We start from the raw sequence: 56,015 nt of genomic DNA, 5'->3' as shown, positions 1-56,015 counted from the left end.
GCGTCCGGTTCGCCGGTGACCGCGGCCTCCCGTACGCCCGGGTGCTCGATGAGCGCGTTCTCGATCTCGCCCGCCCCGATCTTATAACCGCCGCTCTTGATGAGGTCGGTGGCCTTGCGGCCGACGATGCGTACGCACCCGTCGGGGTCGCGCACCGCCATGTCGCCGGTGCGGAACCAGCCGTCCTCGGTGAAGGCCGCCGCCGTCGCGTCGGGCCGGTTCAGGTACTCGGTGAAGAGGTTCGGGCCCCTGACCTGGATCTCGCCCACGGTCTCCCCGTCGTACGCCTCCAGGGCCGTCGTGCCGTCCTCCTCCGTCAGCCGCAGTTCGACCCCCGGCAGCGGCACGCCGACCGTGCCCGCGCGGGGCCCGCCGTCCGCGCGGACGCCGGGCCGGGGGTCCGGGGGCGTCCACCGGGATGAGCACAGCATGAGGGTCTCGGTCATCCCGTACCGCTCGATGACCTGCCGGCCCGTCGCCCGCGCGATCCGCTCGTGGTCGTGCACCGGCAGGGCCGCCGAGCCGGACACGAGCAGCCGGGCCCGCGCCAGCGCCTTCGCGAGCGCCGGGTCGTCGGGCAGGGCCTCCGCGATCCGGTGGTACATCGTCGGCACCCCGAACAGCATCGTGGCGCCGGCGCTCAACTCGCGTGTCACGCCCGCCGTTTCGAAGCGGCCGAGGTGCCGTACGGATCCGCCGCGGCGCAGCGGGCCGAGGATGCCCAGGATCAGACCGTGCACATGGAAGAGCGGCAGGCCGTGCACAAGGACGTCGTCGCCCGTCCACCCCCAGGCGTCCGCGAGGGCGTCCAGGGTGGCGGCGATGGCCCGGCGGGGGATGACGGCACCCTTCGGGGGGCCGGTGGTGCCGGAGGTGTAGACGACGAGGGCGGGCAGCTCATCGGCGAGGTGACGCGCATCCGGGGCGGGGAGCGCGGTCGGCCCGGTGGCCCGTACGTCGATGTCGACGCGCGCCAAGGAGGCCAGCGCGTCGGGGAGTCGGTCGTCCGGGGCGGCGAGCACGAGTGCCGGCGCGCTGTCCGCCACGATGTGCCCCAGCTCGCTCCCGCCCGACTTCGGGTTGAGCGGCACGGCGGGGACGCCGGCCAGCAGCGCGGCGACCACGGCGACGGCCGTCTCCAGGGTGGGGGTGGCCCACACGGCGATCCGGCCCGCCTCCCCGACGCGGGCCGCCAGTGGGGCGGCGGTCGCCGCCAGCTCGCCGTAGGTCAGGGAACGGTCGCCGAAGCGCAGGGCCGACCGGTGCGCGGCGGTACCGTCCGGATCCGCCAGTGCCTCGGTCAGGGCCGGGAAGAGAGAGGACACGCGTGCGTACTCCTTGATCGTCGGGGGGCGGGGGTGTCGGGGGTGCCGGTGTCACCCCCAGTCGGGTACCACCAGCGCGAGCCACACCACGGCGGGGACCACGGCGACCACGATCCCTCCGTACATCATCAGCTGCCGGAAGAAACGCTCCCGGTCGACACCGGGTGCCGCGGCGAGGACCAGGGCGCCGTTCGTCGAGAACGGGCTCACGTCCACCACGGTCGCCGACACCGCGAGCGCCGCGACCATGCCGATGGCACCGATCTCGCCCTGCGCCAGGAACGGCACCGCCAGCGGAATCAGCGCCCCCATGATGCCGACCGAGGAGGCGAACGCGGAGACCAGCGCGCCGATGTAGCAGAGCAGTACGGCCGAGAGCAGCGGGACGCCGATGTCGCTGACGCCCTCGCCCGCCCAGTCGATCGTGCCCATCTCGTCGAGGACTCCGACGTACGTCAGCACACCGCAGATCAGCAAGACCGTCGGCCAGGCGATCTGGCTGACGGCCTTGCGGCTGTCCTCGGCCCAGACGGTGCTGAGCAGGACGGCGAGGGTGATGGAGGTGAGCCCGGCGTCCAGGTCGAAGACGAGCACGGCGACGACGAGGGCGACGAGAGCGGCGAGGGTGGCGATCCGGGCGGGGTTGAGACGGGAGGTGTCGTCGTCCGGGTCCGGCTTTTCCAGGTCCACGGTCGCCCCTGCGGTCGCCCCTGCGGTCGTCTCCGAGGCCGTCCCCGCAGTCGTCCGTGAGGTCTTCTGCCGGTCGAGGTCGGCCTCTTCGGCGCGGCTCAGTTTCAGGCCTCCGAACAGCACGAACACGATCGCGGCGATCACGAGGTTGACGATGAGGGAGGCGAGGAAGAGCGCGACCTCGTTGCCGGGGAGGCCCTCGCGCTCGACGATGCCGTTGACGATCGACCCGTAGATGCTGATGGGGGAGAAGCCGCCGCCCTGGGCGCCGTGCACGACCATCGCGCCCATCAGCAGCGGGCTGATGGAGTAGCGCGCGGCGAAACTCAGGGCGATCGGCGCCACGATGGCGACGGCCGCCGGACTGACCGCGCCGATCGCGGTGAGCGCGCCGGTCAGCACGAACATCACCCAGGGGATCAGTACGACCCGTCCGCGCACGAGCCGGATCGAGGCGTGCACCAGCCAGTCGGTCGTGCCGTTGGCACGGGCGATCGCGAACAGGTACGTCACGCCGACGAGCACCACGAAGAGGTCGCCGGGGAAACCGGCGAAGATCTTGTCGGTGTCGAGGTCGGCGACGAGTCCGCCCACTCCGAAGGCGGCGGCGAAGGCGAGGGCGCCCATGTTGATGGAGCGGGTGGTGGCGATCACGAACACCACGACGAGCACGAGGATCGATATCAGTTCGGCGGACATACGGGCTCCCGTCTTTGGGTCCCTTGTCGAGGGGGGCCGAGTGGGGGGTGGGGGAGATGGTGGGAGGCGGTGAGAGGTGGTCAACTGGCTGAGTGGCCAAGTGGCTGAACCACATTGGGCGGCCGTGGTGGAGAGCGTCAAGAGAGATGACGTAAATTGGCTCAGCCACTCATCCACCAGATCGAGAGGTAAGGGGGAAGACCGGACATGACCGACGCACTGCGGCCCATGGGGTCCAAGCCGCGCCTGTACGAGCAGGTCCTCGACCGGTTGCGCAGTTACGCCGCCGAGGGCGGCCTCGGCGCCGGTGACCGGCTGCCGCCCGAGCGCGACCTCGCGGCCAGACTCGGCGTCAGCCGCGCCTCCGTGAAGCAGGCCATAGTGGTTCTGGAGGTCCAGGGGCTGGTCGAGGTCCGCCACGGCGGCGGCACCTACCTCGTCCGTGACACCCTCGACGCCGAGCCGGTGGAACAACTCGTCGACAGGCGGCGCCGGTTGCCCGACGTGCTCGACGCCCGCGAGGCCCTGGAGACCAAGCTCGCCGAGCTGGCCGCCGAGCGGCGCACCGACGAGGACGTGGCCGCCATGGACTCCGCCCTCGCCCACATGCGGGCCGAGATCACGGCGGGCGGCCACGGGGTGGAGGGCGACCGGCTCTTCCACGCGGCGGTCACGGCCGCCGGGCACAGCACGATCCTCGCCGAGTTCATGCGCTCGATCGCCGACCAGATCACCGAGAGCCGCCACGAGTCGCTGCGCCAGCCGGGTCGGCCGACCCGTTCCCTGACCCAGCACCGGGCGATCTTCGACGCGATCGTGGCCCAGCAGCCGGGGCGGGCCGCCGCGGCGATGCGGCGGCACGTGCAGACGGTGGCGAGGGTGCGGCTGCTGGACTGGGATCCCGAGGAGAGCGAGCGGCAGGGGCCCTGACGGGGTGCGGTGAGCCGCAGTGGCGGCCCTTACAGGCGTGATTAGGATCGGTCGTCATGACCGCGTCCACAGCAGCACCCGCCGAGCCCGCCGCCTCCGCCGGCAGGCCGCCCACCATCCTCGCCACGTCCGGCGGCCACCGGGGCTGGGGTGCCCGGACCATGGTGGAGTTCGACGCGCTGGTGCATCACGCGGTCGACCTGTCGGGCGCGCACGGCCGCCGTCCCCGGGTGATGTACGTCGGTACGGCGATCGGTGACGCCGAACACTTCGCGGCGCGGATGGCCGAGGCCGCGCGGGTGGCGGGGTTCGACCTCGTTCCTCTCAACCTCTTCCCGAGGCCCAACTTCGACGATGTCGAGGGTGCCGTCCTGGAGCAGGACGTCATCTGGGTGATGGGCGGCTCGGTGGCCAACCTTCTCGCGGTCTGGCGGGTGCACGGCCTCGACGACATCCTGCGCAGGGCCTGGCGTTCAGGTGTCGTCCTGAGCGGGGTCAGCGCGGGGTCGATCTGCTGGTTCGAGGGCGGTACGACGGACTCGTTCGGGCCCGAACTCCGGCCTGTGACAGACGCGTTGGGCTTCCTGCCCTACGGCAACGGCGTCCACTACGACTCCGACCCGGGCCGCCGCCCCCTGATCCACGACCTCGTCGCGAACGGCGCGCTTCCCACCACCCACTGCACCGATGACGGGGTGGGGCTGGTGTACCGGGGGACGGAACTGGTGGAGGCGGTGGCCGAGGTGCCGGGGAAGGGGGCGTATGTGGTGACGCGGGAGGGGGATGGGGCGATCGAGGAACGTTTGGAGCCGCGCCGCCTGCCAGGGGTTGGGTAGGCCTACGGCGCCCACCGGGGAGGGGGTGCGGGGTGTTCGGCGGGTGCGGGCCGGCGGGGGCTTCCCGCGCCCCTGAAGGACGAAAGACTGCGCCGTTCCCCGCGCCTACCCGAGTTCGCCGAGACGGAGGGCGTCCCTCATCTCGTTGAGTTTCGCGGTTGTCGCCGGGGTCCGTTCCTTCGTCTGTTCGCTGAGACGGAGGGCGTCCTCGATCTCGCTGAGCTTCGCGGAGGACAGGACGCCCGCCCGCTCGATCAGGTCGTCCTGGGACACGGTGGTCAGCCACGTGCAGGGGGTGAAACCCGGGCACGGGAACGCGAACCGCAGCACGCCTTCCAAGGGCAGTCCTTCCCCGGCACCTACGTGCACTTCGACGCCCAGACCGCTGATGTCGACGCCCGCAGGAGCGACGACCTGCATCGCCCGGACCCTGGACGCGTCGTCTGCCGCCAGCAGTACGACCAGCCGCCGCTCGTCGAACTTGACCCACCACACTTCGCCACGTTGCACATGTCCTCCTGACTCAGGACGGCAGGCGGAACTGCGCGACCCTGACGCGTTGTGGAGACGGGTGCGGCCTCCGTTGATCATCGTGAGTTCTGTGGACTGACGAGGAGACGGTGGCCGGGGGTCACAGCACAGAACCCGCCCGACGGCGGGGCGCGTTCGCGGGCCTTATGGGGCTGAACTGGTCGGGCAAGGGCCTGGCTCTTGTGGCGCCGGTGGGGCATGACCAGGGCGGTTCCCGGTAGCCGCCGTCGGCGATCGTCGTCGTGTTGCCGACGGCCGTCTCGGCCTGGTGGCCTGGTGGCCTGGTGGCTTGGTGGCAACGGAGCCGTCCTGGGCAGACCCGTTCGCCGGGCTGAGATCCGCGCCGCGAGTGCCTTGGGTCTGCCAGAACGCATCCGGCTAGAAGGTCATTTACGCGACAAGCCCTGGCGGGGCGCGGTATCGACCACGTCCGCCACCACGCAGCTCACGTTGTCCGGGGCGCCGGCGGTGTTTGCCGTGGTGATCAGGGACTGGGTCGCCCCGGCCGGGGTGGCGGACGTCTTGAGGGTCTTCTTGATGGTGTCCTCCGGGACTGCCGTCGGCAGGCCGTCCGAGCACAGGAGGTAGCGGTCGCCGGGGCGGGCGTCGTGGAGGCGTAGGTCGGGGGGTGGCGAGCCGGCGCCCGTCAGTGCTTTCGCGAGCAGCGTGCGCTGCGGGTGGGCCGTGGCCTCCTCCGGCGTCAGGCGGCCCTCGTCGAGCATCGACTGGACCACCGTGTGGTCGTGGGTGATCCGGAACAGCTCGCCGTCGCGCAGGAGATAGGCGCGGGAGTCGCCGATGTGGACCAGGGCCAGTTGTGAGCCCGTCCACACCATCGCGGTCAGGGTCGTACCGGTCTCCGGGTCCGTCGGGCCCGCCACCTCCCGGACCGCCTCCGTGGCGCCCTGGACCGCGTCCTCCAGGAGGTTGAGGACGTTTCCGGCGGCGAGCGGCTCGGTGTCGAGGAACTTCAGGGCCTCCACGGCGGCGCCGCTCGCGGGCGCGCCCCCGGATCCGAAGCCGTCCGCGACCACCAGGACACGCGTGCCCGCGTACGCCGTGTCCTGGTTGGCGGGGCGGACACGGCCGGTGTCGGAGAGAGCGGCGTAGCGCAGTTCCAGTCCAGGGGGCGCAGGGGTGACAGGGGGCATGGTGGGCTCCTTGCTCGGGAGAGGGCCTGTGGGAAGGCCCGTGAGGTGGTTCACGAGGAAGGACGCCAGGTCGCGGCGCGTTGCCGTCTCCGCCTCGACCCGTGACCAGAACGCCCGGATCTCCCGCGCGGCGGCCACCGGTTCGAGGGCGCTGACCTTGCGGATCTCCGCCAGCGGCATGCCGAGCCGGCGCAGCCACGCCACCAGGCGGGCCTGCTCCAACTGCTCCGGCGCGTAGTAGCGGTAGCCCGTCTCCGGGTCCACCCGCGCCGGGCGCAGCAACTCCAGCTCGTCGTACAGCCGAAGTGCCTTCGGTGACAGCCGGCACGCCTTCGAGAAGGCCCCGATCGTGATCATGGCGCTACTCATGGCGTTACTGATGTTGTTGCTCAAGGCGTCGCTCATGTTGTCGCTCATGGCGTTCCTCCCTTCCGTCACCGATGGTGTGGTCTCACCGAAGGTGAAGGTCAAGTGCCCCAGTAATTCCCGGGCCGGTCCCTGGGGCGGTTGTTAACCTGCGACCGGTATTACCGGAGTGAGCCGATACACCGTCTGAGGAGCCCGCCGTGGCACGCACCATTCCCCGTATCGCCCTGGTCACCTGCCAGGAGGTGCTGGAGTCCGGGTACGACCGTGACCTGCCCGCCCTCGCGGACGCGGTGCGGCACGCGGGGGCAGGGGCGGGAGCGGGAGCGGGGTCGGGCGCCGAGGTCGCCGTCGTCCGCTGGGACGACCCCGATGTCGAGTGGGGCCGCTTCGACCTCGTTCTCATCCGCTCCACCTGGGACTACAGCTGGCGGGCCGCCGAGTTCCTGGCGTGGGCCGACCGGTGCGGGGCCGCGACGACCCTGGCCAACCCGCCGGAGGTCGTGCGGTGGAACGCCGACAAGCGGTACCTGGGCGACCTGGCCGCCGCCGGCGTGCCCGTCGTCGACACCCGCTACCTCGCCCCGGGCGACCCGGCCGACCTGCCCGACGACCGCGAGTACGTCGTCAAGCCGACCTCGGGGGCCGGAGCCCGGTACGCGGCCCGCTACACGCCCGGGGACCACGACACCGCCGTACGGCACCTGGAGCGGATGCACGCCGAAGGGCTCACCGCGATCGTGCAGCCGTACGTGCGGAGTATCGACACGGCCGGGGAAAGGGCCCTCCAGTTCTTCGGAGGGCGCTTCCTCCATGCCATCCGCAAGGGGGCCGTCCTCGAACCCGGCACCGCCTTCGACGACAAGAAGGTCCCGCACCCCGACTTGCGGGCCTGGGAGCCCAGCCCCGCCGAACTCGCCGTCGCGGAGAGGGCGTTGGCCGCCGTGCCCGGTGCGCCGGAGCTGCTCTACGCCCGTGTGGACCTGGTGGACGGCGACGACGGGGCACCCCGCGTCATGGAGCTGGAACTGGTCGAGCCCAATCTCTTCCTCTTCCTGCACGAGGACTCCGTGCCGGTCGTGGCCGAGGCCGTCGTCAAGGCTGCGGTGAAGGCCGCCGCCGGGGCCGCCGCGGGCTGACGAGACGGATCAGGGGCGCCGCTCGTCGACCGCCACGCGCTGGAGCAGGCCGTACGTGAACTCCGCGACGCAGTCCCGCCGGCCACCCTCCGAGCCGTCCTGCCCGCCCGAGCCGTCCTGCCCGCCCGTGCCGTCCGGTGCCGTGAAGGCGAGCCCCCACCTCGTGGGCGCCGACCCCTCCAGCGGCCGGACCGGCGCGAAGGCGCGGGCGGCCTCGTCGACCGTGCAGGACCAGGGCGTCAGGTCGGTCAGGGCACGCAGCTGCGGGGCGGGGGCGCCCGGGGCGCGGACCAGCCACTCGTTCCAGGCGACCCCGCCCGGGGCCACCAGCACCTCGAAGCGCAGATCCGGCCAGAGGGGGACCGGCCACAGGAACGCCTCGCAGGACAGGTCACCGATCCGCCGGGGCGTCACCGACTCCGGATCGCCCAGGATCGAGCGGTAACGGGCGACCGCGCCCCGGCTCCGCGGCGCGTGCCGCATCGCCTGCCAGCGCCGGTTGGCCTCACGCATCTCGGCGACCGAGGCGCCCAGCGTGTGGCGGGCGTCCTCCACGAGGTCCGCGTTGTGGTCGGCCATGCGGCGCAACAGGACGAGCTGGAAGTCGAGCGGGGTGAACGGTCCGGTGCTAACCGGCTTGGCGGGAGGCATGCCTCCCATCGTCCCGTACGGGCTCCGTACGGCGTACGTGCCCCGCGTGCCGCTCGCCCGGGCGGCGGCCGTCGGGGAGGAAGAGCACCGAGTTCACGTACCGGACGTACCCCGGGCCCCGGAAGGGCAGCACCCTGCGCAGCAGGCCCTGGGAGACCACGTGCGAGGCGCGCGCCTGATGGGCCTCCAGGTCGAAGGAGGACAGCGGCAGCCAGGTGTCGCCGGGCAGCACCCAGCCCTCGTAACCCCGCTTCGAGAGGTGGGAGACGACCGTGTCGATGGGCTGGATGCGGGCCTCCAGCTCGATGAAGAGGGCCGGGCGGTCACGGGTGAGGAGGGTGCCGGCCCCGCGCAGCACCGCGAGTTCGCTGCCGTCCACGTCGATCTTGATGAAGCCGACGTCGTGGAGGTTCAGGCTGTCCAGGGTGAGGCAGGGGACGTCCAGGGCGCGCGCGTGGATGTCCCGCCGGACCAGGGACGAGACGCCCCGGTCGCCCTGGTCGCCGGGTGGCAACCACAGGTGGGCCGTGCCGGTCCGGTCGCTCGCGGCGGCCCGGACGACCTGCACGTTCCCGGGGGTCGCGGCGGTGATCAGCCGGGCCAGGTGCGGGACCGGTTCGACCGTGACCACACGGCGGGCCCGGCCCGAGAGGCGGCGGGTCCAGGGGCCGTACCAGCCGCCCACGTCCACCGCCGTTCCACAGCCGGGCGGGCAGAGGTCGCCGAGCCGGGCCAGTTCGGGCTCGAAGCGCGGATAGACGAACCGGGCGGCCGAGGCGACCAGCCGCACGGGTACGAAGGGGGCCAGGCGGGCTGCCAGCGTCATGGCGTCACCGACCCCGGCTTCCGGGGTTCGCCGCGGGAGTCGCCGAGGTCGCCGCCCCCGGTGATCCGCAGCAGCAGATCCTCGTGCTCGTCGTCCGTCACCTGCTCGCCGGAGGACGGCAGGAGCTGCGGGATGCCGTCCACGATCGGATAGCGGCGCCGCAGCCGGGGGTTGTAGAGAGCGGCCTCCGCACCCGCGGCGGCCTCGGCGCCCTGCGTACTACCCCCCGTCTCCTTTCCGAGGAGATGCAGCGGCCCCTTGTCCAGCGGGCACGCCAGTATCTTCAGCAGCGGGTCGTCCGGGTTCATGGCTGGTCAACTCCCTTGTGGGGGATGAAGGTCGGGGTTCCGGCGGTGGGTCGTGCTTGGGCATCACGAGGAGTACGGAGACCGCCAGCGCCGTACCGCCGATCCGCAGCGCCAGCCGCAGCGGGTCCTCGGGCAGCGCCTCGCCGAACGCGACCGTGCCGAGGACCGCCGTGAAGAGACAGGTCACCGTCGTGCAGACCGGCACGATCAGCGAGGCCCGGCAGCGCTGCAGCGCCGCCTGCGACATGACGAGGCCGAACACCCCGGTGAAGAGCAGGAGATACGGGTACGGGGAGCGCAGCAGACCGAGCACCGCGCCGCCGAACCCGCTCCCGGTGAGGTGGCTGGACACGCCCTTGATGGCCAGCGAACTGACCCCGTACAGCAGGCCCACCGCCACGCCGTACTCGACGCCCGTCGTCGGCATGCGGTGCCGGTGGCGGGCGCGGCGCTCGGCGGACCCGTACAGCCAGACGCCCAGTGCGAGCGACGGGACGCAGACCAGCAGGATCAGCGGGGCCGGGGCGCTGCGGCTGACCGTGTCGGAGCCCTCCCTCAGGGACAGCACCACCATCAGGAGCGCGAGCAGGATCGCCCCGAGCGCGTACCGCTCGCGGCCCGAGGTCTCCTCGCCGAGCAGGACCGAGGAGAGCAGGACGAGGATGACGAGGCCGGAGACGAAGATGCCCTGCGCGGCGGCGATCGGCAGGGTGCGGTAGACGACGAGCTGCGCGCCGAAGCCCGACGCGAGGGCGAGGGACCCGCCGATCCACAGCCAGCTGCCGAGGACCAGCCGCAGCAGCCGGGCGGGCCGGCGGACGCTCACCTCGGGCAGTGCCGCGAGCGCCCGTTTCTCCAGGACGAATCCCGCGCTGTAGAGCAGGTTCGCCAGCAGGGCCGCGGCCACCCCCCACCACATGGTCTACGTCCTTCGCGCGTGCAGCAGAAGGATCGAGGCCATCGACGGGACACGGCACGCCAGCCGGTCCAGCGGGCGCAACGGCCGCGGTACGCCGTGGAAGGGCGCGCCCCGCAGCCGTACGACCTCGAAGCCCGACGCGGTCACGAACTCCCGCAGGGCGCGGGGCGTGCAGAGCCGCAGATGGCCCACCACCTCCTTGCCGGGGCGGCCGTGGATCGCGCGCAGGCTCACCTCGGAGAAGACGGGCTGGACGCCGGCGAGGAGCAGGGCCCGGTTGTACCAGGCGGCCAGGTTCGGTGTGGAGAGCATGAGATGGCCTCCGGGGCGCAGGATCCGGTGGATCTCGTCGAGCGCCGCATCCGGGTCGACGAGGTGTTCCACGACCTCGCTGAACAGGACGGCGTCGGCACAGGCGGACCTGAACGGCAGCCCGCCGTCGGTGAGTTCACCGCGCACCGCGTACGGGAGCCGGGCGTGGGCGCGTCTGAGGGCGTCCTGGGACCAGTCGACGCCGACGATGCGGTGACCGGCGAGGAGCGGTGCGGCGGTCGCGGCGGCGGTGCCGTCGCCGCAGCCGATGTCCAGGACCGTGCGCGGGCCGGAGGTGGCCGGGCCGAGTGCGGCGGCGAGCATCCGGGCCTGGCGCAGACTGCGGGGCGTGCCGGAGGCGACCGGGACGGCCGGGTCCTCGTAGAAGTCCCGCAGCCCGTGCGGCTCGTGCGGTCCGTGCGGCTGCCTGCGGGGCGGGGCCGTGGTCATGGAGTGCCCCCTGTGCGGTTTTCAGTGGCGGTCTCCGTGGCGTGCAGGTAGTGCTCGAAGAGGTCGCGGAGGTGGTGGCCGTCGCCGTGGCTCAGCAGGGCGCGGGACCAGCGGAGCGCCACGTGCAGACGGCCCGCCGTGGCGGCTGTCGTGACCGTCAGCCCGCGCGGCATCCGGGCCGGCGCCGAGAACCAGACGGCGTGCGCCCGCCCGGCCTCCTCCCCGAAGTCCAGGGCGTACGGAACGCGGCCGATGTTGCTCAGCAGCGTGGTCGACGTCCAGGGCCCGGCGGCCCTCCGCAGGCCCCTGGTGAACGCGGCCCGCCAGGCGACGGGCACCACCGGGGCCGTCAACAGGGAGGCACCGTGCCCCAGTTGGGGGCGAGGCTGGGCCTTGAGGGCGCGGGTGCGGTCCGCCGTGCGGCGCAGCAGCGCGGCCAGGTCGGAGGCGTCCAGTTCCTCGGGGGCGAAGGGGACCTCGACGAGCCGGGTGCCGTTGCCGATCGGCATGTCCGTACCGCGCGGGCGGTCGTCCACCGGCATCGTGATGCGCAGCGGACGCGGACGGGCCCCGTGCTCCCGGTTCCAGTGCGCGATCATCAGCGCGGTGGCGGCCATCAGCTGGTCGTTCACGGTGTACGGGGAGCCCTTGGGCCGGCGCGGGACGCCCAGCTCGGTGACGAGCATGCCGTTGCCGTGGTTCCGGGGAGGTTCCGGGGCACCGCGCGCCACCCGGGCGGGCGGTGCCCAGGTGGAGGGGGTGTCGGGGGCGCGGGGAACCTCGGTGGTCGTGCGGGTCGGGGGCGCCGCCGGGGAGTTGTCCCGGCCGCCGTACAGCTCCGCCGCGGTCGCCAGGACCCGCAGACAGGCCGGACCGTCGAGCGCGGTGTGGTTGATGGTGAGGAACAGGACCGTGCCGTCGGCCGCGGGATCCCGGACGACCTCCAGCCGGATCGGCGGCGCGGCGGAGAGCGGCGGGGCGTCGCGCAGCGCCCGGTCCCGGGCGTGCTTCAGCGCGTCCCGGTCAGGCGCCGGGAACAGGACGGCGTCCACCTCGGCCTCGGGGGTCAGCTCCCACTCGTACCGCCTCCCGTACCAGGGGCGGGCCGCCTCGCGCATCAGGATGCGGGGGTGGCGGCGCAGGGCCCCGGCGAACGCCCCGCGCAGGCGGTCCGGGTCGAGGCGGCCCGGCAGATGGACCTCGATGTGGACGGTCTCCGGCTCCTCCTCCTGGAGGCAGTGCCGGGCGACCTCGTCCACCACGGGGAACGGGATGCGGGCGGGCGGTCCCGCGGGGCCGCCCGTGCCGTCGCGGGCGGGATGGTCCACGGCGGTCATGTGCCCTCCCCCTCCCCGGAACGCCCGCGGTTCCCGGAACGCCCGCGGCCACCGGGCTCCGGGTCGCGGAACGGCTTGCGCACGGTGGGCCGGCCGGCCTCCGGTGTGCGTGGTGACCCCGGCCCACGGGCCGAGACCGTCGGACCGGAGGCGAGCCGCGGCGGCTCCGTCGACACGAAGGGCGGTGGCGGCGCACCGGGTGCGCCGGGTGCTCCCGGAGCACCGGGAACGCCGTGCTGCGCGGGCGTGCCGGGTGCGGGGTCCGCTCCGGGGCCCGCGTGCTCCCCTCGCGTCCGCTGCGGCAGACGCGCAGTCGGGGCCTCGGACGCCGGGAGCGGAGGCGGCAGCGCGCCTGTGCCCGGGTGGTCGGCGCCCCGGGCGCCGCCCGCGCCGCCCCGTGTGCCGTACGACGCCTCGCCGACCGTCACCAGACCCGCGAACAGGCCGATCAGCGCCAGCAGTTGGGCGGTGCGGCCGAACGCTCCGGCGCCCTCGGCGACCGGCTCCCCGGCCCCCGTCGCGGCGGCGATCCCGGCCCCCGCGAGCGCGAGGAACGCGAGGGGTACGAGCAGTGCGTGCCGCCGCCGGGCGAGCAGCGCCAGGACCGGCACCAGCAGTGCGAGGAACCCGGCGATCACGATCCCCACCAGGGTGAGCACGATCGTGCCCAGGATCAGGCCGGGCGGGGGCGGCACCGGGGAGGGCGCGTCCGGATCGGGCGAGCGCCGCCGGAACAGGACGAGCCCCGCCAGGACGAGGAGGGCGACGCCGCCGCCGATCAGCCCGGCCTCGTACACCGTGGACGGTGCGTAGGAGAGCTTCACCGTGCCGCCCTCGCCCGCCGGGATCCGCCAGCCCTGCTGCCAGCCGTCGAGGCGTACCGGGTCGAGTTCGCGGCCGTTCAGCGTGGCCTTCCAGCCGTCGTTGAAGTTCTCGTACGTCGTCAGGTAGGAGGCCGCGCCCGCGCCGACGGTGACCGAGCGGCGGTCGCCGAGCCAGTCCCGGATGCCCAGTTCACGGCTCTGTGCGGCGGGGGTGGTGGCCGTGCCGCGGGTCAGCGTGACATCGGTGACGGCCAGGGGGCCCGCGTCACCCGCCTCGACCCGGTGCGAGCCCGAGCCGAGCGACAAGTCGGCGTCGGCGCGCCCCTCCTGGCAGAGCGTCAGCTCGACCGGCCGCCGCGCCACGAGGTCGCCGACCGTTCCCTCGGCGCTCGTCTCGTACAGCTCGTCGTCCACGGCGAGCGTCGGGCCCTTGCCGCAGGGCAGGTCGAAGGCGCGGGAGGCGAGGGCCTTCGGGGTGCGGTAGCGGTCGTCCAGGGCGGGGACGTACGCCTCGGTCAGGCCGACCGGAAGCTGCATGTCCTCGTCGGCCAGGGGGTTGTGAACGGTCATCGGGGCCGTCTCGGTGATGGTGATGTCGAGCCGGTCCGTGGTGATCGGGTCGAAGCGGACGGCGCCGTTCTCGTCGACACCGGCGACGACCGCGCCGTCCGGGGAGCTGATGTTCACCTCGGTGGGCCGGGTGGACAGTCCGCCGGCCGGGGCGAGGACGACCTCGCCCACCGGCTGCTTGTCCGGCCAGCTCAGCCGGATGGTCGGGTCGTCCCCGGCGATCCAGGCGGTCGTCAGATCACCGTCGGTGAGGTTGCGCGGCGACAGGCCGGTGCCGAGCCGGGCCGTGGAGCCGGCTGTCGCGGTGATCCGGTCGTTCTGCTCGGGCGCCACGTCGTACAGCAGCGCGTCGAGCGCGTCACCGGGTACGGGGACCGCGCTCGCCCGCACCGCGTACGTACCGGCCGCGTCCGAGGTCCAGCGGCGGTGCAGCCCGGTCTCCGTGCCCGTCGGCGAGAAGCCGCCCGGGTCGGAGGCCCGGTGCAGGGAGACCGTCTCGGCGGTCGCGTCGGCGTCCTCCGCGTCCCTCGGGAGCCGCAGCATGCGGGTCACCTGGACGTCCGGAACGCTGATCTCGGAGAAGCCCGCGCCGGAGAGCCCGGAGTGCCGGGCGGTCGACTCGACGACGGTGACCTTCAGCCAACCGGTCGGCCCCTCGGGGGACTTGATGCGCTGACGTGAGCCGTCGGCCCGCAGCGTGCTCGTCTCCGAGCCCCGTTCCGTCTCCACCCGCACCCGGGTCGGCGCCGAACGCACACTCTCCTGCGGCAGCGGGGTGACCTGGATCGACGCCGGGACCTCCGTCTCGTCCGTGAAGCCGATCCGCAGCCACTGCCCGTCCGCCGAGCCCACGGAGCCCTCGGCCCACGCCGTGTCGGGGTTGCCGTCGAAGGCGTTCACTGGGTCGTACTGCGGCAGGTAGTACAGCCAGTTGCCGCTCGACGACGCGGTCACCGAGCGCGCCCCGCGCAGCTCCGCCACCGTCTGGTGCCGGATCCCGTCCGAGGGCAGGATCTGGTGCGGCTCCTCCCCCGCGTCCTGGTAGCTGCCGGAGTGATTGCGTTCGTCACGGGTGTACGTGTACGAGGTGTTGGCGCCGACCAGCCCGAACCGGGTGTCGGCGCGCCGCAGCCCGTCGCCCACCACCTGGAGGCCGGGGGAGCCGAGACCGGGGTGGTTGTCGCCGGTCAGCACGGTCGCCCGGTCCCGCATCGCCGGGTCCGCGGACAGCGGCAGCAGCGCCTCGGGCCCGCCGGACACGACGGCCGTGTCGGCGACGGCCTTCAGCCCGGCCTGCCCCGGCCGGGGCACGTCGGCGGCCGGCTCGTAGATCTCGACGGCCCGCTGCCGCGGATACAGCCCCTCGATCTGGATGGGCGTGTTCTCCGCGATGCGCCCGCCCGTCATCAGCGGACCGAAGCCGGTCAGGCGCCGGTAGCCGGACTCCTCCAGGGTCCGCTTCACGGTCGTGGTCGGTACGTAGCCGAGCTGGTCCGGGTCGAGATCGTTGCGTACGACGACGTAGTGGACGCCCGCTCGGCCCAAGTAGTCCGCCAGGCCCGGGACCTGGCCGCCGGTCTGCAGGGACTGCTCGACGGCGTCCATCGCGCGCCGGTTGCCCGCGGTGCCGAACGGCACGTAGTCCCGCTGGGCCCAGCGGGAGTCGGCGAGCACGTCGAGGGGCTGGTCGATGGTGGAGCCCCAGGTGAAGATGCCGTGCGCGGTGGCGGGCACGACGAGGGCGCGGGAGTCCGGCGAGTACTTCTCCAGCCAGGACGCCGTGGACTTCCAGTACTTGGGGAGCTCCTGGAACGAACCGGGCTGCAGGATCGACCCGTTGAGGTAGGGCCAGGCGAGACCGGGGAGGACGAGGGCCGCCGCGATCAGGGGCGCGTACCGGCGGCCCCGTACCGGACGGGCGCCCTGGGCCCGCGAGGCGACGCCGACCAGGTGGGCCAGCCCGAGGGTCAGTGCGAGAGCGAGCCCCGTCTGGAACTTGTAGATGTTGCGGAAGGGGGCGAGCCCGCCGTCCAGCCAGTCCTGGACCACGCCGTGGAAGGGCGCGCCGAACGCACCGCCGTAGCCGGCCAGGGTGATCAGCGCGGCCGTCAGCACGGTCAGCACCAGCCAGCGCCGCTCGGGTATGTCCCGCCGGGCCAGGCCGGCGAGGCCGAGTCCGGCCGCCAGCGCCGAGGAGACGACGGCGACCACCGAGGCCGCCACGGTCCAGCCCGCGGGCAGCCAGGCCTCACCGAAGTGCAGATAGGCGACCCAGTTGCCGGCCCCGCGCAGGGACTCCGTCGCCGCCATGGTGTCCGTCGTGGTCTGCGAACTCTCCACGTACGGAAGGAAGTTCTCGCCGTAGATGCCCAGTACCAGGAGTGGGACGACCCACCAGGCCGTGGCCAGGAGCACGCCCGGCACCCACCAGGCGATCAGCTTGCGCCGGCGTGGACCGCGCGGGCGGGACAGGAGGTACAGGCCGACGGGCAGCAGGGAGGCCAGGGTGGAGGCCGCGTTGACACCGCCCATGAAGGGGATGACCAGCGCCGAGCGCAGGGCGGCCACCCGGGCGCTGTGGCGGTCGTTCGTCAGCGGCAGCAGCACCCACGGCAGGAAGGCGCCGGGCAGGGCCGCGGCCGAGGTCGAGCCGATCACGACGGTGAACACCGGCCACAGCGCGTACACCACCGCGCCGAGGAGCCGGGAGGCGGAACCGCCGATGTCCAGGCGCTCCGCGAGCCGCAGCGCGCCCCAGAAGGCGACCGCCACGACGAGCGACATCCACAGCCGCTCGGCCAGCCACACCGGCATGCTGATCAGGTCGGTCAGCCAGTAGTACGGCAGCATCGGGAAGGCGTAGCCGACGTACTGGTCCGCGATGCCGCCGAAGCCGCCCCGGTCGTGCCACAACTGGCCGAGGTCCGCCAGGAACTGGCCGGGGTCGAGCGCGACACCGAGCTTGGTGTCGAAGGTCTGCCGGCCCGGGTCCACGGCCAGGAACAGCACGAGGACCACGGCCCAGAACCCCAGCAGCCAGCGCCGCGACCGGGGCCCCTGCCCGGGGCCGGGGTCCGGGGCGAGGGGACGGGTCGCCGCTGGGGGAGGGGCCTGGACCGTGCTGGTCATGGACACCGCCGGAGGATGAGGAGGAGGTTCCAGGTGGCGAACTCACGCAGTCCCGGCGCTCTGGCGACGGCCTGGGCGAGGAACGGCCAGTAGCGGGAGCGCGCCGAGACGACCGTGACGTCGTCCCGGGCGCGCACCTGCCGCAGGGTGGGTCCGATGTGCACGGCGAAGAGGTTCTCGCCGAGGGTGTGCTTGGCGGGCCCGCCCGTACGGCGCCGGTAGCGCGCGCGGGCCCGGTCGGCGCCCAGGTAGTGCCAGGGCGCCCACTCGTGACCGCCCCAGGGGGACAGCCAGTTGGTGAACGACACGTAGATCAGCCCGCCGGGCCGGGTGACACGGACCATCTCGCTGAGGAAGGTCTGCGGGTCGGCGACGTGCTCCAGGACGTTGGAGGAGAAGCAGACGTCGGCGACGCCGTCCGCCAGCGGCAGCAGATACCCGTCGGCGACGACCGATCCCCCGGGCGGCTTCGGACCGAGTTCGCGCATGTCCGGCTCGAAGAGGTAGCCGTGCGCGCCCCGCTTCTGGAACTCCTCGGTGAAATAGCCGCCACCGCCGCCCACGTCCACGACGGTCCGGCCCTTCACCGGACCGTCGTACGCCTCCACCTGGTCGGCGGCGTCCCGGGCGAGCAGCGAGTAGCAGCCCTCGGGATCGTCCTGCTCGTGGCGGAAGGCACGGAAGAGGGCGAGGGAGCGGCGCAGCGAGGGGTCCCGCAGGCCCGTGCCGGGCCCGGGGCCCGCGCTCCTGCGCCGAAGCCCTTTCAGCCGGGAGGCCTGCTGCCGAAGACCTTTCGGCCGAGGAGCCTGCTGCCGAAGAGCCTTCGGCCGAGGAGCCCTCAGCCGAGGAGCCTGCTGCCGGGAGTTCTGCCGCCAAGGGGTCATGGTGTCCAGTCCCTCACCGCCTCCGTCGCCACGGCTCTGAACTGGCGAACCGTGCGGTGCCAGCGGTACTGGGCGGCGCGGTCGCCGGCCGCCTTGCCCATGAGGGTGCGACGGTGGGTGGACAGGGCGAGGGTGCACCAGGCCGCGGCGAACGAGGACTCGCCGCGGGCCAGCAGGCCCGTCTCGCCGTCCACGATCGAGTCGCGCAGGCCGGGCACGTCGAAGGCGATCGCGGGTGTCTCGCGGGCCGCCGCCTCCGTGACCACCAGACCCCAGCCCTCCACCGCGGAGGGGTGCAGCAGCAGCCAGGCGGCACACAGCAGCCGGTGCTTCTCGGCCTCGGAGACATGGCCGGTGAACTCGACGCCGGGACCGGCCAGTTGCTGGAGCCGCTGCCGTTCGGGTCCGTCGCCGACGATCACCAGCCGGCCGCCGGTGACCGGGCGGACCCGTTCCCACAGGCGCAGCAGCAGATCGATCCGCTTGTACTCGACGAGCCGTCCCACGGCCAGGAACAGCGGTTCCGGTGAGCGTTCGGCCGGTGCGCCCGGCTCCTCCACACCGTTGTGGACGACCCGGATGCGTTCGCGCTCGACGCCGATCGCGCGCAGCGCGTGCGCCGTCGACGGGGAGACGGCGACCAGCAGGCCGCCGCGCTGCCCGCCCGCCAGTGCCCAGTGTTCGAGTCTTCGCCCGAGCCGGGCGGCGGGGGCCAGCGGTCCGCCGAACCGCATCCGCCACAGGTCGGTGTGCACGTGGTTGACCAGGCACAGGGTCGGTCCGCGGTGCCACAGCGGTGCCAGGTACGGCATGCCGTTGCAGACCTCGACGAGCAGATCGCAGTCGCCGACCTGGCGTTGGAACGCCGATCTGGCGCGCAGGTAGTGGCCGAGGTCGCCGCCCGCCGACACGACACGGTAGTCGCGGTACGCGGCGGGTCCGCCGCACAGCAGGGTGACCTGATGGCCGAGGTGGGTCAGCCCCTCGGCGAGTCTGTCGACGAGGAGTTCGGAACCGCCCGCCGCTTCGTTGCCGTAGTCACGGCGGGCGAGGAAAACGATGCGGCGCGGCTGTGGGGGGAGCGCCGGGTGTCGCTGCGCGGAGCGGGGAAAGGCGGCGCGCAACGACGAAGGCACGTGCTGGGGCATGGGTGCTCCAACTCGTCTCGGGGTGCGGAACCAGCGTGGGACGTGGGGGGTTGGTGCGTTCCGGTGAGGGTGAGGGTGAGGGCGAGGGTGCGTGTGACGGTGCGTTCGGTGCGGGAACCCTGAATGTCCCGCGGGGAGGATCCGTACGGAGGGGTGGAACCGATCGGTGAAACCGTTCTGCCGGTACTTCGGTGGGGTTTTCGTGGGGTTTCCGCGGGACTTCTGTGGGGTGTGTTCCGTGGGGGTGAACGGGGCCTGCTGTGACGGGTTGCGGAGGGACTGTGTTCGGGTGGGGTGGACAGTTTTCGCCCGCTGGTTCGCTGCGGCTACTCACCGAAGTGACAATTTCGGGGCTTTGTGGAGCTGACGTCTCATCACATCGTGAGCGGTTGCTGGGAGCTCTCGGGCGTATCGGCATGCGGACGTCGTCGTGCGACCAGAACGGCACCGACCGCCGTGAGGACGAGACCGGCGATCCCCGCTCCCAGGGGCAGCGTCCGCCCCACCATGCGCAGCAGACCGCTGTCCGTGTCGGCGAGATCCACCTGCTTCTTCTGGGTCTCGGGGGTGAACGCGATCCGCTTGCTGTCGAGCAGGACGACGGCGTCCTTCTTCGTCCCGGGCGCCCGGAGCGTCTTGCGGGGGCCGATCGCCGCGTAGATGATCCGCCCCGTGCGCTGGTCGGCGACCAGTTCCACGCCGTGGTTGGCGTACCACTCCTCGGCGAGTACCTGACCGGCGTCCTCCACGCCCACGAGCGTGCCCGGCACCAGTCGGGTGCCGGTCTTGGTGGCGGGCACCGTTCCGGTGAACCGCAGACCCGTGTACCCCTGGATCCGCTTCTTACCCCGGTACTTCAGCGTGACGGTCGAGCCGAGGGTGTTGTCCCACCAGATGTACGAGCGTTTCTGCACGTCGAAGGGGAACTTGAGGTAGGCCTCGCCCTCGAAGTACGGCTTCTCCTCGCAGCAGTGGACCGGCTTGTTCGTCCTGCGGTCGGTCACCCAGCGCTCCATGGTCCACTGGAGCGAGTCGTGCGGGTCGGCCGCGGGCAGCGACTTGTCGGTGTCGACGGACGTGGACACGTCCCAGACCGCCCGGCCGCTCTTCTCGCTGTCGGCGACGTCACCGCGGACCTGCCGGGTGATGGTGATCTTCTTGTCGCGGACGGTCTCGATCTCGTCGGTGTCGAAATAACTGCCCGTGCCGGTGAAGACGGTCGTCTGGTCGGTGTCGACGGGAGTGCGCTGGGCGCGTGGTTCGACGTACCAGGCGAGCAGGGGGGCCAGGACGAGCAGGAAGACGCCCAGACCCAGTACGACCAGGGAAAAGGGTGTGGCAGTACGGCGCATCCGGGCACTCCTAGGGCTCTTGGTGACGCGGCACGAACAGGTGCCGGCACGGTGGGGGAGGGTGCAGGTGCGGTATGGGCCGGGAACCGTAGGCGCACCCTTGACGAAGTGTCAATGTCGCGATGACACTGAGGACTTGCCGGCACCGGGGACTCGTCGGCCGGGGTGAGGTGGGCCCGGCGGCGAGGGAGATGTGCCGCGCCCCGCCAGGGGCGCGGGGAACTGCGCGGCCAGCCACGATCGGCCCGCGGATTCGGGATTTCGGACGGCGCTCCCAGCGGAGCGCCTCGGTGGGAGTGACCTTTCGACAGAGAGGCTGACCCGCGATGTCCAGACTGCCCGCCGTTCTGCTGACCGTGACGGTCGCCGCCGTGCTCGCCGTGGGCGCCGCCCTCGGTGTCGTCGCGCTGCTCGACGCGACCCCGGAGCAGCCGAACACGCCGCTCATCACCTATGAGACGGCCGGCCGGGAGCGCTGACCATGGCTCTCCGCCCGGCACCCGTCACCGTGCGCTCGGCCTGGCACGACGTACCGCGCCTCCAGGTGCGGCAGTTCGCCGCACTCGCGATGGCCGAGGCACCCGCGCTCGCCGAGGAGATCCTCCAGGAGATACAGCACGAGTACCCCCATCTGCCGGTCGTGCTCGACGACTCCGGCGAGCCCATGGCGCTGGTCGGGATCCGCCGGGCCATCGAGGTGTTCGTCCAGCATCTGGAGACCGCCGAGGGCCGGCCGCGCGTCCACCCCGAGGTGTTCCAGGAGTTCGGCCGCGGCGAGGGCATCAACGGCCGCAGCCTCGACTCGCTCCAGGCGATCTACCGGCTCGGCGTACGGCTCGCCTGGCGCCGGTTCGCCGAGATCGGGACGCGGGTGGAGATCCCGCCGCCCGCGATGTACGAGCTGGTCGACGCCGGATACGAGTACCTGGACGGGCTGGTCGACCAGTCCGTACGGGGTTACGCCGAGGCCGCCGCCCGGCAGGCCGGGGAACGTCTGAGGCTGCAACGCCGGCTGATGGAACTACTGCTCGCCGAGCACCACCGCGGTGATCCGGCCGAGGCGCTGACCGAACGGGCCGCGCGGATCGGCTGGCCGCTGCCCGGCAAGGTCGCGGTCGGCGTACTGCTGCGGCCCGCCCGGGAGGCCGTCGCCCCCGCCGTGGGCCAGGGCGTGCTGCTGGACATGGAGTACGAGCAGCCCCGCATGGTCGTGCCCGAGCCCGACGCCGCGGGGCGCCCCGAACTGCTGCACCGGGCGCTGACCGGCTGGGCCGGCGCGATCGGACCGCCCGTGCCGCTGCGCGACGCGGCGAAGTCGCTGCGCTGGGCGGAGGCGGCGGTACGGCTGATGGAGCGCGGGCTGCTGCCCGCGGGAGAGGTGCTGTACTGCACCGAGCACACCGAGGCGCTGGTGCTGCTGCAGCCCGAGGAGCTGATCGATGATCTGGCCCTGCGCTGTCTGGAGCCGCTCGCCCACTGCGGTCCCACGCACGGGCGGCGGCTCGCCGAGACGATGCTGGCCTGGCTGGAGACACGGGGCGGGGCTCCCGAGGTGGCCGCGCGCCTGGGGGTCCATCCGCAGACCGTACGGTATCGCCTTCGGCAGATCAGGGAGCTGTGGGGGGACGAGGTCGATGACCCCGACCGGCGCTTCGAGCTGGAGCTGGTGCTCCGGGCCCAGCGCCTCCGGGGTGAACTGGGCGACCCCCGCGCCCGCCGCTGAGACCGACCTTTCTTTCCCGCCCACCACCCGTTTCAAGCAGTCCACCGGTGGGCCAGCAGAGCAGGGGTTCGGGCAGCCCCACCCCCACCGCTCACGCGCGCCCATTGCCCCGCCCAACCCGTGTGAGTAGCCTGTGTTCGCTATGCCGATCGGCTGTTGAAATTTCGAACATAAGGGAGGGGGCCAGTTGTGGGACGCCTCGTACCTGCCGTAACCAGGGCTCTCGACATACTTGAGCTCTTCCTCGATGGGGACGGCACACTCTCCGCCCCCGACATCGTGCGCCGGCTGCAGTTGCCGCGCACCACCGTGCACGAACTGGTGACGACGCTCGCCGCCCGTTCGTACATCACGCCCGTACCGGGTCAGCCCGGACGCTACCGGCTCGGCGTGCGGCCGTACCAGCTCGGCAGCCGCTACTCCGAGCAGCTGGACCTGGCCGCCGAGGGGCAGCAGGTCGCCCGGTCCGTCGCGGAGACCTGCGACGAGACCGTGCACGTGGCGATCCTGGAGGGCACGGACGTCATCTACATCGCCAAGGTCGACTCCACGCACGCCGTGCGCATGGTGTCCGCCGCCGGGCGCCGCCTCCCCGCGCACTGCACCTCCGTGGGCAAGATGCTGCTCGCCTCGCTGTCCGAGCCGGAGCTGACCTCGCGGATCCCCGACGACGCCGACCTGATCCGGATGACGCCGAACAGCATCACCGAGCCGGCCGCCCTGCGCGAGGCCCTCGTCGAGATCCGCGCCCGCGGCGTCGCGGTGGAGAGCCGGGAGTCGAATCCTGACGTCAGCTGCGTCGCCGCGCCGGTGCGCGACCGCACGGGCCAGGTCGTGGCGGCCCTGTCCATCTCCGTGCCGATGATCCGGTGGAGCGAGGACCGCAAGGCCGAGCTGGAAGGGCTCGCCGCCAAGGGCGCGGCCGAGCTGTCGGAGCGACTCGGACACCGGAGCGTGGGATGACACGGACGCACGCGTACGAGGTGGCGGTCCGGGCGGAGGCGGCCCTGGGGGAAGGCCCCACCTGGGACGCCGACGCCCAGCGGCTGATCTGGATCGACATCCTCGGGTCCCGGGTGTTCACGTACGACCCGGTCTCCGGCCGTCGCACGGTACTGGCCACCGAGCAGCACGTGGGCGCCGCCAAGCCGCGGGTGGGCGGCGGCCTGGTCGTCAACCTCCGTGACGGGATCGGCCTGTACGGCCCGGACTCCGTCGCGGGTCCCGGCGGCGGCCCCGCGGAAAACCCCGCGGGGGGCGCCCAGGAATTCCGCTGGCTGCACCGCGAGGTCGTCCCCGGCCGTCGTGCCAACGACGCGGCGGTGGCGCCCGACGGCTCCCTGTGGGCGGGCACCATGCGTTACGACGAGGCACCGGGCGGCGGCACGCTCTCCCGGGTCGCCCCGGACGGCTCGGCCGAGATCGTCCTGGACGACGTGGCGGTGAGCAACGGCACGGGCTGGAGTCCCGACGGCCGCCTCATGTACTACATCGACTCGCCGACGCGACGGATCGACGTCTTCGACGTCGACGGCCAACAGATCGGCAACAGGCGCCGGTTGGCGGTCATCGAGGAGGGGGACGGCTTCCCCGACGGGCTGACCGTCGACGCCGAAGGCTGTGTCTGGGTGGCCCTGTGGGACGGCGGCGCGATCCGCCGCTACACCCCGTCCGGCGTGCTGGACCACGTCGTCGAACTGCCCGTACCGCGCCCCACGGCCTGCGCGTTCGGCGGCACCGACCTGACCGACCTTTACATCACGACGGCCCGCACGGGCCTGGAGGCACCGCACCCGCTCGCGGGGTCGGTGCTGGTCGTACCCGGCGCGGGCAGGGGCCTGCCCCAACCAGCCTTCGCCGGCTGAGGGTTGCCGACAGCCGACAGCCGACAGCCGACAGCCGACAGCCGACAGCCGACAGCCGACAGCCGACAGCCGACAGCCGACAGCCGACAGCCGACAGCGGGTCAGACGGCCCGATCTGAGTCGTCGGTCAGCGCGGCGGCGGTCATGGTGAGGTGTTCGACCAGGACCGCCGCCGCCGTGTCCGCGTCGCGGGCCAGCGCCGCCTCCTCCAGCCTGCGGTGCTCCTTCGCGCCGTCCCGGCCGGGGTTGCGGTGCGCCGACCAGCGCCGGGCCAGTTCGCTCGCGGTCCACAACCGGTCGAAGGTCTCCAGCAGCGTGGGGTTGCCGCACCCCTCCAGCAGCGTGCGGTGGAAGGCCCGGTGGGCCTCGGCCCAGGCGGCGGTGTAGTACTCGCCCTCCTCCGGCGTGAACGCCGGGGTACGCGCCAGCCGATGGTGGGCCGCCCGCACGCGGGCCTCCCAGTCGAGGTCGCCGCGCTCGACGGACATGCGCAGGACGACCGGTTCGATGGTTCTGCGCGCCTCCGCGATCTCCTGCCAGCGGCGGTCCGAGAAGGACGGGACCGTGAACCCGCGGTTGGGCAGCCGGTCGGCGAGCCCCTCACCCACCAGCCGTACGAGCGCCTCGCGCGTGACGGCCAGGCTCACGCCCTCGTCCTTGGCCAGGTCCTGCGGCTTGAGGGCGTCCCCCGGGGCGAAGTCCCCGCGCATGATCGCGTCCCGCAGGTGTGCGTAGACCTGCTCGGAAAGCATCTGCTTCCCGGCGGGGGCCGGGGGGCGAGGCGGTGTGTCAGTCATGACCTCAGCATAGACGATTTCGCGGATAATCGATTATTGATGTTACTGTCGATTCTGTGGTGAGCCGCCGACGCCACCTCCGTCACCGTCACCGCCCTCGGCGCACAGTCCCGAAAGGAACACCCAGTGACCAGCAACGACCCGTTCGCCCGCCTCCCCGAGGCAGCGGCCTTCACCGTCACCAGCACCACCGTCGCCGACGGATCCGGCTGGCCGCCCGAGCAGCACGCCTCCGGCCTGCCCGGCGGCAAGGACGTCTCCCCGCAGCTGTCCTGGAGCGGCGCACCGGAGGGCACCAGGAGCTACGCCGTCACCGTGTACGACCCCGACGCCCCCACCGGGTCCGGGTTCTGGCACTGGGCGGTCGCCGACATCCCCGCCACGGTCACCGAACTGGCCGAGGGTGCCGGTGACGACACGGGTTCGGGTCTGCCCGAGGGTGCCTACCAGTTGCCGAACGACGCCCGCGTGGCCCGTTACATCGGCGCCGCCCCGCCGGCCGGACACGGCCCGCACCGCTACTTCGTCGTGGTGCACGCCCTCGACACGGCCCTCATCGGCGTCCCGGCCGACGCCACCCCGGCCGTCCTCGGCTTCACCATGGCCGGCCACGTCCTCGGCCGCGCGGTACTGATCGCCACCGCCGAGACTCCCCCCGAGGCATCCGCCTGATGGCGCCGCCCCAACTCCCCGGAGAGGCAACCCTGATGGACCTCAACGCCGTCCGCGAAGTCGGCCAGGCCGTCAGCGCGGCCCATCTGTTCACCTACCTCGCCCCCGAAGGAGCCCAGGAGGCCGCCGAGTTCGGCGTCACCGACCGCGGACCGGCGTACCTGGCGTTCCGGTCGGCCGCGATGGGGGCGGTTCCGTGGCAGGTCACGCTCGCGGCCTTCTACAACTTCAGCCCCCGGGCGGTCCGGGCCATGGACGGCGTGTGGGACGCCGCGTCGCCCGAGCGGTGGCAGGCCGCCCGCTTCAAGGCTGCGGGGCGGGCGATGCGGCGGGTGGGCGTACGCATGACGGCCGACCGACTCGCCGAAGCGCGCTCGCTGATCGATCCGGTCGTGGCCGGCGCCGACTACGCAGGAAAGGCGCTGGCCGCCGCGAACGCGTCGGTCGCGCTTCCGCCGGATCCGCTGGTCGCGCTCTGGCAGCAGATCACGGTGGTGCGCGAGTGGCGCGGCGACGCGCACCTGGTCGTGCTCGCGGACAACGGCGTCGGGCCGTGCGACTGCCTGGTCCTGCACACCGCGTCGGGCAGCCTCCCGACAGCTCTCGCGCGCACGACCCGCCAGTGGGACGACGGGGAGTGGGCCGCGGCGACGGCTCGTCTGGTGGCACGCGGCTGGCTCGACTCCGACTCCACGGGCGCCGACTCCACGGACGCCACCCTGACCGGTGCCACCCTGACCGACGCCGGCAGCGCGGCCCGCGAGCGGATGGAAGCGGAGACGGACGAACACTGCGCCGCGCTCTGGGCGCCGATCGGGGACACGGGCGCCCGCCGCCTCGCCGCACTCATCGCGCCGATCACCGACGCCTTCGCCGCGGCGGGGACGTTCCAGGGGGTTCGTCCGACTTGAGCCCCCGCCCCCGGGCGGTCACAGGTATCCACAGGGAAATTCCTGCGCAAACCATTGACGGGTAAGCGCTTCCTATCTACGGTCCGTTCGAAGTTACGAGCACCAATCGAAATCTCGAACGGGGATCTCGAACAGAGACATCACGAACAGATGGGGCAGGGCATGGGACGACCTGGCCTGAATCGCAGGCAGCTCCTGGCGGGACTCGGCGGCGCAACGGTCGCGGGCAGCCTCGGATTCGCCGCGCTCGGCACCGGAGCGGACGCACTCGCCTCCGGCGCGGACACCCGCGTGCGCTACTGGAACCTCTTCAGCGGCGGCGACGGCTACAACATGATCGCGATGCTGGACTCCTTCCGGAAGGCGAACCCGGACATCGACGTGAAGGACTCCACCCTCCAGTGGGGGAGCCCCTTCTACACCAAGCTGGCCATGGCGGCGGCGGGCAACCGCGCACCGGACCTCGGCGTCATGCACCTGGGCCGGGTCACCGGGTTCTCGCCGGGCCGGCTCCTGGACCCCTGGGACGTCGACCTGCTCGCCGAGTACGGCGTGCGGGAGGCGGACTTCAACCCCGAGCTGTGGAAGCGAGCCGTCATCGACGGCAAGCTCTACGCGCTCCCGCTCGACATCCACGTCCAGCTCTGCTTCTACCGCAAGGACGTGCTGAAGAAGGCGGGCCTGCTCGGCGACGACGGCCACATCGTGCCGGTCACCTCCGTCGACGAGTGGTTCGACGTCCTGAAGGAGGCCAAGAAGGCCACCAAGAAGGGCCTGCAGACCATCGGCATGTGGTCCAGCGACCAGAACTTCCAGTGGTGGTTCTTCGTCGCCTTCTACACCCAGCTCGGCGGCACCTGGTTCGACGACGCCAACACCGAGGTCACCTTCGACACCGACAAGGCCACGCAGGTACTGGAGTTCCTGCGCCGGCACATCACCGACGGGTACGTGAACCCGGGCTTCGCGGGCGGCGCGGGCGCCGAACAGTTCGTCAACGGCGGGCCGTTCGTCTGGGAGGGAAACTGGTCGGTGCCCGTCTTCGACGGCGCGAAGATCGAGTACGGCGCCACCCCGCTGCCCCCTGTCTTCGGCGCACAGGCGACCCACGCCGAGTCGCACTCCTTCGTCCTGCCGCACCAGGCGGACCGCGGCGGAGCCGCCAACGAGGGCGCGCACCAACTCGCCGCCTACATCGTCCAGCACGCCCAGCAGTGGGCGGCCGGCGGCCACATCCCCGCCTACACGCCGACCCTGTCCTCGGCCGCGTACAAGAAGATGAACCCGCAGAGCGAGTACGTCACGGCGATGGACCACCAGGCCACCGAGCCGAAGGTGTGGTTCGCCGGGTCCACCGGCATCCTCGCCCAGCGCGTCGGCCCGATCGTCGTCTCCGCCACGCTGGGCTCCGCCAAGCCGGACGCCGCCGCTCGCACCATGAAGAGCACGCTCACCGAGCTGCTCGCCTCGAAGAACCCCATGGACGGCAGGACCGCCGCGCAGGGAGGTGCCGTCGCATGACGACGACCAGCGCACAGACCGTCATCACTCCGGCGCGCACGAGGACGGCGGCGGACACCGCCACCGTCCGCCGCAAGCAGGGCTTCCAGCACGGCGCCTGGTTCGTCGCCCCGTTCCTCGCGCTGTTCACGCTGTTCGTGATCTGGCCGCTGCTGCGCGGCGTCTACCTCAGTTTCACGGACGCCAACATCTCCGGCGACGCCACCAGCTTCATCGGCCTCGACAACTACCGCGAGGCCCTGGACGACCCGCTGGTGTGGGAGTCACTGGGCCACAGCGCCTACTTCACGCTGCTGGTCGTGCCCTGCATCACGGTCCTCGCCTTCCTCCTCGCGATGCTCGCCCACCACATCGAGCGCGGCAAGTGGCTGTGGCGGCTCTGCTTCTTCGCCCCCTTCCTGCTGCCGTCCACCGTCGCCGCCAACCTGTGGCAGTGGCTGTTCAACCCCGGTACCGGCATGGTCAACCACGTGCTCGGCATCGAGACGGCGTGGCTGACCGACAAGTCGTACGCCATGCTCGCCGTCGTCGTCTGCACCCTGTGGTGGACGGTCGGCTTCAGCTTCCTGCTCTACCTCGCCGCCCTCCAGGGCATCCCCGCGCACCTCTACGAGGCCGCGAAACTGGACGGCGCGAACGCCTGGCACCGCATGGTCCACATCACCCTGCCGATGCTGCGGAACATCACCGGACTCGTCCTCGCCCTGCAGATCCTCGCCTCGCTCCAGGTCTTCGACCAGGCCGTGGTGATGATGGACTTCCTGCCGGGGCCGGAGGGCTCCACCCGCACCTTCGTGCAGTACACCCTCGAAGAGGGCTTCACCAGCTACCGCGTCGGCTACGCCTCCGCGATCTCCATCATCTTCTTCGTGATCATCGCGGCCGTCGCCCTCGCCCGGATGTGGCTGCTGCGCAACCGTGAGGAGGGCGGCCGATGAGCACCGCCGCACAGACACGACTCAAGCCCCGCAGAGGGGCCCGCAAGCCCTGGACGCCCAGCCAGATCGTGCTCACCCTCATCGCCACCGCCGTCTCGGTGGTGTTCCTCGCGCCGCTGGTGTGGGCGCTGTTCACCTCGCTCAAGTCCGAGACCGAGGCCGTCGAGGTGCCGACGCACTGGCTGCCGAAGGAGTGGACGACCCAGGCCTGGTCGGCGATCTTCGAGACCGGCAACATCACCAACTGGTTCGTCAACTCGCTGGTGGTCTCGGTGTGCGTGACGGCCGTGGTCCTCACCGTCAGCGCGCTCGCCGGATACGGTTTCGCCCGCACGGAGTTCCGCGGCAAGAAGGCCCTGCTCGGTCTGGTCATGACCGGCCTGATGGTCTCCCCGGCCGTCCTCGGCGTGCCCCTCTTCACCACCGTCCAGCAGATGGGGATGGTCGACACCTACTGGGGCATGATCCTGCCGCAGTGCGCGCCCGCCGCGATGGTCTACATCCTCTACAAGTTCTTCCAGGGCATCCCGCGCGAACTGGAGGAGGCGGCCTTCATCGACGGCGCGGGCCGCTGGCGGGTCTTCTTCACCATCGTGCTCCCGCTCTCCCGCCCCTCCCTCGCCGCGGTCGGCATCTTCACCTTCATCGCGTCCTGGAACAACTTCCTGTGGCCGTACATGGTGACCAACAACCCCGACCTGATGACCATGCCGAACGGCATCGCGACCGTCATGAACTCCTACGGCATCCAGTGGGCCCAGCTCATGGCCGGCGGCCTGATGGCGGGCCTGCCGCTGATCATCGTCTTCGTCTTCTTCCAGCGCCAGATCGTGGCGGGCGTCGCGCACACGGGCCTCGCGGGCCAGTAGGACCCACGCCCCCTCCTGCCCCGTAACTCCCCCCAAGGAGCTACCAGTTGAAGCGCCTCAGACTCGCCGCGGTCCTGGCCGCGGCGCTCCTCGCCCTGCTGCCGGCAACGGCACAGGCGGCCGAGTACCCGGACCCCCTGCCCCTCACCGGTCAGCAGATCATCCACGACCCGACGGTCATCCGCCTCAAGTCGGGCGAGTACGCGGCCTACTCCACCGGCGGGATCATCGGCGCCCGCCTGTCCAGGGACCGCACCCACTGGGAGGACGCGGGCAACGCCTTCGCCGCACCCCCGTCCTGGTGGTACGAGTACAACGACACCGGCGACCCCTGGGCGCCCGACATCTCCTACCGCGGGGGCCGCTACTGGCTCTACTACGCGGTCTCCTCCTGGGGCACCAACCACTCCGCGATCGGCGTGGCCACCTCCGGGTCCGGCAGACCCGGCACCTGGACGGACCACGGCAAGGTCCTCACCTCCGAGACCACCGACACCTGGAACGCCATCGACCCGGCGATCACCAGGGCCGACGGCAGACTGTGGATGTCGTTCGGCTCGTACTGGACCGGCATCCGCATGGTCGAACTCGACCCGGCCACCGGCAAGGCCGTCCCCGGCACGACGGTCCACCACCTGGCGACCCGCCCCGACGCCCCGTACGCGGTCGAGGGCCCTTACATCGTCGAGCACGGCCGCTTCTTCTACCTCTTCGCCTCGTACGACACGTGCTGCGCGGGCGTGAACAGCACGTACAGGATCCGGGTCGGCAGATCGACCTCGATCACGGGCCCGTACGTGGACAGCACCGGCACCCCCCTCCTCCAGGGCGGCGGCGACCTGCTCCTGGAGGGCCACGGCAGATACGTCGGCACAGGCGGCCAGTCGGTCTTCGAGGACCGCGGCAAGGACTGGCTGGCGTACCACTACTACGACGCCGAGGACGAAGGCACCCCGAAACTGGGGCTCAACCGCCTCAGCTGGCAAGCGGACGGCTGGCCCGTCGTCCGTTAGGGGCGCGGGGCTGTGCCATGTGCGGCTCCGCCGCGTGGGCGCGACCAGCCGCGACGCACCCGCACCCGCCGACGAATCCCGAGCCACCCACCCCGAAAGGCGAACAAGGCACCATGCAGGACAAGGCAACCTTCACCCTGGACCCCGCTTTCACCATCGGCGAGGTCAACCCCCGCCTCTTCGGCTCGTTCGTGGAACACCTGGGCCGCTGCGTCTACACAGGCATATACGAGCCGGAACACCCCACCGCCGACGAGGCGGGCCTGCGCCAGGACGTCCTCGACCTGGTCAGGGAACTCGGCGTCACGACGATCCGCTACCCCGGCGGAAACTTCGTCTCCGGCTACAAGTGGGAGGACTCGGTGGGCCCCGCCGAGGACCGCCCCCGCCGCCTGGACCTGGCCTGGCGCTCGACGGAGACGAACCGCTTCGGCCTCTCCGAGTACATCGCGTTCCTGAAGAAGCTGGGCCCCCAGGCGGAACCCATGATGGCCGTCAACCTCGGCACGCGGGGCGTCGCCGAGGCCCTGGAACTCCAGGAGTACGCCAACCACCCGTCGGGCACGGCCCTGTCCGACCTCCGGGTCGCGCACGGCGACAAGGACCCCTTCGGCATTCGCATGTGGTGCCTGGGCAACGAGATGGACGGCCCCTGGCAGACGGGGCACAAGACGGCCGAGGAGTACGGCCGGCTCGCCGCCGAGACGGCCCGCGCCATGCGCCAGATCGACCCGGGCGTCGAACTCGTCGCCTGCGGCTCCTCCGGCCAGTCCATGGAGACCTTCGCCGAGTGGGAGGCGACGGTCCTCAAGGAGACGTACGACCTGGTCGACCACATCTCGCTGCACGCCTACTACGAGCCCCACGACGGCGACGTCGACTCCTTCCTGGCCTCCGCCGTGGACATGGAGTCCTTCATCGAGAACGTGGTCGCCACCTGCGACCACATCGGCGCGCGGCTGAAGTCGAAGAAGCGGATCAACCTCTCCTTCGACGAGTGGAACGTCTGGTACCTGTCGCGGACCCAGGAGGAGGCCGAGCGCAACCCGCTGGACTGGCCGGAGGCACCGCGCCTGCTGGAGGACAACTACAACGTCACCGACGCGGTCGTCTTCGGCTCCCTGCTCATCGCGCTGCTGCGGCACGCGGACCGGGTGACGGTCGCGTGTCTGGCCCAGCTCGTCAACGTCATCGCGCCGATCATGACCGAGCCGGGCGGCCCGGCCTGGCGCCAGACGACGTTCTTCCCGTTCGCCCAGGCCTCGCGGTACGGGCGCGGCCAGGTCCTCGACGTACGCGTGGACTCGCCGACGTACGAGACGGCGAAGTACGGCGAGGCGGACCTGCTGCACGCCACCGCGGTGCGGGCCGAGGACGGGTCGGTCACCGTCTTCGCCGTCAACCGCAGCCGGACGGACGCGCTGCCGCTGGAGGTGTCGCTCGGTTCGCTCGGCCCGACGACCGTGGTGGAGCACAGCGCCCTGTCCGACGCGGACCCGGACGCCCGCAACACCCTGGACGAGCCGGAACGGGTGGTCCCGCACGGCGTCACGGGCACCACCCTCCAGGACGGCAGCCTCACCGCAACCCTGGAACCCCTCTCCTGGAACGTGATCCGCCTGACCTGACCTGCCCTGACCTGCCCTGACCTACAGAAAGCCGCGACGTCCCGGCCCTCCCCGGCCGGGGCGCCGCCCCTGTCCCGCGCGGTCCGCCACCCCCGCCTGTGCGCCGTCCTCATCGCACGCTCAGGCAATCCTCAGTTCGGGCACCTAGCGTCCCTTCCGTCCCTTCCGTCTCTTCGAGGCGCTTTCCGGAGGGGTGCGATACGACGGGACGGACACGGACACGATGCGCACGCTGGTACTGCTCGCCCTGGCGGGCCTGGGCGCCCAGCTGGTGGACGGCAGCCTCGGCATGGCCTACGGCGTGACCTCGACCACCCTGCTCCTCTCCATGGGGACCAACCCGGCCGCCGCCTCCGCCACGGTCCACCTCGCGGAGATCGGTACGACCCTGATGTCCGGCGCCTCGCACTGGCGCTTCGGCAACGTGGACTGGAAGGTCGTCGTCAGGATCGGAGTGCCCGGAGCCGTCGGGTCCTTCCTCGGCGCGACCGCCCTGTCGGGGCTGTCCACCGGGGTCGCCGAGCCCGTGATGTCCCTGATCCTGCTCGGACTCGGGCTGTACGTCATGTCCCGGTTCACTTTTCGCGGCCTGCCCAGGGGCAATCTCGGCAAGCCGCTGCGCAGACGGTTCCTGTCGCCGCTGGGTCTGGTCGCCGGCTTCCTGGACGCGACCGGCGGGGGCGGCTGGGGCCCGGTCGGCACCCCGGCGCTGCTGGCCGGCGGCCGGCTGGAGCCCCGTAAGGTCATCGGGTCCGTCGACACCAGCGAGTTCCTCGTCGCCGTCGCCGCCAGCCTCGGTTTCCTCTTCTCCCTCGGCTCCCAGGGCCTGAACTGGCGCTGGGTCGCCGCGTTCCTGGTCGGCGGCCTGATCGCGGCGCCCCTCGCGGCCTGGCTGGTGCGCCTGCTGCCCCCGCGCGTCCTGGGCTCGGCGGTCGGCGGAGTCATCGTCGTCACCAACGTCCGTACGCTGCTCAGGAGCGACTGGGTCGCCGCGCCCGGCGCGGTGAGCGTCTGCGTGTACGTGCTCCTGTACGCCCTGTGGGCCGGCGCCCTGACCTACTCGATCCGCGCCCACCGCAAAGAGAGGGCGGGAGAGAGGGACAGCCCCCTGACACCCCTAGGGGCGCCCAAGGACACCCCTAGGGGGCGCGGGGAACTGCGCGCCCAGCCCCCACCGAACCCGCACCCGACACCGCACCGCACACGCCGGTGAACCGCGGCGAATGACCTCCCCCGTGGGCCATTCGCCGCGCACTGTGCACGTTATGAGGCGACGTCCGCCGACGACCACCGTGCACGCTGGCCAGATTCGGCCGGCGGGTGTGCACGCTGTCCACCCGTCACACGCAGGGCGTGCACGAGGTCGTGGACGCCCGAACCGGTGGTCAGCAGATCGCGGTTGAGGAGGCGTTCGGCGGCACGCAGATGGGCGCGGACCGTGTTGCGGCTCAGCCCCACTTGCGCGGCCGTACGCTGGGCGTCGGTGTTGGCGTCGATCCAGGCCTCCACGGTGAGGTACAGATCGCGGTGCCGGTTGTCGCGCAGAGGGTGCAGGAAGGGTTCCGCCCACGCCGTGGCGGGGGAGGAGCGCAGCAGCTCCCCGAGCGGGGGCGCGACCAGCTGGACCGCGTCGGCCTGGGCGGTGTCGGCCGGTTCGGGCTGGAGCGCCGTCAGGGACAGCGCCAGATCGAGCGTGGCACGGGTGCGGACCTCGCCGAGGTCGACGCCCAGCGCCTCCTCCGCCCGGCGGCAGTGGGCCGTGACGGTGGTACGGCTCAGGTGCAGCAGCCGGGCCACACCGGACCGGGAGAACGTCACGGCCAGCCGGACGACGTCCTCGGTGGGCTTGGGTACGGCCTGCAACGGCTCCAGGTGGGCGCGCGCCCAGGCGAGGGCCGCCCGGCGCGGCAGGACGTGCACCAGTGAGGGCCGGCCCCGGTAGGCGGCCAGCCGGCCCGGGGAGTTGCGGGCGACGGCGAGGGCGTGCACGGCCTCGCCGTAGGCCTCACCCGTGGCGGCGAGCGGATGGGGCCTGCTGACGCCCAGCGCGTACCCCTGGTTCTCCGCGACGAGCCGCCGCAGCACCTCGTCCTGCCGGAACCGGCCGCCCAGTTCCGGGTCCTCGGCCACGGGGCAGATCAACTGCTCCTTGAACACCGGGCAGTTCACCATGAGCCCCGGGCCGTGATAGCCCGACGGGTCCAGATAGGTCCGGGTCAGCCGGTCGCGGTCGGCGGGCGGGCAGTGCAGGAGATGGACGCGTACGCGCTCCGCGTTCAGCAGCGGCGGTACGTCGCCCGTGGTCATCCGCCGTGCCATGGTGACGTCCCCGGCCAGCAGCGCGGTCAGTACCGCGAACCGCAGCTGCGCTGCCTTCGCCTCGTACCCCCGGGTGCCGCCGTCGGCGTCCGACGCCCTGCTCAGCAGGTCGACGATGCCGCCGGCCTGCGAGGCCAGCGCGGCGGCCTCCCGCGACAGCGCCGAGGTGCTGACCGTCACCAGCACCGGGCGCGGCTCGCGTCCGCCGAAGGCCTCCAGGCGTACCTCCCGCTCGCCGACCCGTGTGGTGGCCGCGGCCAGCCGTCCGCCGGACAGCCGCTCCACGTGTTCCGTCAGCGCGTCCGCGATCCGCCGGGGGAAGCCGGCCGTGGCCGTCTCGACCGCGCCCTCGCGGCCGATCCACGCGACGTGCGCCCCGGTCCGGCGGCCGAGCCAGTCCAGTACCTCCGCCCGGGTGCTGCCCTGCCGCCGTACGAGCCGCAGCAGTTCGTCGACGTCCTCCCCGTGTCCCGGCACCCCCACAGCTCTCACGCACCTTCCCTGCCCCGCGTCCACGGTCCGACAGGGGGGCACCCTAGTGCGCCCTCCTGTGATGTTCACGCCACCGCTGTGGGCGCCAGTTCCCGGAGTTCGGCCAGGGCCGCCGCGACGGCCGGGCGCTCGTATCCCCCGGCGCGGGTGCAGGTGAGGAGTTTGCGGTGCGGGTCGCCCGTGCAGCGGACGCGGGTGATCGGCAGGTGGGGGGTCAGATGGGCGAGCCGCGGGATGAGCGCGACACCGAGGCCGTGCGCGACGAGGTGGGCCGTCACGTTCCAGTCCCAGGCCTGGTGGACGATGTCGGGGGTGAATCCGGCGGCACCGCACGCGGACAGCACCTGCAGGCGGCAGGGGTTCTCCTCGGACGGCGCGATCCATTCCTCGCGGGCCGCCTCCGCGAGATCCGTCCGCTCGCGTCCCGCCAGCCGGTGCGTGTCGGGTACGACCAGGTCGAACGGGTCGTCCAGCAGCGGCTGCTGGTCGAAGCGCGCATCGCTGATCGGGGGGTTGCGCGAGGTCGCCTCGACGACCGCGAGATCGGCCCCGCCCTCGAAGAGCAGGTTGAAGCTCTCGGGTACGACGGCCTCCTGGATGCGGACGGAGAGGCGGGGGTGGCGTTCGCGCAGCCGGGCCGCCATCGGGGCGATCAGCACCGAGACGGCCATCGGGAAGCCGGTGACCCGCAGCAGTCCGGCCGGATCGTCGTGGTCGGCCCGCAGGTCCAGCTCCGCCTCGTCCCAGCGGGCCTGGATCGCGTCGGCGTGGGTGATCAGGCTGCGCGCGGCGGTGGTCAGCCGTACGCCGCGGCCCTGCGGTTCCAGCAGGTCGACGCCCAGCTCACGGGCGAGCTGGCGGACCTGCTGGGAGGCGGCGGAGGTGGTCAGATGCAGGGCTCTGGCGGCGGCGGTGACGGTGCCGTAGTGCTCGACGGCCCGCAGGACATGAAGCCGGCGCAGGTCAATCATGAAGCCCAGGCTTAAGGGTCACGTCCAGAAAGTCAACCTGGACGTGCACGGTCATCGGGTCACACCCTGGATGTGCCCTGCAGGGGCGCGGGGAACTGCGCGACCAGCCCCCACGCGCCCGCACTCGATCCACCATGTGAGGAGCCCCGGATGACCAGCGCACAGCGTGAGGCCTGCCCGCACTGCGGATGGCCCGACCGCGCCGAGCCGTTCCAGGTCGTGTCCCGGCACGGTACGGCGGCCGGCCACACGGTCTGGACCCGCTGCGGGTGCGGCTCGCTGCAGGTTCGTGTCGTGGACGCGTGCGGTATGCGGGTGCTCAGCCGTAGTGGGCGGGGCTGAGTGTTCTCTGCGGGCCGGTGGGGGCCGTTCGCGCAGTTCCCCGCGCCCCTTGAGGGCGAAAGACAGGGGCGCAAGCCCCGTCTTTCAGGGGCGCGGGGAACTGCGCGGCCCGCCCCCACCGGCCCGCACGGATTCAGCTCGTCTCGACGCCCAGGGTGAGCGAACCTGCGTACCCCGCCGTCGTCGAACCGCCCAGCGCGGTCAAGGTCAGCAGACCGGAAGCCGCGCCTACCTCGTCGTAGATGCCGTCCCGCGCGAGCATCGTGCGGGTCACCGGTGCACCGCGCACGGACGGCCAGGTGGCTCATTCTGCCGAGGAGGAAGCCTGCCGACCTCTCAGGGTGCGGGGGCCGGTCCTGACACTTGCTTCCGTCCGGTCTCCATCGTCTTCGGTGATGAAGCCGGTCAGCGCGGCAGCGACGGCATCGGGCTGTTCATCGGGGATGAAGTGTCCTGCGTCCGGCACGACGATCCCGGTGGGCCGGTCGGCCCACGGCCTGATGGAGGCCGCCATGTCGGGGATGGAGCCGTGGCTGCTGGAGATTCCGAGAACCGGGACCGTCAGGCGCTGTCGTTCCAGCGCTTCGTGGTTCCTCTGCGCCGACTCGGCGGCGTCCCGGTAGTAGGCCAAGGACGCACGGAGACCGCCGTCGGCGGCCACGGACGCGGCGTACTGCTCGATCTCGGCGTCGTCGAAGGTGTCGGGGGAGAGGGTCTTGACCTTCAGGAACCAGCCGACGTACTCCCGTTCGCGGCCGGCGAGCAGTGTCTCGGGCAGATCGGGCACGAGGTGGAAGGCGAAGTGCCAGGTCTTCCACGCCTGCTCGGGGTCGGTCGGGATGGCGGCAGGGAGTGTGATGCCCGGGATGCCGGCGTCGAGCAGTGCCAGGCCACGCAGCTGGTTCTGGTACTTCAAGGCGAGGGAGAAGGCGACCCACGCGCCGATGTCGTGGGCGACCAGCCAGTATGCCCGGACTCCGAGTGCCTTGACCCCGGCGTGGACGTGCGCGGCGACCGTGTGCGTGTCGTAACTGATGTCCGGGCGTTCGGAGTGGCCCTGGCCCGGCAGGTCGATCGCGATGACGTGGAATCGGTCGGCCAGATTCGGCATCACCTTGCGCCATGCCCACCAGGTCTGCGGGAATCCGGCGAGCAGCACGACGGCTGGACCGTCCGGCTGACCGCCCTCGACCGCGTGGAGCCGGACGCCTCCCGCGTCGACCCAGCGGTGGGTGAAACCGGCCAGGTCGGGCAGCGGCAGGTCGTGGACCGGGTTGCCGAAGACGCGAGGGGCACTTGCGGGGTCATTCATGGTTCTCCTCCACCGGTGTGAGGTGTGTCGACGGTCCGCCGAAGGTGTCAGGCGCCGGTCGATTAGGCGCGTCGGCCGAGGGTGAGGGCGAGGCCTGCAGCACGTGTCAAGGGATCGTCGGTGTTCCGCCCACCAAGACGACGGTGTGGACGAACGCGATGGCGCCGGCCGCGATCACGCCTTCACCCTAACCCATCTTGAACTGATTGGTTCAAGATGGGATGATGGTCTCCACCGAGAAGGCGGAGCGGGGGGAGGAGCGGTATGGCAGGCAGGAAGAAGTTCGACATCGCCACGGCGCTCGACGCCGCGATGATCCAGTTCTGGCGGGCCGGTTACGCGGACACGTCGGTGGACGACCTGTCCCGGGCGACCGGACTCAACCGCAGCTCCATCTACTCCTCCCTCGGCGACAAGGACACGCTCTTCCTGCGCTGCCTGGAGCGCTACACCACGCGTTACGGAGGCAAGTACGACACCGCGTTGTCCTGCGCCGCCGACCGGCCCCTGGCAGCCGTGCGGGCGTTCTTCGACATCACCCTGGAACGCATCGCGGACCCAGGTCTGCCCGACGGATGCCTGGTGGCTCAGACCGTCATGGCGACCCCAGCGCTGAGCGCGAGCGTCGCGGCGCGTGCACGGGAGGCGATCGGCTTCCAGTACACCCGGCTGCGCGCCGCGCTGAAGGCCGGCCGACTGCACGACGAAGCGGCCGACTCCTTCGCGACCCACCTCGCGGCCGTGAACCAGTCCCTCGCCGTCATGAGCAGAGCCGGAACGAGCGCGGAACAGCTGCGCGCCATCGTCGACGTGACCCTCGACGCGCTCGCGCAGGCTCTCGGCGCGAGCTGCGTTCCCTCTCCTTCGCCGGCGCGTTCTCCTGGCCGGACGGGCACATCCTCCCGCCAGTAGAAGGACGGGCCACCGCATCCGCGGACGACGACGACGGCGCTGTGCTGATCATGGATGCTGCCGTGGAGACCCACGACGTCGCGGAATCCGGACCATGGCCCACCGCTGCCCCGCGCGTCCGGACCCGCTGCGGGTGCGGCTCGCTGCAGGTTCGTGTCGTGGACGCGTGCGGTATGCGGGTGCTCAGCCGTAGTGGGCGGGGCTGAGTGTTCTCTGCGGGCCGGTGGGGGCCGTTCGCGCAGTTCCCCGCGCCCCTCAAGGGCGAAAGACAGGGGCGCAACCCCGTCTTTCAGGGGCGCGGGGAACTGCGCGGCCGGCCCCCCCACCGGCCCGCACGGATTCAGCTCGTCTCGACGCCCAGGGTGAGCGAACCCGCGTACCCCGCCGTCGTCGAACTGCCCAGCGCGGTCAAGGTCAGCAGACCGGAAGCCGCGCCGCCGTCGTCGTAGATGCCGTCCTGCGCGAGCGTGGTCCGCTGCACGGTGTTCGCCGCGTACACCGGCACCGTCGCGACCCTCGTGGTGACGGCCTCGTCGAAGAACAGCTGACCGGTGTGCAGCTCCTGACCGCCCTCGAACGAGCCGTCGGAGGTCAGCGTGACGTCGGTGTGCACCTTGATGTGGATGTGGACGCACCGCCCCCGGTACCAGCCGGGGTAGACCGTCGTGATCCTCGCGACGCCGTCGGAGCCCGTCAGGACCCCGCCGCGCAGGAACGTGCCGTTGTCGGGTTCGTCGTGCCCGTTCCCGCCGACGAACCCGGAGTACTCCCCGAGCGCGTCGCAGTGCCAGATCTCCACCAGCGCGCTGTCGAGCGGAACGCAGGTGTCGTCGTTGACGACGGTGAGCGTGAGCTTGAGCGGAATACCGGTCTTGTCCTCGTGGATGTCGGCGCGGACGAGTTGTCCGTCGAGGTAGTAGGGGCCTTCGGTCATCTCCTTCGTGAGGGTGCAGACGGCCGCGGCGGCGGCCGGCTGCTGGTCGGCAGCCGTGGTGGGGGCCGTGGTGGGGGCCTCGGGGAGCGTGGCACCGACGGCGAGAGTGGCCGCGGTGGCGCCCGTGGCGATGAGCACGGTTCGACGTCCGATCGATGTGTCTGTCATGAACACGGCACCGTAGAAACGGAATCTGTCGAAGCGCTGTGGGTTGGGCAAAGTGACGAAGCGTCAAGTCTGTTGTGAGACAGCCGGGACGCCGAAAAACTTTCGACGCTTACCGGGGCGCGCGGGGCTGTGTGAACCGTTGACGCGCAAGGGGTTCGATTCTACGTTCCGGGTCATCCCATCCCGTTCGAAGTCATGACCAGTGTCCGTGATGTCGAACAAGCTGTCACCTCGGCAGCTCTCACCTCCCGTCAACTCCCCCCACTCGTAGGAGAATCCGCGTGAGCCCCACCTCCACCAGGACTCCCCGCCGTACGGGCCGCAGGACCGCACTCCTCGCCCTCCCCGCGGCCGTCCTGCTCGCCCTCGTCCCGACCACCGCCTCCGCGTATCCCAACCCGGGCACCGTCACCGGTTCGACCGTCGTCCACGACCCGACGATGATCCGCACCTCGTCCGGGCAGTACCTGCTGTACGCGACCGGCGGCGGCCTCGGCCACCGGACGTCGACCAACCGGATCGCGTTCAGCGCGGGTTCCGACGCCTTCGGCACCAAGCCGGGCTGGTGGTCGTCGTACGCGACCGAGGCGTGGGCGCCCGACATCTCGTACCAGGGCGGCAAGTACCTGATGTACTACGCCGTCTCGACCTTCGGCTCGAACAGGTCGGCCATCGGGCTCGCCGCCTCGACGACCGGGCTGCCGGGCTCCTGGAGCGACTACGGGACGGTCTACACGTCCACCACCTCCAGCGACTACAACGCCATCGACCCGAACCTCTTCGTCGACGGCGACGGCAAGTGGTGGCTTTCCTTCGGCAGTTGGTGGACCGGACTGAAGATGATCCAGATCAACCCGTCGACCGGCAAACAGCTCTCGACGAACACCACGCGCTACTCGATCGCGTCCCGCCCGACCGGCACCAAGGCCGTCGAGGCGCCGTACATCGTCAAGCGCAACGGCTACTACTACCTGTTCGCCTCGTACGACACCTGCTGCGCCGGCACCAGTTCCACGTACAAGGTCAAGGTGGGGCGGGCCACCAGCGTCACCGGGCCGTACTACGACAAGAACGGTGTCTCGCTGATGAACAACGGCGGCACGCCCGTGCTGGAGTCGCACGGGCGGTACATCGGCCCCGGCGGTCAGTCGATCATGGCGGACTCGGACGGCGACCTGATCGTCTACCACTACTACGACGGCCAGGACAACGGCACTCCCAAACTCGGCATCAACCTCCTGAACTGGAGCAGCGGATGGCCCGTCGCCTACTGACCCTGCTGGCCGCGCTGGTGCTCGCCCTGTCGCTCGGGCAGTCCTCGGCGAGCGCGGCCTCCTTCACCAACCCGGTCAAGTCCGTGAAGGGCGCCGACCCCTGGATCTCGTACCACGACGGCAACTACTACCTGGTGACGACGAGTTGGACCGACGTCATCACCATGCGCAAGTCGCCGACCCTGGGCGGGCTCGCGACCGCGCCCAGCGTGCAGGTGTGGAAGGGCGACGCGGCCTCGCGCTGCTGCAACATCTGGGCGCCCGAGCTGTTCTACTCCGGTGGCAAGTGGTACCTGTACTTCGTTGCCGGGCAGAACGTCTCCGACTACGTCCCGACCCAGCGCACGCACGTCCTGGAGAGTTCCGGTTCCGACCCGCTGGGCCCGTACACGTACAAGAACCAGCTCAACAGCGCCTGGATGCTCGATCCGAGCGTGCTGAACGTGAACGGGCAGCTGTATCTGCTGGGCAGCGCGAGCGGCGGGACGCAGAACCTCGTCATCGCGCCGATGTCCAACCCCTACACGCTCAGCGGTTCCTTCTCCACGATCTCCACGCCCACGTACGACTGGGAGAAGTCGGGCGGGACGGTGAACGAGGGGCCCGAAGTGCTCCAGCGGAACGGGACCACGCGGATCATCTACTCCGCGAGCGGGTGCTGGACGCCCGACTACAAGCTCGGGCAGCTGACCCTGACCGGCTCGAACCCGCTCTCCGCGTCCTCCTGGACGAAGAAGTCCACGCCGGTCTTCCAGCGCAACGACGGGGCGGGGGTGTACGGGCCCGGCCACAACGGCTTCTTCACCTCACCCGACGGGAGTGAGAGCTGGATCGTCTACCACGCCAACGACAGCGCGAGTGACGGCTGCGACAACGGGCGGACGACCCGGGCGCAGAAGTTCACGTGGAACTCCGACGGGTCGCCGAACCTCGGTGTGCCGGTCGCGCTCGGGGCGAGCCTGGCGGGGCCGTCGGGGGAGCCGTCGAGCACGTCCACGACGTACACGGTGACCAACCGCAGCAGCGGCAAGTGCCTTGAGGTGGCGGGGGGTTCGACCGCCGACGGGGGCAATGTCCAGCAGTACACCTGCAACGGCGGGAACCACCAGAAGTGGCGGGTGGAGGACCGGGGCGACGATACGAGCCGGCTGGTGAACGTGGGGTCCGGGAAGGTGCTGGACACGGCGGACTGCTCCGCGGCGGACGGGGCGGATCTGCGGCAGTGGGCGTGGCTCGACAACACGTGTCAGCGGTTCCGGTTCCTCGCCACGAGTGGGGGGTTCGTGCGGATCGTGAACCAGGCTTCCGGGAAGGTGGCGGATGTCGCCGACTGCTCCTCGGCCGACGGGGCGGACGTCCGTCAGTGGACTTGGCTGAACAACAACTGCCAGCAGTGGCGCTTCAACACCCCGTAGCCCTCGGGGCCTGGGGGGCGCGCCCCCTAGAGGCTGGCTCACGCCGGTTCGCCGCCTGCGGGCCGGTGGGGGCGGGCCGCGCAGTTCCCCGCGCCCCTAAACCCCCGCCCCCTAGGGGCGCGGGGAACTGCGCGATCTTTGACCGGCACGGGCAGTGGCGCGGAGGCTGCCGCGGTGCGGGGTTTCAGGGGCGCGGGGAACTGCGCAATCTTTGACCGGCACGGGCAGTGGCGCGGAGGCTGCCGCGGTGCGTGGTTCCAGGGGCGCGGGGAACTGCGCGATCTTGTAGCGCACCCCCGCCCGGGGTCAGCCGACCCGGTTGGCTCCGCCGGCCGCAGGCCACTGCGCGCCGTTCGACGCCCCAGGCGTGTTCGGCCAGCCGCCAGGCTGTTGCTGAGGCACCGGCTGAGGCTGCGGCATCGCCTGAGGCTGCGGCGGGAACCCCTGTTGAGGGAACCCCTGCTGGGGAAACCCCTGCGGCTGACCCTGGGCAGCCACGGCGGTCAGCCCCCCGGGCATGCCGGTAGTGCCCCGCGTCTGCGCCGCGGTCAACGGCTGCGGCTGCCCGACCATGCCGTTCGCCGCGGCGACAAGCGGTTGCGGCTGCTGCGGCAACTGCTGAGGCTGCTGGGGAAGTTGCTGGGGTAGCTGCTGAGGCTGCTGCACCATCCCGTTGGCCGCACCCGCGAGTCCCGGATAGCCCTGCCCGTTCGTCGAGCCGACGAGCCGGTCGACCGCCGCTGTGCCCGAGCTGTAGTTGGTCGCTTGGTTCAGTTCGGGCACGGCGGCTCCCCGCCTGGTGGTCCCGTAGAGCACCGACTCCAGCCCGACCACCAGACGGCGTACGTCCTCCTGGGGGCGTACCACGAGCCGTACGAAGCGACTTGACGAGCCGATCTTGTTGCCGCACTCGCGGACCAGGATCCGGTGCTCGGTCAGCAGCCGGTCCCGGACGACGGTGCCCTCGGCGCCCACGGGGAGGCGTACGAAGAGGAAGTTGCCCTGCGAGGGGTAGACCGTGAGGCCGGGCAGCGTGGACAGCGCACGTGCCATGTCGAGCCGGTCGCGGCGCACCATGTGCAGGCTCTCCACGTACTCGGCCCCGTAGTCCTTGAGCATGAAGACCACGGTCTCCGCGAAGGCGTTGAGGTTCCACTTCGGCAGCATCGAGCGGATGCGGCCCGCCAGGCCCGGGTTGGCCACCATGTAGCCGAACCGCACGCCGTGCAGACCGAAGTTCTTGCCGAGGCTGCGCAGCACGATGACGTTGGGGCGCATCACCGCCTCCTCGACGATGCTCGGCTCGTTCTCCGCGTCGGCGAACTCCAGGAACGACTCGTCGATGACGATCAGGTCGAGGTCGGCGAGCGCGTCGCAGAAGGCCAGGATCGTCTGCTTGGGCAGGAAGCCGCCGTCGGGATTGTTCGGGTTGCAGATGACGGCCGCCCGGGTGCCGCGGGCGCGGATGAACTGGATGTACTGCGCCGGGTCGAGCGCGAAGCCGTTGCTCTCCTGGAGCGGGAACATGTCGACGCGCTTGCCGGTCTCCAGCGGCTGGTCGGTCCAGCGGCCGAAGGTGGGGACGGGGATGGCCAGCGACTCCCGGACCAGCAAGTGGTCGATCCAGGTGATCAGTTCGGTGGATCCGTTGCCCATCGCCACGCACTGCGGGGGAAGTTGCAGCAGGTTGCACAGCTCGGCGGTGATGGTGTCCGCGCTGCTCGGGTAGTACGTGATGATCTCGCGCAGCCGGTGGGTCAGTTCGTCCATCATCCGGGGCGAGGGAAAGTACGGATTGCACGGGATACAGAAGTCCAGCGGACCCGCCTCCCCGCTCTCGCGTGCCAGCGCGGCCATCGAGGGGCTGTGCGCGCCGGTGCGGAACAGCGAGGTGACATTGTCGGCCATGGACTCTCCGTCCTTGAGGGGCGGCCCGAGCGGGTACGCGGGCGGCGGCCCGAGCGGGGATACCCGGGCCGCCTCTAAGTACGTGCGCCTGTGTGTCCCTGTTCAACGACTGTGAATCGATGTGGAAGTTGTGAACCACCTGTGAAGAATGGTCACATGTTGAACGAATGGACCGTCGTCGAGCGGTACGTCCCGCCGGGCCTGAGCACGGTCGACGGGAACTCGGGGCGGTTGGGCGAGTCGGGGAAGTGCTGGGTCTCCAGGCACACCGCGTCGCCCTGCCGGTAGGCCCGGCCGCCGGTCCCGACGAGGGTGCCGTCCAGGAAGTTCCCGGTGTAGAGCTGCACTCCGGGCTCGGTCGTGGCGATCCTCAGGGTGCGGCCGGAGACCGGCTCCCGCAGGTGCGCGATGTGCTCGGGCCGCTCCGTCAGGCCCTTGTCCAGGACCATGTTGTGGTCGATGCCCTTCGCGTACAGCAGTTGCGGATCGTCCCGCCGCAGGTCCGCCCCGAGCGTCTTGGGCGTACGGAAGTCGAAGGGTGTGCCCGCCACCTCGGCCAGCTCGCCGGTGGGGACGAGTCCCGCGTCGACCGGGGTGTAGCGGGACGCGGCGACCAGCAGCACATGGTCGTGGACGGATCCGCCGTCCTCGCCGGCCAGGTTCCAGTACACGTGGCTGGTGAGGTTGACGACCGTGGCCCGGTCGGTGGTCGCCTCGTAGTCGACGCGCCAGTCGCCCCGCGCGGTGAGGGTGTAGGTGACCCGCACGGTCAGTGTGCCGGGGTAGCCCATCTCGCCGTCGGGGCTGGTGCGCCGCAGGACCAGGCCCACGTCGGTGCCGGACGCGAACTCCTCCACGTCCCAGATCCGCCGGTCGAAGCCCTCGGGCCCGCCGTGCAGGTTGTGGCCGCCGTCGTTGACGGGCAGCACGTGGTCCTCGCCGTCGAGGCCGAACCGGCCCTTGGCGATGCGGTTGCCGTACCGGCCGATGATCGCGCCGAAGTACGGGCTGGACGTCTCGTACGCCTCGACGGCGTCGAACCCGAGCGAGACGTTGGTGTACCCGCCGCGGCCGTCGGGGAGTTCCAGTGACTGGACGATGCCGCCGTACGACAGGACCCTCAGCCGTGTGCCGCCGTTCTCCAGCGACCAGCGGTGGACCTTCGTTCCGTCGGAGAGTTCGCCGAAGAGTTCCTTCACCAGTTCTTTCACCGGTTCCTGTCTTCCCGAGACGTGAGTGGTTCCTGACGCGCACAAAGCAAAATGAAGCCCCGTGGACCGTACGTCCACGGGGCCCCACCTGCACGTTACGAACCGACCTTGCGCTTGTTCCAGACGTCGAAGCCGACCGCCAGGAGCAGCACCAGGCCCTTGATGACCTGCTGCCAGTCGCTGCCGACGCCGACGAGGTTCATGCCGTTGTTGAGCACACCCAGGACGACACCACCGATGATCGCGCCGAGGACCGTGCCCACGCCGCCGCTCATCGACGCGCCGCCGATGAACGAGGCCGCGATCGCCTCCAGTTCGAAGTTCACCCCGGCCTTGGGCGAGGCCGCGTTGAAGCGGGCCGCGAAGACCAGACCGGCCAGCGCCGCGAGCATGCCCATGTTGAGGAAGACCAGGAAGGTGACCTTCTTGTCCCGCACACCGGACAGCTTCGCCGCGGGCAGGTTGCCGCCGATGGCGTAGATGTGGCGGCCGATGACGGCGTTGCGCATCACATAGCCGAAGCCGACGACGAGGACGCCGAGGATGATCAGCACCACCGGGGCGCCCTTGTAGCTGGCGAGCATCATCGTCACCGTGAGCACCGCGGCGACCAGGGCCACGATCTTCAGCAGGAACAGCTTGAAGGGCGGCACCTCCAGCGCGAACTCCTGCTGCCGCCTGCGGTCACGGAACTCCTGCAGCACGATGAACGCGATCACGGCGAAGCCGAGCAGCAGCGTGAGGTTGTGGTAGTTGGTGTCCGGGCCGACCTCGGGAAGGAAGCCGTTGGAGACCTTCTGCAGACCCTCGGGGAACGGGCCGAGCGTCTGGCCCTCCAGGAAGATCTCCGTCAGACCGCGGAAGGTCAGCATGCCCGCGAGGGTGACGATGAAGGATGGTATGCCCAGATACGCGATGAAGAAGCCTTGCGCGGCTCCCGCGGCGGCGCCGATGAGCAGGCACAGCACCACGGCCAGCGGCCAGGGGAGGTCGTGCTTGACCATCATTACGGCCGCCACCGCGCCCACGAAGGCGGTGAGCGAGCCGACCGACAGGTCGATGTGGCCGGCAATGATGACGAGCATCATGCCGATCGCGAGGATCAGGATGTAGCTGTTCTGCAGCACCAGGTTGGAGACGTTGCGTGGCAGCAGCAGGTCGCCGTCCGTCCACACCGCGAACAGCACCACGATCAGGCCCAGCGCGATCAGCATGCCGTACTGCCGCATGTTGCGGCGCATGCCGTCCACCATCAGCTGCAGCAGGCCGTCGCCGCCGCCTGTCGAGCCGCCCTTGCCGGCGGGTGCCGGCGCGGGGGACTTGGCGGTCACATTCGTGCTCATCGGTCTTACCTCTTGTCCTTCGTCATCTGGCGCATCAGCACTTCCTGCGTGGCCTCGGCCCGCTGGACCTCACCGGTCAGCCGCCCGGCGGACATCGTGTAGATGCGGTCGCACATTCCGAGCAGTTCGGGCAGCTCGGAGGAGATGAAGACGACCGCCTTGCCCTCGGCGGCCAGTTTGTCGATGACCGTGTAGATCTCGAACTTGGCGCCCACGTCGATACCGCGGGTCGGCTCGTCCAGGATCAGCACGTCGGGCCCCGCGAAGATCCACTTGCTGAGGACGACCTTCTGCTGGTTGCCGCCCGACAGCTTGCCCACCGGCTCGAAGACGGTCGGCGCCTTGATGTTCATCGACTTGCGGAAGCCCTCGGAGACCTGCCGCTCGGCGTGCTCGTCGACGACACCGCCCTTGGCGACCTTGCCCAGCGCGCTGAGCGTGATGTTCCGGTTGATGGTGTCGATGAGGTTGAGGCCGTAGTGCTTGCGGTCCTCGGTCACGTACGCGATGCCGTGCTTGACCGCGTCGGACACGGTCTTCGTACGGATCTCCTTGCCGTCCTTGAGGACGGTGCCGCCCGCGTACCGGCCGTAGGTGCGCCCGAAGACGCTCATCGCCAGCTCGGTGCGCCCGGCGCCCATGAGCCCGGCGATACCGACGATCTCCCCGCGGCGCACCTGGATCGACACGTCGTCGACCACCTTGCGCTGCTGGTCGATCGGGTGGTGCACGGTCCAGTTGCGGATCTCCAGGGCCGGTGCCGCGCCCACCTCGGGCTGGTGCGGGGTGCGCTCCGGGAAGCGGTGGTCGAGGTCGCGTCCGACCATGCCGCTGATGATCCGGTCCTCGGTGGTCTCCGCGGCCTTCACGTCGAGGGTCTCGATGGACCGTCCGTCGCGCAGGATCGTCACCGAGTCCGCGACCGCCTCGATCTCGTTGAGCTTGTGCGAGATGATGATCGAGGTGATGCCCTGGTCCTTGAGGCCCAGGATGAGTTCCAGAAGCTTGCCGCTGTCCGCGTCGTTCAGAGCCGCCGTCGGCTCGTCGAGGATCAGCAGCTTCACCTTCTTCGACAGCGCCTTCGCGATCTCGACGAGCTGCTGCTTGCCCACACCGATGTCGGCGACACGGGTGTCGGGGTGCTCGTCGAGACCGACCCGCCGCAGCAGTTCGGTCGCGTGCTTCAGCGTCTCGGTCCAGCTGATGAACCCGCGCGTGGCGTGCTCGTTGCCGAGGAAGATGTTCTCCGCGATGGAGAGGTAGGGCACCAGGGCAAGCTCCTGGTGGATGATCACAATGCCGTGCTGCTCGCTCGCCCTGATGTCCTTGAACGTGCAGGGCTCACCCTCGAAGAGGATGTCGCCCTCGTACGTCCCGTGCGGGTGGACGCCGGAGAGGACCTTCATGAGGGTCGACTTCCCGGCGCCGTTCTCCCCGCAGATGGCGTGGACCTCGCCCGGCCGGACGCTCAGAGAGACGTCCGACAGCGCCTTGACGCCGGGAAAGGTCTTGACGATCGAGCGCATTTCCAGGACGGGTCCCGCCATGGTCGTGCCTTCCAATCCTTAGAAAACGGCGGTTGTTACTTGAGGTCGCTTTCCTTGATGTAGCCCGAGTCGACGACAACCTCCTTGTAGTTGGACTTGTCGACGTTGACCGGGTCCAGCAGGTACGCGGGGACGACCTTCGCGCCGTTGTCGTACGTCTTGGTGTCGTTCGTCTCGGGCTTCTTGTCGTTCAGCACCGCGTCGACCATCTTCGCGGCGACCTCGGCGAGCTTGCGGGTGTCCTTGTAGACGGTCTGCGTCTGCTGGCCCGCGATGATCGACTTCACCGAGGCGACCTCGGCGTCCTGGCCCGTGACGATCGGCAGCGGCTTGCTCTTGGAGCCGTAGTCGTCCGACTTGAGCGCGGACAGGATGCCGATGGAGATGCCGTCGTAGGGCGAGAGCACCGCGTCGACCTTGGCGCTCTTGTACGCCGAGGTGAGCAGGTCGTCCATGCGCTTCTGGGCGGTGCCGCCGTCCCAGCGCAGGGTGGTGACCTGGTTGAGCTTGGTCTGGCCGGACTTGACGACGATCTGCTTCTTGTCGATGTACGGCTGCAGGGCGTTCATCGCGCCCTTGAAGAAGTACTGGGTGTTGTTGTCGTCGTTCGAGCCGGCGAAGAGCTCGACGTTGAACGGGCCCTTCTTGGAGCCGTCCTTGAGACCGAGCTTCTCGACGATGTAGCCGCCCTGGAGCTCGCCGACCTTCTCGTTGTCGAACGACGCGTAGTAGTCGACGTTCGGCGAGTTGAGGATCAGGCGGTCGTAGGAGATGACCGGGATGTCGGCTTCCTTGGCCTGCTGCAGAACGTTGTCGAGCGACTTGTTGTCGATCGCCGCGATGATCAGCGCGGAGACGCCCTGCGTGATCATGTTCTCGATCTGCGAGACCTGGGTGTCCGGGTCGTCCTCGCCGTAGGCCAGCTTGGTCTTGAAGCCGGCCGCCTTCAGGTTCTTCTCGACGTTGGCGCCGTCGGCGATCCAGCGCTCGGAAGACTTGGTCGGCATCGCGATACCGACGGTGGAGCCCTTCGCGTCCTTCTTGTCGCCGTCACCGCTGCCGCCCTCGCTGTCCTGCCCGCAGGCGGAGAGGGTGAGGGCGAGGGAGGCTGCCGCGGCTATGGCGGAGAGGGCTGCCTTGCGATTGCGCATGATCATCTTCCTTGATGCTCTGACGGAGGCTCGGTCTTCAGTTGTGAAGGTGGTGTAGCTCGGAACGACCGAGAGGAGGTGTGTGGGATTGTGTTCGGCCGCGTCGTCTTTTGTGAAGGGGGTGTAGTCGGAACGTTATGAGGGAATGTCAAAACGTTGGAGTGTCCCCGGCAGCCGCGAGCCGAGCGGCGCCATGTCGCCGTCCGCCCCGTGCCGCGCCAGCAGGTCCAGGGCGAGCCGGCCGCGCCGCACCCTCTCCCGTGCCGTGGACAGCGTCAGCTCCCTCATGTGGTGGCCGTACGGGTAGATCCCGGGAGCCTTGGACAGGCCGAACTTCAGGTACAGCGGTGCGCCGCGCCGGATCAGCTCGGCGACCTCGTACATGCGCACGTAGCCGCCGAGATCGTCGGGAGCCTCGATGTACATGTCCATCGGGGCCGCGCTGACCCTGCGGATCTCCGTCAGGTGGTCCAGCGTGAGATCGCTGGGCACGTTGACGGAGTCTCCGCCGAGCTGCTCGTACACGGCGTACGCGGCCGGGTTGACCGGACCGATGAGCGCCGAGACCTTGAGCGTGGTGTCGGCCGGGATGATCCCGGCGACACGGGCCCTGTGCAGAGTCCACAGCACGCCCTCGTCGGCCACGAGGAGGCACTTTACGCCCAACTCCGTTGCGCGTACGGCGTCTTCCAGACAGCCCGCCACCGCATCGTGACCACGCGCCCTGGTACCGCCGCCCCGCGAGTCCGTACGGGTCGAGCCGCCGATGTCCCAGGTGCCGCGCGGACCGGTGAACAGGCACAGCTCGATGTCGCGCTCGGCGGTGGCGTCGACCATCTCGGTGATCTCGGCGTCGGTCAGCATCCAGACGCCGCTGCCCTGGCTGATCCGGTGGATCGGCACATCGAGCCGCGAGGCCTCCTTGAGGACCACGGCCAGCGCCTCGGGCCCCTCGCACGAGGGGATCTCGGTACGCCACCGGCCGCCGCCCGGGAAGGAGTGCGGTGAGGCGTCGGCGGGGGACAGGGCGGGAGCGCCCAGGCCGAGCGCGGCGAGCGCCTGCTCACCGGGTCGACGGGCCGCTCTGGGAGAAGCGTCGGTCACAGGCTTTCCTTAGCTCTGGCAAAGTATGCGTGGGCTCTGTCGAGGTACGCGTTCGATATGTCGGACATGGTTCGTGTCGGTGGAGGTACGCCGGTGCGGAGCGTCAGGTCTCCGCACCGGCGTACGGATCGGGGGTCGGCCGGGACCGGGCGCTAAGGCCTCAGCAGCACCTTGCCGACCTTCGGATCGCCGGACCCCACCAGCTCGATGGCGTGGGCGAACTCGTCCAACGGAAGTTCGTGCGTCACCAGCGGCAGCGGATCGAGGAGACCCGCGCCGAAGACCCGTACCGTGTGCGCCCAGGCCTCCGGCGGCGCACCGAACACGGTGTGCACCTCCAGCTGCCGTACGACGAGGTCCGTGGGGTCCAGGCCCTCGGCGCCCGCCGCCGGGATGCCGGTGAGCACCAGCCGGCCACCGCGTCTCAGCAGCGAGGCCGCGGTGGTCGCGGCGGTCGCGGAACCGGCGGTCTCGATCACCACGTCGAAGTCGGCGGGCAGCTCCTGGTCCCGGGTACGGAAGTCACTGGCGCCGAAGGTCCGCGACAGCTCCGCACGGTCCGGGCGGGTGCCCACCACCAGCAGCTCCGAGGGCGAACCCGCCTTCAGGAACTGCACGGCGAACATACCGAGCGTGCCGGTGCCGACGACCGCCACCCGCTCGCCGGGCCGCGCGTTCGCCTTCAGCGCCGCCGCCGCGATACAGGCCGCGGGCTCCAGGAGGGCCGCCGCCGTCAGGTCGGCGTCGTCGGAGAGGACGTGCAGCAGGCGGGCGGGCAGCGTGAGCGTGGTGGCCATGGCGCCGGGGCGGGTGAAGCCCGTCTCCTCGTAGCCGGCCGTGCACAACGTTGTCTCGCCCTCGTGGCAGCGGTCGCAGACCTGGCAGTTGCGGAAGCCCTCGCCCACCACCTTGCGGCCCACGAGGCCCTCGGGCACCCCGCTGCCGACCGCCTCGACCGTCCCCGACCACTCGTGGCCCGGGGTCAGCGGATAACGGACGTACCCCTCGGGGCGGTTGCCCTGGTAGACCTCGCGGTCGCTGCCGCAGATCCCGCTCGCGTGGACCCGTACCAGGGCCTCGCCGGCGGCGGGTGCCGTGGGCACGTGGGGGGCCAGCCGGTGCTCGCCCGGCCCCTCGATGACGACGGCCTGGGATGCGGCGCTCATGACTGCTCCGTGGCGGTGGGGCGGGCCGGGGTCCCGAGGGGGAGGTGTCCCCTTCGGTCCGCCGCGGCGCGCGACCACAGCGGCCTTGACGGCGTCCGGCGGCGGTGCACAGCCTGCCACAGACCCCTGTACAACTCGGCGCCGGGCGGCGTCACTTGGCGGCACCCTTCGGCTTGCGCTGCTCCCAGCCGTCCGCCCACAGGTCGAAGCGGGCCTGCTGCTGCGGGAACTCCGCCGCCGCGTCCGTGTCCAGCTCGACGCCCAGACCGGGCTCGTGCGACAGCTCGAAGTAGCCGTCGACGACCTGTGGGGCGCCCTTCACGATCTTCTTGATGTCCGCGTCCGCGAAGTCGTTGAAGTGTTCGAGGATCTTGAAGTTCGGCGAGGAGAAGCCGACCTGGAGGGAGGCGGCGGTCAGCACCGGGCCGCCCACGTTGTGGGGCGCCACGAGCACGTAGTGGGCCTCGGCGGTCGCCGCCAGCTTCCGGGTCTCCCAGATGCCGCCGAGGTGGCCGACGTCCGGCTGGATGATGTCCACGGCCTGGCTCTCGAACAGCTCACGGAACTCGATGCGATCGTGAATGCGCTCACCGGTCGCGACCGGGATGTCGACCTTCGCCGCCACCTTCTCCAGCGCCTTCAGGTTCTCCGGCGGGACCGGCTCCTCCAGCCACGCGGGCTTGAAGGGCGCGAGCTCGTGGGCGAGCCGGATGGCCGTGGCCGGCGAGAAGCGGCCGTGCATCTCCAGCATCAGCTCGGTGTCCGGACCGATCGCGTCCCGGACCGCCTCGATCAGCGAGACCGAGTACAGCGACTGCTCGTGGTCCAGCTCGAAGTGCCCCGTCCCGAAGGGGTCGATCTTCAGCGCCTTGTACCCGCGCGCGACGACCGCCTGGGCCGCCTTGTGGTACGCCTCCGGAGTGCGCTCCGTGGTGTACCAGCCGTTCGCGTACGCCTTCACGCGGTCGGTGACCTTGCCGCCGAGCAGCTGCCACACGGGCACGCCCAGGGCCTTGCCCTTGATGTCCCAGCACGCCATCTCGATCACGGCGATACCGGACATCACGATCTCGCCGGCGCGCCCGTAGTCGCCGTACTTCATACGGCGGACGAGGTCCTCGACGGCGAAGGGGTCGGAACCGAGAATGTGATTGGCCTGCGCCTCCCGCAGATAGCCGATCAGCGCGTCGGTGTGCCCCAGCATGCGGGTCTCACCGACCCCGGTGATGCCCTCGTCGGTGTGCACCTGGACATAGGTCAGGTTGCGCCATGGCGTCCCGACCACGTGTGTGCTGATTCCGGTGATGCGCACGGAGAATGCCCCTTGTCGTGCTCTGCGGCTGCTTTTACGAATCTGTTTCGACTGTTCGAGATTTCGTCACATGTTCGAAATGCTGGCCAGACAGTAAGGATTGGGCGGTGGAAGTGTCAATGGGTCGAACGAAGAACGGTTTCGGCGAGATGGCGAAGGAAGGCGGGGAATGGTCGGGCCTGTCCTCAACTGGCACACCGGAACGGGTAGTTCAGCACAGAACTTTCACAGCTGCGCCTGGGAACGTGACCTGAGCGGAGTTTAGTCTTCCGGCGTCATGGACTACTGCCTCCCGTGCCAACGGCACCTCAATGGCGCCCTCGCTTGCCCGGGGTGCGGTACATCGGCCGAAGCGTGCCGGGAGTACGCGGCCTCCGTGGGCGACCGGGAGGGCGCCGACGAGCGCGACGATCCGGCGGGCGAGGGTGACGACTCCGGGCCGGAGGGCGGCGCGGGGCGCCGGGCCCGGCGCGGCCGGGGGGTGCGTGCGAACCGGCGGGACCGGAAGGCGGCGTTGCACCGGCGGCGGCGTAAGCGGGTGCTCCTGGTGGCGGCGGGGCTGCTGCTCGCGGCCGGCGGGCTGAGTCTGGCCGAGCTGGGGATCGAGGCGCCGTCCTCCGAGCCGAAGGCGTCCGCCGCGGAGGAGGCGTCCGGGGGGCCCTCGGCCTCCGCGGACGAGGCGTCGGGGTCCGGGGGCGGCGGGGCCGGGTCGCCGGGGGCGTCGCCGTCCGCCTCGGAGTCGAAGAAGGCCGACAAGTCCAAGAAGGACAAGGACGGCAAGGACGAGAAGGACGACGGGGAGAAGGGCGGGGAGGGTACGGAATCGGCCGGTGCGTCGTCGTCGGCGGCGGCGGGTGAGCCGACGTCCTCCGCTTCCGCCTCCGTCCCGTCCGCCCCGTCCGGCCCCGGGGCGTCGGATCCGGGTACGCCGGGTCCCGACCCCACGACGGACGACCCCGCCCCCGACCCGGAACCGACCCCCACGGAGTCGTGCGACCGCTTCTTGTGGTGGTGCACGTAGCCGCGAGCCGCTGGCCGCGTGTTTGCAGGCCGCGCAGTTCCCCGCGCCCCTAAAAGACTGCGCAGTTCCCCGCGCCCCTGAAGGGGCGCGGGGAACTGCGCGAGCAACCCCCACCGAGCCGCGGGTGACGTAAAAGGGGCCGCGCCCCGTCAGGGGCGCGGGGAACTGCGCGGCCGGCCCCCACCGGACCCGCGGGCGACGTCATAGGGGTCGTGCCCCTGAAGGGGCGCGGGGAACGGCGCGAGCAACCCCCACCGGACCCGCGGTGACGTAGAAGGGGTCGTGCCCCGTCAGGGGCGCGGGGAACGGCGCGGGCAACCCCCACCGGGCCGCACGTGGGGTCGAAGGGGCCGGGCCCCTGGAGGGGCGCGGGCAACCCCGCCGGGACGTCGGTCAGGCGTTCGGCGGGCCCGGCTCGTCCAGCATCCGCAGCAGCAGGCCCCGCAAAGACACCCGTTCCTCCCGCGACAGCCCGGCCAACGGTTCCCGCGCGAACCGCAGGGACAACCGCAGGCTCCGCGCGACAGCCCGCCCCTCCTCCGTCACGGCGGCCAGCTTCACCCGGCGGTCGGACGGGTCCGGCCGCCGCTCCGCAAGGCCCCGCGCCTCCAGCCGGTCCACGATCCCGGTCACGTTCGACGGCTCGCACTTGAGCTTCTGCGCCAGCCGCCGCATGGGCAGCGGCTCCAGCGAGAGCAGGCTCAGCAGCCGCGCCTGCGCCCCCGTCAGCGCGTGCTCCGCCGCCGCCTCCTCGTACTCCTCGTGGTAGCGGGCCACGACCGTGCCGATGAGGTCGACGACCTCAAGGGTCAGTGGGTCGAACGAGGGAGTCTTCTGTGCGGCCATGCCCGACAGGCTACCCGGTTACTTGACATCATGAAATATTCAGGAGCATGGTTGTTTCACATACTGAAGCATTCTTATGTGTGGAAACCGTTGCACCAGGAAAGGCGCCCTCCATGACCGACACAGCCGAGCTCCCCAGCGTCAACCGCGAATGGCACCTCGTCACCCGCCCGGTCGGCGTCCCGAAGCCCGAGGACTTCGCCCTGGTCGAGGCCGACCTGAAGCGGCCAGGCCCGGACCAGATCGTGGTGCGCAACAAGCACCTCTCCGTGGACCCGTACATGCGCGGCCGCATGAGCGCCGCGAAGTCGTACGTCGCCCCCTTCGAGCTGGGCAAGGTCATGCTGGGCGGCGCGGTCGGCGAGGTCGTCGCCTCGAACGCGGAGGGCGTCTCCGTCGGCGACCACGTCCTGCACCACTTCGGCTGGCGAGAATACGCCGTCTTCGACGCCAAGCAGGCCGTCAAGGTGGACCCCCAGGCCGCGCCCCTGACCACGTACCTCGGCGTCCTCGGCATGACCGGCCTCACCGCGTACGCGGGCCTGCTGCGTACCGCCTCCTTCGCGGAGGGCGACTCCGTCTTCGTGTCCGGTGCGGCCGGCGCCGTCGGCAGCCAGGTCGGCCAGATCGCCAAGCTCAAGGGCGCCTCGCGGGTCATCGGCTCGGCCGGTTCCGACGAGAAGGTCAAGCTGCTGGTGGAGGAGTACGGGTTCGACGCGGCCTTCAACTACAAGAGCGGCCCCGTGAGCGAGCAGCTCAGGAAGGCGGCCCCGGACGGCGTCGACGTCTACTTCGACAACGTCGGCGGCGACCACCTGGAGGCCGCCATCGGCTCCCTCAACCTGCGCGGCCGTATCGCCGTCTGCGGAATGATCTCCGTCTACAACAACACGGAGCCCGCGCCCGGGCCGAAGAACCTCGCCCGGCTGATCGCCACGCGCGGCCGGATCCAG

The 56,015-nt window shown here is 71.0% G+C and carries 49 protein-coding genes and 1 pseudogene (2 of these 50 only partly in view); 21 read left to right on the top strand and 29 right to left on the bottom strand.

Features of this window, described 5'->3' with window-relative positions; genetic code table 11:
• Together ACH4DZ_RS05395 and ACH4DZ_RS05390 are read right to left on the bottom strand one after the other, a co-directional pair.
• Positions 1 to 1,325 carry the 5' portion of an acyl-CoA synthetase gene (locus ACH4DZ_RS05395; RefSeq protein WP_398285615.1) on the bottom strand. The gene continues 193 nt to the left of window position 1, outside the view, so only the first 1,325 of its 1,518 coding nucleotides appear in the window; it begins with the start codon at positions 1,323 to 1,325; the stop codon falls past the left edge of the window.
• Between the two features lie 51 nt (positions 1,326 to 1,376).
• Complete coding sequence (locus tag ACH4DZ_RS05390) at positions 1,377 to 2,714, bottom strand: SLC13 family permease (RefSeq protein WP_398285614.1); 1,338 nt, start codon at positions 2,712 to 2,714, stop codon at positions 1,377 to 1,379.
• A gap of 207 nt (positions 2,715 to 2,921) precedes the next feature.
• Between ACH4DZ_RS05390 and ACH4DZ_RS05385 the strand changes: the two genes are divergently transcribed.
• Positions 2,922 to 3,644 (top strand): FadR/GntR family transcriptional regulator, encoded by a 723-nt coding sequence (locus ACH4DZ_RS05385; protein WP_398285613.1) that lies wholly within the window; start codon positions 2,922 to 2,924, stop codon positions 3,642 to 3,644.
• Between the two features lie 56 nt (positions 3,645 to 3,700).
• Positions 3,701 to 4,480 carry a Type 1 glutamine amidotransferase-like domain-containing protein gene (locus tag ACH4DZ_RS05380; RefSeq protein WP_398285612.1) on the top strand — a complete coding sequence of 260 codons (780 nt, stop codon included), beginning with the start codon at positions 3,701 to 3,703 and terminating at the stop codon, positions 4,478 to 4,480.
• Between the two features lie 105 nt (positions 4,481 to 4,585).
• Here ACH4DZ_RS05380 and ACH4DZ_RS05375 read toward each other — a convergent pair whose 3' ends face one another.
• Positions 4,586 to 4,990 carry a type II toxin-antitoxin system PemK/MazF family toxin gene (locus tag ACH4DZ_RS05375; RefSeq protein WP_398285611.1) on the bottom strand — a complete coding sequence of 135 codons (405 nt, stop codon included), beginning with the start codon at positions 4,988 to 4,990 and terminating at the stop codon, positions 4,586 to 4,588.
• A 407-nt stretch (positions 4,991 to 5,397) separates the two neighbouring features.
• Positions 5,398 to 6,519, bottom strand: a complete 1,122-nt coding sequence (locus ACH4DZ_RS05370; RefSeq protein ID WP_398286209.1) for a MerR family transcriptional regulator — start codon at positions 6,517 to 6,519, stop codon at positions 5,398 to 5,400.
• A gap of 221 nt (positions 6,520 to 6,740) precedes the next feature.
• On the opposite strand from ACH4DZ_RS05370, the gene ACH4DZ_RS05365 reads away from it, so the two are divergent.
• Positions 6,741 to 7,667 carry a RimK family alpha-L-glutamate ligase gene (locus tag ACH4DZ_RS05365; RefSeq protein WP_398286208.1) on the top strand — a complete coding sequence of 309 codons (927 nt, stop codon included), beginning with the start codon at positions 6,741 to 6,743 and terminating at the stop codon, positions 7,665 to 7,667.
• Between the two features lie 9 nt (positions 7,668 to 7,676).
• Here the strand turns inward: ACH4DZ_RS05365 and ACH4DZ_RS05360 are convergent, their stop codons facing one another.
• The 10 genes from ACH4DZ_RS05360 to ACH4DZ_RS05315 form a co-directional block, all read right to left on the bottom strand.
• Positions 7,677 to 8,318: a hypothetical protein gene (locus ACH4DZ_RS05360; protein WP_398285610.1), complete on the bottom strand. Its 642-nt coding sequence runs from the start codon at positions 8,316 to 8,318 to the stop codon at positions 7,677 to 7,679.
• Entirely contained in the window at positions 8,296 to 9,144 is an 849-nt protein-coding gene (locus ACH4DZ_RS05355; RefSeq protein ID WP_398285609.1) for an FkbM family methyltransferase, read from the bottom strand. The genes ACH4DZ_RS05360 and ACH4DZ_RS05355 overlap by 23 nt, the downstream gene beginning before the upstream one ends.
• Positions 9,141 to 9,452: a Trm112 family protein gene (locus tag ACH4DZ_RS05350; RefSeq protein ID WP_398285608.1), complete on the bottom strand. Its 312-nt coding sequence runs from the start codon at positions 9,450 to 9,452 to the stop codon at positions 9,141 to 9,143. The genes ACH4DZ_RS05355 and ACH4DZ_RS05350 overlap by 4 nt, the downstream gene beginning before the upstream one ends.
• The gene (locus ACH4DZ_RS05345) at positions 9,364 to 10,371 is read right to left on the bottom strand and encodes a hypothetical protein (protein WP_398285607.1); all 1,008 of its coding nucleotides are present in this window, start codon (positions 10,369 to 10,371) and stop codon (positions 9,364 to 9,366) included. The genes ACH4DZ_RS05350 and ACH4DZ_RS05345 overlap by 89 nt, the downstream gene beginning before the upstream one ends.
• A gap of 3 nt (positions 10,372 to 10,374) precedes the next feature.
• Positions 10,375 to 11,133, bottom strand: a complete 759-nt coding sequence (locus tag ACH4DZ_RS05340) for a methyltransferase domain-containing protein (protein WP_398285605.1) — start codon at positions 11,131 to 11,133, stop codon at positions 10,375 to 10,377.
• A complete protein-coding gene (locus ACH4DZ_RS05335; RefSeq protein WP_398285604.1) occupies positions 11,130 to 12,470 on the bottom strand; it encodes a condensation protein in 1,341 nt (446 codons plus the stop codon). Before ACH4DZ_RS05335 ends, ACH4DZ_RS05340 begins: the two co-directional genes overlap by 4 nt.
• Complete coding sequence (locus ACH4DZ_RS05330; RefSeq protein WP_398285603.1) at positions 12,467 to 16,993, bottom strand: alpha-(1->3)-arabinofuranosyltransferase; 4,527 nt, start codon at positions 16,991 to 16,993, stop codon at positions 12,467 to 12,469. The genes ACH4DZ_RS05335 and ACH4DZ_RS05330 overlap by 4 nt, the downstream gene beginning before the upstream one ends.
• Complete coding sequence (locus ACH4DZ_RS05325) at positions 16,990 to 17,835, bottom strand: class I SAM-dependent methyltransferase (protein ID WP_398286207.1); 846 nt, start codon at positions 17,833 to 17,835, stop codon at positions 16,990 to 16,992. The genes ACH4DZ_RS05330 and ACH4DZ_RS05325 overlap by 4 nt, the downstream gene beginning before the upstream one ends.
• A gap of 38 nt (positions 17,836 to 17,873) precedes the next feature.
• On the bottom strand, positions 17,874 to 19,025 hold the full coding sequence (locus ACH4DZ_RS05320) for a glycosyltransferase family 4 protein (RefSeq protein ID WP_398285602.1): 1,152 nt from the start codon (positions 19,023 to 19,025) through the stop codon (positions 17,874 to 17,876).
• A 374-nt stretch (positions 19,026 to 19,399) separates the two neighbouring features.
• Positions 19,400 to 20,377, bottom strand: a complete 978-nt coding sequence (locus tag ACH4DZ_RS05315; RefSeq protein WP_398285601.1) for a DUF3068 domain-containing protein — start codon at positions 20,375 to 20,377, stop codon at positions 19,400 to 19,402.
• Between the two features lie 326 nt (positions 20,378 to 20,703).
• On the opposite strand from ACH4DZ_RS05315, the gene ACH4DZ_RS05310 reads away from it, so the two are divergent.
• From ACH4DZ_RS05310 to ACH4DZ_RS05295, 4 genes are all read left to right on the top strand, one after another.
• Positions 20,704 to 20,856 carry a hypothetical protein gene (locus ACH4DZ_RS05310; RefSeq protein WP_189777135.1) on the top strand — a complete coding sequence of 51 codons (153 nt, stop codon included), beginning with the start codon at positions 20,704 to 20,706 and terminating at the stop codon, positions 20,854 to 20,856.
• Between the two features lie 2 nt (positions 20,857 to 20,858).
• Positions 20,859 to 22,100 carry a helix-turn-helix domain-containing protein gene (locus ACH4DZ_RS05305; RefSeq protein WP_398285600.1) on the top strand — a complete coding sequence of 414 codons (1,242 nt, stop codon included), beginning with the start codon at positions 20,859 to 20,861 and terminating at the stop codon, positions 22,098 to 22,100.
• 189 nt (positions 22,101 to 22,289) lie between these two features.
• Positions 22,290 to 23,063 (top strand): IclR family transcriptional regulator, encoded by a 774-nt coding sequence (locus ACH4DZ_RS05300; protein ID WP_398285599.1) that lies wholly within the window; start codon positions 22,290 to 22,292, stop codon positions 23,061 to 23,063.
• The gene (locus ACH4DZ_RS05295; protein ID WP_398285598.1) at positions 23,060 to 23,965 is read left to right on the top strand and encodes an SMP-30/gluconolactonase/LRE family protein; all 906 of its coding nucleotides are present in this window, start codon (positions 23,060 to 23,062) and stop codon (positions 23,963 to 23,965) included. Before ACH4DZ_RS05300 ends, ACH4DZ_RS05295 begins: the two co-directional genes overlap by 4 nt.
• Positions 23,966 to 24,066: 101 nt before the next feature.
• On the opposite strand, the gene ACH4DZ_RS05290 is transcribed toward ACH4DZ_RS05295, so the two are convergent.
• The gene (locus ACH4DZ_RS05290) at positions 24,067 to 24,762 is read right to left on the bottom strand and encodes a GntR family transcriptional regulator (RefSeq protein ID WP_398285597.1); all 696 of its coding nucleotides are present in this window, start codon (positions 24,760 to 24,762) and stop codon (positions 24,067 to 24,069) included.
• A 126-nt stretch (positions 24,763 to 24,888) separates the two neighbouring features.
• On the opposite strand from ACH4DZ_RS05290, the gene ACH4DZ_RS05285 reads away from it, so the two are divergent.
• The 8 genes from ACH4DZ_RS05285 (at position 24,889) to ACH4DZ_RS05250 (ending at position 33,527) form a co-directional block, all read left to right on the top strand.
• Positions 24,889 to 25,434, top strand: a complete 546-nt coding sequence (locus ACH4DZ_RS05285; protein ID WP_398285596.1) for a YbhB/YbcL family Raf kinase inhibitor-like protein — start codon at positions 24,889 to 24,891, stop codon at positions 25,432 to 25,434.
• Positions 25,435 to 25,469: 35 nt separating this feature from the next.
• Positions 25,470 to 26,345, top strand: coding sequence for a hypothetical protein (locus ACH4DZ_RS05280; protein ID WP_398285595.1), 876 nt, complete (start codon positions 25,470 to 25,472; stop codon positions 26,343 to 26,345).
• 162 nt (positions 26,346 to 26,507) lie between these two features.
• Entirely contained in the window at positions 26,508 to 27,866 is a 1,359-nt protein-coding gene (locus tag ACH4DZ_RS05275) for an extracellular solute-binding protein (protein WP_398285594.1), read from the top strand.
• The gene (locus ACH4DZ_RS05270) at positions 27,863 to 28,804 is read left to right on the top strand and encodes a carbohydrate ABC transporter permease (RefSeq protein ID WP_398285593.1); all 942 of its coding nucleotides are present in this window, start codon (positions 27,863 to 27,865) and stop codon (positions 28,802 to 28,804) included. The genes ACH4DZ_RS05275 and ACH4DZ_RS05270 overlap by 4 nt, the downstream gene beginning before the upstream one ends.
• Positions 28,801 to 29,673, top strand: a complete 873-nt coding sequence (locus tag ACH4DZ_RS05265) for a carbohydrate ABC transporter permease (RefSeq protein WP_398285591.1) — start codon at positions 28,801 to 28,803, stop codon at positions 29,671 to 29,673. The genes ACH4DZ_RS05270 and ACH4DZ_RS05265 overlap by 4 nt, the downstream gene beginning before the upstream one ends.
• A gap of 47 nt (positions 29,674 to 29,720) precedes the next feature.
• The gene (locus ACH4DZ_RS05260) at positions 29,721 to 30,686 is read left to right on the top strand and encodes an arabinan endo-1,5-alpha-L-arabinosidase (protein WP_398285590.1); all 966 of its coding nucleotides are present in this window, start codon (positions 29,721 to 29,723) and stop codon (positions 30,684 to 30,686) included.
• 113 nt (positions 30,687 to 30,799) lie between these two features.
• On the top strand, positions 30,800 to 32,314 hold the full coding sequence (locus tag ACH4DZ_RS05255) for an alpha-N-arabinofuranosidase (protein ID WP_398285589.1): 1,515 nt from the start codon (positions 30,800 to 30,802) through the stop codon (positions 32,312 to 32,314).
• A gap of 223 nt (positions 32,315 to 32,537) precedes the next feature.
• Positions 32,538 to 33,527: a sulfite exporter TauE/SafE family protein gene (locus ACH4DZ_RS05250; protein WP_398285588.1), complete on the top strand. Its 990-nt coding sequence runs from the start codon at positions 32,538 to 32,540 to the stop codon at positions 33,525 to 33,527.
• Between the two features lie 50 nt (positions 33,528 to 33,577).
• Here the strand turns inward: ACH4DZ_RS05250 and ACH4DZ_RS05245 are convergent, their stop codons facing one another.
• On the bottom strand, positions 33,578 to 35,125 hold the full coding sequence (locus ACH4DZ_RS05245) for a helix-turn-helix domain-containing protein (protein WP_398285587.1): 1,548 nt from the start codon (positions 35,123 to 35,125) through the stop codon (positions 33,578 to 33,580).
• Between the two features lie 65 nt (positions 35,126 to 35,190).
• On the bottom strand, positions 35,191 to 36,096 hold the full coding sequence (locus ACH4DZ_RS05240) for a LysR family transcriptional regulator (protein WP_398285586.1): 906 nt from the start codon (positions 36,094 to 36,096) through the stop codon (positions 35,191 to 35,193).
• 150 nt (positions 36,097 to 36,246) lie between these two features.
• Here ACH4DZ_RS05240 and ACH4DZ_RS05235 point away from each other — a divergent pair, with 150 nt between their 5' ends.
• Positions 36,247 to 36,438: a hypothetical protein gene (locus ACH4DZ_RS05235; RefSeq protein ID WP_398285585.1), complete on the top strand. Its 192-nt coding sequence runs from the start codon at positions 36,247 to 36,249 to the stop codon at positions 36,436 to 36,438.
• Positions 36,439 to 36,571: 133 nt separating this feature from the next.
• Here ACH4DZ_RS05235 and ACH4DZ_RS05230 read toward each other — a convergent pair.
• Together ACH4DZ_RS05230 and ACH4DZ_RS05225 are read right to left on the bottom strand one after the other, a co-directional pair.
• Positions 36,572 to 36,712 (bottom strand): annotated as a pseudogene (locus ACH4DZ_RS05230) (protocatechuate dioxygenase); the annotation flags it as partial.
• 30 nt (positions 36,713 to 36,742) lie between these two features.
• Entirely contained in the window at positions 36,743 to 37,750 is a 1,008-nt protein-coding gene (locus ACH4DZ_RS05225) for an alpha/beta fold hydrolase (RefSeq protein ID WP_398285584.1), read from the bottom strand.
• A 264-nt stretch (positions 37,751 to 38,014) separates the two neighbouring features.
• On the opposite strand from ACH4DZ_RS05225, the gene ACH4DZ_RS05220 reads away from it, so the two are divergent.
• Positions 38,015 to 38,662 carry a TetR/AcrR family transcriptional regulator gene (locus ACH4DZ_RS05220; protein ID WP_398285582.1) on the top strand — a complete coding sequence of 216 codons (648 nt, stop codon included), beginning with the start codon at positions 38,015 to 38,017 and terminating at the stop codon, positions 38,660 to 38,662.
• 340 nt (positions 38,663 to 39,002) lie between these two features.
• Here ACH4DZ_RS05220 and ACH4DZ_RS05215 read toward each other — a convergent pair whose 3' ends face one another.
• On the bottom strand, positions 39,003 to 39,764 hold the full coding sequence (locus ACH4DZ_RS05215; protein ID WP_398285581.1) for an intradiol ring-cleavage dioxygenase: 762 nt from the start codon (positions 39,762 to 39,764) through the stop codon (positions 39,003 to 39,005).
• Positions 39,765 to 40,045: 281 nt separating this feature from the next.
• Here ACH4DZ_RS05215 and ACH4DZ_RS05210 point away from each other — a divergent pair, with 281 nt between their 5' ends.
• Both ACH4DZ_RS05210 and ACH4DZ_RS05205 read left to right on the top strand, forming a co-directional pair.
• Positions 40,046 to 41,038 carry an arabinan endo-1,5-alpha-L-arabinosidase gene (locus ACH4DZ_RS05210; RefSeq protein ID WP_398285580.1) on the top strand — a complete coding sequence of 331 codons (993 nt, stop codon included), beginning with the start codon at positions 40,046 to 40,048 and terminating at the stop codon, positions 41,036 to 41,038.
• Positions 41,020 to 42,453 (top strand): family 43 glycosylhydrolase, encoded by a 1,434-nt coding sequence (locus ACH4DZ_RS05205; protein ID WP_398285579.1) that lies wholly within the window; start codon positions 41,020 to 41,022, stop codon positions 42,451 to 42,453. The genes ACH4DZ_RS05210 and ACH4DZ_RS05205 overlap by 19 nt, the downstream gene beginning before the upstream one ends.
• A gap of 306 nt (positions 42,454 to 42,759) precedes the next feature.
• Here ACH4DZ_RS05205 and ACH4DZ_RS05200 read toward each other — a convergent pair whose 3' ends face one another.
• From ACH4DZ_RS05200 to ACH4DZ_RS05165, 8 genes are all read right to left on the bottom strand, one after another.
• Positions 42,760 to 44,361, bottom strand: coding sequence for a pyridoxal phosphate-dependent aminotransferase (locus tag ACH4DZ_RS05200; RefSeq protein ID WP_398285578.1), 1,602 nt, complete (start codon positions 44,359 to 44,361; stop codon positions 42,760 to 42,762).
• Positions 44,362 to 44,513: 152 nt separating this feature from the next.
• A complete protein-coding gene (locus tag ACH4DZ_RS05195) occupies positions 44,514 to 45,572 on the bottom strand; it encodes an aldose epimerase family protein (RefSeq protein WP_398285577.1) in 1,059 nt (352 codons plus the stop codon).
• A 95-nt stretch (positions 45,573 to 45,667) separates the two neighbouring features.
• Positions 45,668 to 46,915 (bottom strand): multiple monosaccharide ABC transporter permease, encoded by a 1,248-nt coding sequence (mmsB, locus tag ACH4DZ_RS05190; protein ID WP_398285576.1) that lies wholly within the window; start codon positions 46,913 to 46,915, stop codon positions 45,668 to 45,670.
• Between the two features lie 5 nt (positions 46,916 to 46,920).
• A complete protein-coding gene (gene mmsA / locus ACH4DZ_RS05185; protein ID WP_398285575.1) occupies positions 46,921 to 48,462 on the bottom strand; it encodes a multiple monosaccharide ABC transporter ATP-binding protein in 1,542 nt (513 codons plus the stop codon).
• A 35-nt stretch (positions 48,463 to 48,497) separates the two neighbouring features.
• Positions 48,498 to 49,613 carry a multiple monosaccharide ABC transporter substrate-binding protein gene (chvE, locus tag ACH4DZ_RS05180; protein WP_398285574.1) on the bottom strand — a complete coding sequence of 372 codons (1,116 nt, stop codon included), beginning with the start codon at positions 49,611 to 49,613 and terminating at the stop codon, positions 48,498 to 48,500.
• A gap of 135 nt (positions 49,614 to 49,748) precedes the next feature.
• Complete coding sequence (locus tag ACH4DZ_RS05175) at positions 49,749 to 50,717, bottom strand: hypothetical protein (RefSeq protein WP_398285573.1); 969 nt, start codon at positions 50,715 to 50,717, stop codon at positions 49,749 to 49,751.
• 152 nt (positions 50,718 to 50,869) lie between these two features.
• A complete protein-coding gene (locus tag ACH4DZ_RS05170; RefSeq protein WP_398285572.1) occupies positions 50,870 to 51,883 on the bottom strand; it encodes a zinc-binding dehydrogenase in 1,014 nt (337 codons plus the stop codon).
• A gap of 151 nt (positions 51,884 to 52,034) precedes the next feature.
• Positions 52,035 to 53,195, bottom strand: a complete 1,161-nt coding sequence (locus ACH4DZ_RS05165) for a mandelate racemase/muconate lactonizing enzyme family protein (RefSeq protein WP_398285571.1) — start codon at positions 53,193 to 53,195, stop codon at positions 52,035 to 52,037.
• A 376-nt stretch (positions 53,196 to 53,571) separates the two neighbouring features.
• On the opposite strand from ACH4DZ_RS05165, the gene ACH4DZ_RS05160 reads away from it, so the two are divergent.
• A complete protein-coding gene (locus tag ACH4DZ_RS05160) occupies positions 53,572 to 54,216 on the top strand; it encodes a hypothetical protein (RefSeq protein WP_398285570.1) in 645 nt (214 codons plus the stop codon).
• A gap of 393 nt (positions 54,217 to 54,609) precedes the next feature.
• Here ACH4DZ_RS05160 and ACH4DZ_RS05155 read toward each other — a convergent pair whose 3' ends face one another.
• The gene (locus ACH4DZ_RS05155; protein ID WP_398285569.1) at positions 54,610 to 55,062 is read right to left on the bottom strand and encodes a MarR family winged helix-turn-helix transcriptional regulator; all 453 of its coding nucleotides are present in this window, start codon (positions 55,060 to 55,062) and stop codon (positions 54,610 to 54,612) included.
• A gap of 113 nt (positions 55,063 to 55,175) precedes the next feature.
• Here ACH4DZ_RS05155 and ACH4DZ_RS05150 point away from each other — a divergent pair, with 113 nt between their 5' ends.
• A protein-coding gene (locus tag ACH4DZ_RS05150; RefSeq protein ID WP_398285568.1) for an NADP-dependent oxidoreductase crosses the window boundary here: on the top strand, positions 55,176 to 56,015 show its 5' portion. Its footprint extends 183 nt past the window's final position; the window shows 840 of its 1,023 coding nt (coding positions 1–840); its start codon is at positions 55,176 to 55,178; its stop codon lies beyond the right edge, outside the window.

The organism is Streptomyces sp. NPDC017991, from assembly GCF_044328075.1.
GTDB lineage: Bacteria > Actinomycetota > Actinomycetes > Streptomycetales > Streptomycetaceae > Streptomyces.
This window is presented reverse-complemented; position numbering and strand designations above follow the sequence as displayed.

What these genes read in the sequence shown, in the direction of transcription:
- ACH4DZ_RS05170 (WP_398285572.1), bottom strand. Translation starts at nt 51,883, where the DNA reads ATGAGCGCCGCATCCCAGGCCGTCGTCATCGAGGGGCCGGGCGAGCAC.
- ACH4DZ_RS05390 (WP_398285614.1), bottom strand. Translation starts at nt 2,714, where the DNA reads ATGTCCGCCGAACTGATATCGATCCTCGTGCTCGTCGTGGTGTTCGTG.
- ACH4DZ_RS05315 (WP_398285601.1), bottom strand. Translation starts at nt 20,377, where the DNA reads ATGCGCCGTACTGCCACACCCTTTTCCCTGGTCGTACTGGGTCTGGGC.
- ACH4DZ_RS05235 (WP_398285585.1), top strand. Translation starts at nt 36,247, where the DNA reads ATGACCAGCGCACAGCGTGAGGCCTGCCCGCACTGCGGATGGCCCGAC.
- ACH4DZ_RS05200 (WP_398285578.1), bottom strand. Translation starts at nt 44,361, where the DNA reads ATGGCCGACAATGTCACCTCGCTGTTCCGCACCGGCGCGCACAGCCCC.
- ACH4DZ_RS05350 (WP_398285608.1), bottom strand. Translation starts at nt 9,452, where the DNA reads ATGAACCCGGACGACCCGCTGCTGAAGATACTGGCGTGCCCGCTGGAC.
- ACH4DZ_RS05385 (WP_398285613.1), top strand. Translation starts at nt 2,922, where the DNA reads ATGACCGACGCACTGCGGCCCATGGGGTCCAAGCCGCGCCTGTACGAG.
- ACH4DZ_RS05380 (WP_398285612.1), top strand. Translation starts at nt 3,701, where the DNA reads ATGACCGCGTCCACAGCAGCACCCGCCGAGCCCGCCGCCTCCGCCGGC.
- ACH4DZ_RS05320 (WP_398285602.1), bottom strand. Translation starts at nt 19,025, where the DNA reads ATGCCCCAGCACGTGCCTTCGTCGTTGCGCGCCGCCTTTCCCCGCTCC.
- ACH4DZ_RS05335 (WP_398285604.1), bottom strand. Translation starts at nt 12,470, where the DNA reads ATGACCGCCGTGGACCATCCCGCCCGCGACGGCACGGGCGGCCCCGCG.
- ACH4DZ_RS05345 (WP_398285607.1), bottom strand. Translation starts at nt 10,371, where the DNA reads ATGTGGTGGGGGGTGGCCGCGGCCCTGCTGGCGAACCTGCTCTACAGC.
- ACH4DZ_RS05240 (WP_398285586.1), bottom strand. Translation starts at nt 36,096, where the DNA reads ATGATTGACCTGCGCCGGCTTCATGTCCTGCGGGCCGTCGAGCACTAC.
- ACH4DZ_RS05250 (WP_398285588.1), top strand. Translation starts at nt 32,538, where the DNA reads ATGCGCACGCTGGTACTGCTCGCCCTGGCGGGCCTGGGCGCCCAGCTG.
- ACH4DZ_RS05370 (WP_398286209.1), bottom strand. Translation starts at nt 6,519, where the DNA reads ATGATCACGATCGGGGCCTTCTCGAAGGCGTGCCGGCTGTCACCGAAG.
- ACH4DZ_RS05295 (WP_398285598.1), top strand. Translation starts at nt 23,060, where the DNA reads ATGACACGGACGCACGCGTACGAGGTGGCGGTCCGGGCGGAGGCGGCC.
- ACH4DZ_RS05360 (WP_398285610.1), bottom strand. Translation starts at nt 8,318, where the DNA reads ATGCCTCCCGCCAAGCCGGTTAGCACCGGACCGTTCACCCCGCTCGAC.
- ACH4DZ_RS05275 (WP_398285594.1), top strand. Translation starts at nt 26,508, where the DNA reads ATGGGACGACCTGGCCTGAATCGCAGGCAGCTCCTGGCGGGACTCGGC.
- chvE (WP_398285574.1), bottom strand. Translation starts at nt 49,613, where the DNA reads ATGCGCAATCGCAAGGCAGCCCTCTCCGCCATAGCCGCGGCAGCCTCC.
- ACH4DZ_RS05270 (WP_398285593.1), top strand. Translation starts at nt 27,863, where the DNA reads ATGACGACGACCAGCGCACAGACCGTCATCACTCCGGCGCGCACGAGG.
- mmsB (WP_398285576.1), bottom strand. Translation starts at nt 46,915, where the DNA reads ATGAGCACGAATGTGACCGCCAAGTCCCCCGCGCCGGCACCCGCCGGC.
- ACH4DZ_RS05220 (WP_398285582.1), top strand. Translation starts at nt 38,015, where the DNA reads ATGGCAGGCAGGAAGAAGTTCGACATCGCCACGGCGCTCGACGCCGCG.
- ACH4DZ_RS05280 (WP_398285595.1), top strand. Translation starts at nt 25,470, where the DNA reads ATGGACCTCAACGCCGTCCGCGAAGTCGGCCAGGCCGTCAGCGCGGCC.
- ACH4DZ_RS05305 (WP_398285600.1), top strand. Translation starts at nt 20,859, where the DNA reads ATGGCTCTCCGCCCGGCACCCGTCACCGTGCGCTCGGCCTGGCACGAC.
- ACH4DZ_RS05155 (WP_398285569.1), bottom strand. Translation starts at nt 55,062, where the DNA reads ATGGCCGCACAGAAGACTCCCTCGTTCGACCCACTGACCCTTGAGGTC.
- ACH4DZ_RS05265 (WP_398285591.1), top strand. Translation starts at nt 28,801, where the DNA reads ATGAGCACCGCCGCACAGACACGACTCAAGCCCCGCAGAGGGGCCCGC.
- mmsA (WP_398285575.1), bottom strand. Translation starts at nt 48,462, where the DNA reads ATGGCGGGACCCGTCCTGGAAATGCGCTCGATCGTCAAGACCTTTCCC.
- ACH4DZ_RS05310 (WP_189777135.1), top strand. Translation starts at nt 20,704, where the DNA reads ATGTCCAGACTGCCCGCCGTTCTGCTGACCGTGACGGTCGCCGCCGTG.
- ACH4DZ_RS05215 (WP_398285581.1), bottom strand. Translation starts at nt 39,764, where the DNA reads ATGACAGACACATCGATCGGACGTCGAACCGTGCTCATCGCCACGGGC.
- ACH4DZ_RS05355 (WP_398285609.1), bottom strand. Translation starts at nt 9,144, where the DNA reads ATGACGCTGGCAGCCCGCCTGGCCCCCTTCGTACCCGTGCGGCTGGTC.
- ACH4DZ_RS05290 (WP_398285597.1), bottom strand. Translation starts at nt 24,762, where the DNA reads ATGACTGACACACCGCCTCGCCCCCCGGCCCCCGCCGGGAAGCAGATG.
- ACH4DZ_RS05255 (WP_398285589.1), top strand. Translation starts at nt 30,800, where the DNA reads ATGCAGGACAAGGCAACCTTCACCCTGGACCCCGCTTTCACCATCGGC.
- ACH4DZ_RS05330 (WP_398285603.1), bottom strand. Translation starts at nt 16,993, where the DNA reads ATGACCAGCACGGTCCAGGCCCCTCCCCCAGCGGCGACCCGTCCCCTC.
- ACH4DZ_RS05340 (WP_398285605.1), bottom strand. Translation starts at nt 11,133, where the DNA reads ATGACCACGGCCCCGCCCCGCAGGCAGCCGCACGGACCGCACGAGCCG.
- ACH4DZ_RS05225 (WP_398285584.1), bottom strand. Translation starts at nt 37,750, where the DNA reads ATGAATGACCCCGCAAGTGCCCCTCGCGTCTTCGGCAACCCGGTCCAC.
- ACH4DZ_RS05205 (WP_398285579.1), top strand. Translation starts at nt 41,020, where the DNA reads ATGGCCCGTCGCCTACTGACCCTGCTGGCCGCGCTGGTGCTCGCCCTG.